Below are 57,098 nucleotides of genomic sequence, written 5' to 3'. Positions count from 1 at the left end.
TCTCTTTCACTCCCTATGCCGTGCAGGAGCTGCTGCCCCGCGCGCGGTTCTTTGCCGCGCATGGCTATGTCTTCGTCGCCGTCTCTTCGCGCGGCCGGGGCGATAGCGAGGGGGCGTTCGAACCCTTCAGCGCGCACGACGGCAGCGATGCCGCCGACGCCATTGCCTGGGCAGCGGCGCAGCGGTGGAGCAATGGCCGGGTCGGCATGTGGGGCGGGTCCTATCTCGGCTATTCCCAGTGGGCGGCTGCCGGACAGCGTCCCCCGGCACTCCGCACAATCGTGCCCGCGGCAGCGGTATTTCCGGGGGTCGACTATCCGGGGTGGGGGCGGGTCAACCTCACTTACCAGTTCCAGTGGCTCCAGGCGTTGCAAGGCCGCAGCGACTGGTTCGATACCGCCTTTGACGATGCAGGCTGGGCCGAGGCGACCCGCGCGCAGCGGCGCGAGGGCCGAGCTTTTGCCGATCTCGCCGCACGTTCGGGCACGCGTGCGTCCATTGCGCGCGCATGGCTTGCGGCTACCCCTGCCGACTGGAGCAAGGCCGCGCCGTCGGATGCCGCACTTGCGGGGCTCGAGATCCCCGTGCTCACCATCACCGGCCAATTCGACGGCGACCAGCGCGGCGCGCTTGCCCACCACGCCCGCTGGCTGGCGGCACGGGGCGGAGCGAGCGAAAACAGCTTTGTCCTGATCGGCCCGTGGGACCACGGCGGCACCCGCACCCCGCGCGAGACGATGGCGGGCCAAGCCGTCGATCCGCAGTCGGTGATCGACATGAACGCGCTTCACCTCGCCTGGTACGACTGGACCTTGAAGGACGGCCCGCGCCCGGCTTTCCTCGCCGACCACCTCACCTATTTCGTGCTCGGCACCGGCGAGTGGCGCTCTGCGCCTTCACTTGCAACGCTGGACGGGGCGCGGCCCTATTTTCTCGCCAAAGGCAGAGACGGTCGCGGCGCGCTTGCTGACAGGGCCGCAGCCGCCACCTTCCGTTACCGGCTCGACACCCGCACCGGCGCGCTTGCCAACCCCATTGGGTTCGAACCCCTGCCGGGTGACCTTGGCGATATCGATGCGCTCGGCGCGGATGGTCTGGTGTTCGAAACCGCCCCGCTCGATCAGCCGATGGACCTTGTCGGCATGCCGCGCTTCTCGGCGTGGGTCGCGTCGAGTCGCCCGGATGGCGACATCTTCGCCAGCCTGATCGCGGTGACGCCCGATGGCACGCGCATCCGGATCGGCTTCGACGTCGTGCGCTTGCGGCACCGCAACAGCGACGCGCGCGAGGAACTGATGCAGCCGGGGCGCTACGAAGTAGTGCGCTTCGACCGGTTCGGCTTCGTGGCGCGGCGGCTTGCGGCGGGGACGCGGCTGCAACTGGCGCTCCATTCCAACCCGTCAGCCATTTTCGAGATGAATTACGCCGGCGGCGGCGTGGTCGCGCAGGAGACTGCGACCGACGGCGGCGAGCAGATCATCACAATCCGCCAAACGCCGCAGCAACCCGCGCCGCTGTTCCTGCCACTGCGTCCGGCCATGGGATCACGGTGATGCGGGGGCATTTGCACCTTGGTCGCCTGCTGATCCTGTTCGGTCTCGCTCTGGCAGCGGGTGCGGCAGCGGCGCGCGAGGAGCGCCCCCTGACGCTCGATAGCGGTGCGGTGGTGGTCGGCTCGGCGACGCTGGGCCTCGCCTCCTTTGCAACCGGGAATGCTCCGCCGCGCCCGGCGCTCGATCTCGCCATCGCCGAGGATGGCGCGCGCGCCGACAGCCTGCGCCCGGCGATCCGGGGCGACGTCAGCCTCACCCGCGGCCGGATGCACGCCGACGACGGGCGAATCGTGTTCCTCGAATCGCTCGCCAATCACGGGATGGAGCCAACCACAGTGCGCCTGCGCTGGACTGCCTATCTGCCGGGTGACAGGGCGAGCGCCCTTCACACGGCGTCAGGTTGGCGCAGCGCTGCGGGCTGGCATTTGGAAAGCAGCATCCCCGGCAGGCTGGTCAATGGATGGCCAGCGGGCACACCTACCTATCCGGGCCATGATCCCGGCTACATAGCGTGGGAAGTAACCCTCGATCTCCGCCCCGGCGAACGCAAGGCGGTGTTGGCAGCAATGACCCCGGCGGGCCACGCGCCGCAGCCCGCGCTGGACTGGCTGAGCGCTGCACAGACCCGCGCTCTTATGGGGTGGAATGGCGGCGGCGGCCGGTCGCTGGCAGGTGGCCGGACCGCTGCCCTTGCGCAGTGGCAGGCATGGCGGAAGGAGTTGGGGGCTGAGGCGCTGCTCGAAGACAGCCTTGCCCACGCCGCTTGGCTGGCGGCCCGCTCACCCGGCCTCACGCCCCTTTCGGCAATTCATCCTCAAGCCTATGCTGAGGCGCGCCGCGTGGCGCCCGGCGATGAACGCCCGCTGGCAGGGCTTCCGGTGGCGGTGAAGGACATCATCGATGTCGCGGGCCTGCCGACTCTGGCTCTGGCCGAGCCGCTTCCCCGCGCCGCGCCCCGGGACGCCCTGATCGTCGAACGGCTCCGCGCGGCGGGCGCGGTGGTCCTCGGCAAGACTGCCTATGACGAGGATTTCGGCGATTATGGCATGCACCGCGCCACAGGGCGGCTGCGCGGGCTGATCCACCCCGACCTTACGGTGACAGGCTCCAGCGGCGGCAGCGCCATTGCTGTGGCCGCGGGAATCGTCCCACTCGCGATGGGGAGCGACACCTGCGGGTCGCTCGGCACGCCTGCCAGCCACGCCGGCATCGCGACGATCCGGCCGACTGTGGGATTGCTGCCCTATCAGGGCGCACGACCGCTCGACCCGGATCTCGATACGGTTGGGCCGATTGTTGCCCGGGCGGGTGACTTGCAGCAGGTTCTTGAGGCCCTAACCGGGCAGGCACCGTCTGGCGACGCACCGCAGACTATCCGCCTCGGATTGATCGAACCATGGCCGGATACCTTGCCGCCAATCTCTGCCGAGGTTGGCGTGCAATTTGGCCGTGTGATGGATCGGCTTCGCGCTGCCGGAATCGAACTGGTTCCAGTTGCCCTGCCAGATTGGTCCTCGGCCCGGGCCGCCTTGCGCGCGGCGCCCGATCGCTACCCGGTGGCCGCAGCACTGACGGACTGGCTCGCCTTTCGGGACGACCCGAGAAGCCTGCAAGACCTTGCAAACTCGCCCAACCTGCTTGCTGAGGAACGGGCCGATCTGGCAGCCTTGGCCGGAGCCAGGCAGGATGCCGATGCTCGCGAGAGGCGCGAAACAGCACTCGCGGCGGCACGCGCCGCTGTCGTCGGCCCGATTGCGAGATTTGATCTTGATGGATTGATCATGCCAGCGACGCTTGCCTGGCCCGGCTTGCTGGATGTAACCCGGCCGGGTGCGGGCGAGCCGGCGATGTGCCCCCTTTCGGCCTATCCCCGCCTACCTCAGATCACATTGCCTATTGCTGTTGGCAAAGCTGAACCCCCGCTTGGTGCAGCGCTGATCGGAAGCGCTGATGGGGATTGGCATCTCGTCTTGGTCGCCGAGCGGATTGCATCAATCGTCAATCCAAAGAATTGAGATCGGGAAGCATCGGTTGCAAGCCGCGCGCATTGCTGCACGGGACGAGATCCCAGATGAACACGTCCCTTCCTTCCACGGCCAGTAGAGTAAAAGCTGAACTTCAGGAATCCACCCACGAACGGTCATGAGCGCGGACGAGAAAGTATCCTGAAAGCCGCCATAGGCCGAGCGCGCCTCCCGCCCGAAATCACCGCCTTTCCGCCAGCTTCGCGAGACACCTCTCCTGCTCGGCGCGTGCTGCTTGTTCTTGCAGCTGCTTGCGATAGGCCCGCTCCCCATGGAGCTGCCTCACCTCGCGGAACATCATGACAAGCTGGAAAACGGTCATCGGCGCGCGCCAATAGCGGTTTGAGAGCCGTCCCTCGATCTCGGTAAGCAAATGAGGCCGTTCCCGGTCGGTTGCAGCGACCAAAGCTGCGGCGATATCGCGGCTGCTGGCAATGCTGTGCATGCGCGCAGTGGCGGGCAAAATCACCATGCCGACGGCGGTCAGGCTGATGGCAACCACGCCGGGAATGAACACTCCCCTGCGCTCGGGCGAGAACTCAAGAGCGAATGCCGCGAGCGTTGCTGCCCCAAACGCAATGATGAGCGCCAATGGCACTGCGACAGCGACCGGGTGACGGCTCGCGAAGAACCGGACGCGCGAGATGAGGCCGGGGCGCGGCAAGGTACCAAGATGCGGAACGTCGCGGGAGTTGCAGTCAGTCATGGTGATCTCCTCATTCTGATGGTTGGGCCGCCGGTGCGTTCAACCGAGCGGTCAGCGCGATGGAAGCTCGCTGAACAGCGCTGCATCAATCGCTGCGCGTATGATCGAACCCGCCCGCGCCAGTGCCCGACCAGTGATCGAAGCTGCTGCCGGTCGACCCGAAATCATGGTGGTGATGGTCATGACGGTGATGATGGTCGTGGTGGCTGTGGTGAGTGTGGTGATCGTCCCGGCGGTCCAGATTCACGCCGAAGGGGTTGCCGCCGACATCAACGCCGCCGATGCCGGGGGTGATCATGGGAAGGCCGGTGGCCGGGTTTATTCTGGGCCCCTCGTCGATGGGGGCGCCCGGCGGGGTGCTCGGGCTGGTGAACAGGCCGGTCAGCCGTCGGAACAGTCGCATGGATATCTCCTGTCATTGACGGGCTGTTGCACCACGAGCCCTTGGGGTGGTGCCCACATGTTCACACGTTCACACGTTCACATGGGCATAGTCTCACATTCTCACTTCAACTCATACCCCTCAAAATCCTGCCTTTTCTCTTGTTCCCGGGATCGACTAGCGGCCAATGGGGCTCTCGCCGTACTTGCGAAGGACGTCGTCGAAGGCTTCGGCCATGAGGTCCTGGAGGCTGAGGCCATGACGGCGGGCACAGGTGTGCAGGGCGAGCGACAGCTCAGGCGCGAAGTAGCCAGAGATCGCCTTGCGGCCGACGCGGCTCGGCGGGGTCGGGACCTGAGCGATGGGTGGTGGCGAGGCAGGCGCGGCGGCCTGTGCCTCATCCTTGGGCTTGCGATCGGCAAGGTTGGCGAATCGGTTCATGCGGATTTCCTCTCATGGGCCTGAGACTGTGAACGTGTGGACATGTGGAGCTGTTCACATGCCCACATGTGCAGCTGTTCGATCTCGCCCGCTGCCTTGCCGTCGGGATCAAGCTCGAACACGGTCTGCCCGGCTGCGACCGCGTGACGATAGGCGGCGCGGTCCGGCAGGATGATGGGGCAGGTCTGGCCGCCGAACCCGGTCACCAGCTCACGGGCATCGGCATAGATGTGCGGGGCATGGGGCGGCCCGGCGGTGAACACCACAAAGGCGGGACGCGCCAGCAGCTCGACCAGACGGATGGTCGTGCGCATCGCCGCAAGGTCGAAGGCGCTGGGTCGGCACGGGATCAACACCAGATCGGCGCACTCGGCTGCCTTGCTGGCAGCAAGATCGGCATGCGGCGGCGTATCGATCACGATCAGCTCGGCGCCCTGTGCCGCCGCCGCAGCGATCTTGGCCGGAATGCGTGGCGGCGCGCTGTCGATCACCTCCGGCGGCGCGCCTTTCCGCCACTCAGCCCATTGCGAGGCGCTGGCCTGCGGGTCGGTGTCGATCAGCAGGCTGACCCGTCCCGCCCGGGCGGCTGCGGCAGCGAGATGGATCGCCAGCGTGGTCTTACCCGCACCGCCCTTCTGGCTGATGATCGCAATTGTTTGGGTGTGGGAATGTGAAGGCGTGGTCATGTGCGGTGGTCCTCATGTTCACATGTGGGCATGTGAGGCTGTGCGAGTGTGCGGGACGTGCAGGCGTAGGGATCCGGGGGCATCATCGCGGTCACATCCCGAAGTCGTAATCGCGGTCGCGCGACAGATCTGGTCCGCTGGAGCCGCGCCCTGGTTCACTGCGCTCGGGCGTCCGCTCCAAAGCCAGTTCACGGTCCTTCGTCTCCGTCGGCGAGGGGAGAGCGTGGCCATTTTCCCGGGCGGTCTCGATCGCGCTGCTTTTCTCGCCGGTTCGGCTCTCCACCTGCCGCTCGACGCGCGAGGGATTGTCGGTCACCAGCGTGGCGTTCTCCGCGATCCGGGTCACGGCGACCAAGAACGAGGCCGAGGTATTCAGCATCCGCTCGCGCTCCGACATCATGATGATGCCGTCCCTGGCGGTCATGCCTTGCGCGACGTGAACGTTGATGGCGTAGGCTAGGTCGAGCCGCTCGAGCATGGGATCGCCGCGCGGCAGATCGTGGAGCTGGCCGTCGCTGCCTTTCACGGTGATGGTGTCGCCGTCGATGCGCGCGACATGGGCAATATCGCCGTTGAGCAAGCCGCGCTCTGCGTCCTTGGCGGTCCAGCGGATGCGGTCACCCTCGTGCAAGCTGATCTGCTTGGGTTCGAAGATGGTGACCGCGTCGTGCTTGAGGTTGCGGGGAAGACGGTCGGGATCGAAGCGACGGATCTCGCCGTCGGGCATGACGAGTTCGACCTTGCCGTCCTTGATGCCGATAACCGTGCCGCGTTCGCCGCGGGCAAAGCCTTGTGCGCGCAGGTTCGTCTCGATGGCGACGACGCGGCCGTCCTGATAGCCCTTCAACTGGCGGGCACCCTCGCGGGTGATGGTGACCCGGTCGAGCACCTCGAGCGTCACCCCGCGCTCGCCCACTTCGCCGCGTTGGATCAGCGCCTCTTGCGCGGCGGCATTGCCTGCGCTGCGCATCGCCCGCCCGGCCGCGAGAAGGATGGTGTTGTCGCGCTCTTCCCTGGGGAGGTTGGCCCACATGGCAGCGGCAGCATCGGGGATCTTGCCTGAAGCCACCTCGGTCGTGGCAGGCTTCAGTACCGCGAAGGCTTCGCTCACATCGCCCTGTTCGAGCGCGCGGTTGATCGCGACCATCTGAGGGGTCTGCGCGCGCAGGTTCTCGGTTATCTGGCTTTGGCCAAGGTCCTGCTGCTGCAACTGCGCGAAGGGTTTTCCGGCTTCGATGGCGGGTAGCTGCTTTATGTCGCCAGCCAGCACCAGCTTGCTGACATCCATCTCGTTGGCGAGGGCGATCAGCCGCGCGAGCCGGTCGGTGCCGATCTGACTGGCCTCATCCACCATCACCAGCGCACCGGACAGCTCCGCCCTTACCACTACCACCTTATCCGCGCTGGCACTGCCATCGATGATACGGGCATACCGGGCCAGAAACGCATCGACGGTCGATGCCGGACTGGCCGTCTTCTCCCCAAACTCCCGCGCGATCCGGCCCACGTGGGACAGCGCCACCACCTGCCGCCCCTCCTCCCGCGCAATGGCCGCGACCGGAGCCAGCGCCGCCGACTTCCCCACACCCGCGCCGCCCTGAACAAGATGCACGCGGTCCCTGGAGGTGAGGATCGCGACGCCCGCCTGCTCCTGCCCTGTGTTGAGGCGGCGAAGGCCGATGGCCCGCGCCTGTTCCTGCAACCGCGCGACGATGCCGTCCTTGTCAGCGATGGGCTGAACGCTGTCCTTGCCTGCCTGCGCCAGCGCAATGACCTTGGTCTCCATGGCCAGCGCTTGCTCGGTGGTGAGCATCCGGTCGCGATCAGCCGGACCGCTGCCGACCAGCAGTCCCCGCTCCTGCAACAGATCGATCCGCGCCTCGATCATGTCGACCGTGACTGGCCCCTGCCGTTCGAGCGCGGTGCGGATCAGATCATTGCGGGAGAAGGCTGCCTCGCGTTCGCCAAGCTCTCGTGCGGCTGAGGCGACTGCCTGCGCTGCGGCAAAGGCCTTCGGCTCGAGCCGCCCGAGCCGCTCTGGCACCAGCGGGTCGCCATCCCTCGGGGTCAGCCCCATGGCACAGGCAATTGCTATGCCGCGCTCGCCGATCCCGCGCATACCTTCGACGACCCGCGACCAGACAGTCTGCTGACCCGCCGAGCGGGCCATGGCACTCTCGATCAGGCGCGACGGGTCGAAGCCTATAGCTCGCGCGGTTTCCTTCCACGCGGCGACCTGCCGCGCTGCATCCGGCTCCAACTCCTTCCCGCGCCGGGTGGACAGCGCCGCAAGCTCACGCTCGCGGGCGCTGCCTCGGTCTTCCTTGGCCAGCTCGGCGAGGATTTCGGCGCGGCGGGTCGAGAACGCCTCAACCGCTTCGCGGGTCACGCCCTTGATCTCGAAAGCACCGTCGATGGCATTGCGGGCAGGCACGGTCTCGTAGCCCAATGCTTCGACGCGGCTGCGCAGTTCGGCATTGTGGATCGCCGACAACACGTGTTGCGCGCGGTAGAGTTCATCGTTGCGCACCGCATGCCATTTGCCATCCGAAGCCATGGTCGCGTTAGCAACAACGGCATGGATGTGGAGCTGTGGTTCACCATTCCTGTTCACGTCATGCAGGAAGGTCGCGGCGATGAGGTTGCCGGAGCGCTCCGGCACCTGCCGTCCTTGTGCTGCATCCCAGACCCGAGCTTCGACGACGTTCTTCTCCGTCCAGCGCAATGTTGCAGTCACGGACTCCTTCAATGCCTCGACCAGACGCTTGTCTCCGCCGAGCATCGCGACAAGCGACACGGACTTCGACGCCGAGAAGGTCAGATCAACGCCGGGGCGATGCACGCCGTCCTTCCCGGCAATCACCGAGCCGTCGGGCAGCTTGCCGTCGAGCACGGCAGCAAAGGCCGCTTCCTCGACCTTGCCGGTCAGGCCGAGCGCGTCCGCGCCCTTCCCGAACCAGGCGCTCGCATCCTGCGTCTGGTCCGCAGTGTAATAGTTGTCTTGGCAGAGGTACTCCGCTGCGGATGAGGCCGATCCGACCGAGGCGAGCGTAATCATCGCCGATCCTCATGGGCAATGACGCGCAGGCCGAGATCGCGCTCCTGCTCTGGGACCCGGCAATCGGTAACACCGTACTTGCGGGCGATCAGCCGACACATTTTCGCGGGGTGGTCGATCAGCTTGCCTGACTGCCAGACCGACCAGCCATCGAACTGGGTGGGAAGAATGGTTGCGACGAGCGCGCCCATGAGGAGTGCCAGGCCTCCGCAAGCCGACAGAAACTTGAGCGACAGAAAGCGGTTGTCGCCGAGGTAGATGGATCGCATCTGGCGCGGCTCGCTGGCGAGTGCGATCGACTTGTCGAGCTGTTCGGAGATCTTCGCGAGGTGCGGCTCGAGCGCGGCGAGAAGGCTAGGCTCAAGTGCTTCGAAGGCAGCGAGGAGCTGCTCGGCCCTCTTGTAGAACGGCGAGAGACTGGCCTGATCCTGCTCCCAGAAATGGGCGAGAAGCTTCTCCTGGGCAATGCGATTGGCCTCTTCGCCGCCGTTCCACTTCTCGGTCAGCTTGCCAAGCATCCGCGCATTGTCCGCCTGCGCCCGGTCCAGCTCCATCACCAGTTCGCGCAGCTGGTGCACCAGCCCGCTGACGGTCGCATCAAGTCTTGGAGCAGCCTCCTTCTGGAACAGGGCACGGCCGGCATCGGCGGCCTCAATGAATTCGACGACCAGATCCCTGAGCAGGGCCGCGTTCGACAGACTCCGTTCGGCTGCGATGGCGCTGAACCGGGTGTAGATGTCAGATGAGACGCTGGTGTTGAGCTGTTCAAGCTTGGCCACTGGAACCTCCCGCGATGACAGAGGCAAGAGGCGACCGTCTAGAAGTCAACCTGTTGAAATATGGCGTTTCTATAGACACGCCATAGGCCGTCTGTGCCGCTGGGGCAGCTTTCGCGGCGCGATTATGAACCTGTCTAGAGCCTAGAATGGCGGATTTCTGGGGGTCTTTGCCCGCCCAGACCACACCGCCACGTAGCGTGGAGTGTGTAATTCTATTTTCCCCGCCGAGCCCTTGTGCCGCCCTGATTTCCGAATTCCATAATGGTCTGGAATTCCCGTTGAGACCATCCCGGCAGGGAACGCGATAGGTTGAGACGCGGCACTTGGTCATTGCTCGGCCCCCCTCATGCGGTGTCCACGATCTTCTCCGACAAAGGTCCGGAGAGCTGCCTGACAGGCCATCGCGAAGCTCTGCCCGGCGTCCGAGCGGGACGGGGCGACTTCGAACGGACGGTCAGGCACGCTCCCACCCGCAAAGCCCTTTGCCGCCTCGATCATGGGCGCAAGGCTCGATGCGTTGCGCATCAGCCCGGCCAGACATTTCCGGCCTGATCGTGCGCGGTATCGGTGCTCTGCCGGAAGCCGCGCGTTACGGTCGATGACGAGCACCGACAGCGCTGCTCTCTCGCGCCCCATCCGGTCGCAGGCTGCAGCCCAGGTGGGCTGGGAGATGCCATGCCAAAGGCACGCGATGGCGGCCGCCTCCACAATGTCTGGCCAGCCCAGTGGCTGCGTGGATGGCAGCAGAGCCCGATAATCGTCGCTCGCAAGGCTGGCGGCTATAGCTGGCGTGATCTCGGCTGACCGATCAGCGTAGCTTTGTCCGGCGGGCGCGCGGGTACAGTGTTTCGATGAGTCTTGGATAGGTATATTGGGTGCGAAGATTTCTTCCGTCCGGACGGAAGATTTCGTGTCACCAGACGGAAGATCCAGCTGCACCAGCAGCGCCTCCAGCGACGCTTTCAGGGCCTCAAGCTTCTCAATGGACTCGATGCGGGACACGCGGCCCCTAGGCAGGATCCGTTCGGCCTCCTCGACGGTCTCCGCCGCCTCGGTTGCCCTGATCTGGCGAGCGAGCATAACCAGCTCGTAGCGCAGGGCGGCAACTGCATCTCTCTGCAGTTCCATGGCCTCATGCCGCGCCATCCACCGATGGTAGCCATCGATGACCGGTCGCAGGCTGATCCCCGCGAGGCTGACGATCGCGCCGTGACGGCGCTGACCCGTGCGGCGCGCATGCGGAACATGGGTCCGCTCAATGAACCCGCCGCGCTCCAGCTCGGCTTCGGCGTTGTGCAGGACCTTCGTCGAAATCCGCAGCGTTTGAGCCGTAGTTTGCGGTTGCTCCCACACACCGCAAATCTTGCCACGCTCGAAGTCGGACGACCGGCACCCGAGCAGATAGTGCTTCAGGACACGCACTGCGGTCGCCGACAGGCGTTCCTCGCGACAAGACCCCGACGCGATTTTCTCGATCAGATCAGCCAAGCTGAAGTGGGTAACGCCTGGTGGCAGACCACCATGGGCCAAGGAGGCGCTCATTTTGCACCTCCCGCAAGGTTTGCCCTTGCACGCGATTCGTCGCTCGCGTAGGTGGAAGAGGTAGCTGACGCGCTATGAAATTTGCCGGTGGTGGGGATGGCCGTCCCCCCGCCGGTTTTTCGTTTCCGGCATCGGTCTGGTGGATCGGTTATCCGCGATGCCACTGCCCTGTTGGCATTTCCACAGTCAGAATGAAGCGATGGCCTACCCCCAGAGCCCTCATAAAGGCCGAGAGGGTGGGCGAATGTCTTGCCCTTACCCCGTAGGTGACTGAAAAACATACTAAACGCTTATCCTCGCGAAATTGTATGTTCCCGTCAGAATCCCTTCGCCCGCTCCAGTTTTCCGACAAACCAGCACAAAACGCCGCAGCACACCGTCACAAGCGCGCGGCTGTTGTCGCATTTGTGCCGCAGTCGGTCGGCGAATCTGCGCGGTTCACCGGTTTGACCCCTTGCAATACCGTGTTTGGCTGCTAGCTGCGTGATACGTTATCTCATTCAATCAACGGAAACCCCATGACCGCTCGCAAAATCCGTCTCGCGCCTTCCCGCCTTACCCTCGCCACCGCGATCGGCCTTGCCGTCTCAGCGAGCCCGGCCTTTGCCGAGGACAACGCCGAGGAGCAGGCCCAGCCCGCCGACAATGCGACCCAGGTGGAAGACGACCTCCACAACCGCCAGGCTGACGGGCAAGGCAACATCATCGTCAGCGCCTCGGGCCTGAGGGAGCTCGACGTGCTGGCCGGGACCAGCGTCCTGGAAGTGCGCGACATCCAGCGCGAGGCCGTCACCGGCCAGATCGGTGAACTGCTGACCAAGATCCCCGGCGTTTCGGCCACCAGCTTCGCCCCGGGGTCATCGCGTCCGGTGCTGCGCGGCCAGCAGGGCGAACGCGTGCGCGTGCTGGTTGACGGGGTCGGCACTGCGGACGTTTCGAACACCTCGGTCGACCATGCCACCAGCATCGAGCCGATCACGGTGGAGCGGGTCGAAGTCCTGCGCGGCCCCGCCGTCCTGCTTTACGGCAGCCAGGCCATCGGCGGTGCGGTCAACGTAATCGACAAGCGCATCCCGACCCGCATGCCGGAAGAGGACTTCCATCTCGACGCCTTTGCTGGTGTCGACAGCGCCACCAACCTCAGGACCGGCGCGGCCTCGCTCGACGTGGGGATCGGCTCGAACCTCGTGTTCCATGTCGACGGATCGTGGCGCGATACCGGCAACATGGACATCGGCGGGTTCCAGCTTTCCCCGGAACTGCGCGAGGAGCTGCTGGAAGAGGCTGCGGAGAAGGACGCCGATGGCGAGCCCGATGAAGCCGCCGAATTCCGCGAAGCGGCCGCCCAGCGCGGCTTCGTGCCCAACAGCGACATGCAAAGCTGGACGGTCAATGCCGGCCTTGGCCTGATCCTCGGCGAGAGCACCTTCGGCGCCTCGCTGGGTTGGTACGACACCAACTACGGCGTCATCAAACGCCCGGGCCTGAAGAAGGAAGAAGAGGAAGAAGGCGGCGAAGGGGAGAAGAAGGAGGAAAACGTCCGCATCGACCTCCAGCAGTTCCGCGCCGACTTCAAGGGTGACATTTATCTGGGCGACGGCGCGTTCGAGCGGCTCAAGCTGCGCGTGGGCTATTCCGATTACACCCACACCGAATTCGAAGGGCCGGGCGAAGTCGGCACCGTATTCGACAGCACCAGTGTCGAAGCCCGCGCCGAACTCGTCCAGAACGCCGACGGGATGCTACGCGGCGCGACCGGCATCCAGTATCTCCACCGCGATTTCAGCGCGGTCGGGGCAGAAGCCTATGTTCCGCCCAACCTGACCGACCAGGTGGCGATCTTCACCTTGCAGGAATTCGGCACCGGCCCGGTCCAGATCGAAGCCGCTGCGCGTGCCGAGTTCACCGATGTCGAGGCCCAGACCCTCGGTATCGAGCGCGATTACGAAACCTTCTCGGGCGCGCTCGGCCTCGTCTACGAAGGCATTGAAGGCGTGCGCATCGGCCTCAACGGCTCGCGTGCGGAACGTGCGCCGAGCGCCGAGGAACTGTTGTCCGACGGCCCGCACATTGCCACGCAGGCCTTCGAGATCGGCGATGCCGACCTCGACACCGAAAGCGCCTGGGGGCTGGAAGCCTATGCGCGCGGCAGCATCGGGGCGGGGACGTTCAACCTCACCGTCTTCAAGCAGTGGTTCGACAACTACATCTTCCTTGAAGATGCAGGGTTCGAGGAAGACAGCCTGCCGGTGTTCGAATATCTCCAGCAGGATGCCGATTTCTTCGGGATCGAGGCGGACTTCTCTTATCCGGTGGTCGACACCGGGACTTTCCGCCTGCTGACTGACCTGCGCGCCTCCTATGTGGAGGCCGAGCTGGCGGACGGGACCGCCGTGCCGCGCATCCCGCCGCTGAGCCTGCTCGGCGCGCTGGAAGCGCAGACCGATTCCTTCGACGTTCGCGGCGAAGTGCAATGGTTCGACGGGCAGGACAGGGTTACCGCCTTCGAAACTCCGACGGACAGCTTTACCCTGGTCAATGCCCTGGTGGCGTGGCGCCCGCTGGCGGATAACCAGAACGTGACCGTCCAACTGGCGACCGACAATATCTTCGACGTCATTGGTCGCCGCCACGCCAGCTTCACCAAGGACTTCGTCCCCCTGATGGGCCGCAACTTCCGCGCCAGCGTCCGTTTGAGCTTCTGATCCGTAGCTCCTGCGGGCAACAGGGTCGCAATCAGGGGCAGCCGGCCGGATATTTCTGGCGTCCGGCTGCCCCTTTTTCGTGCCTCAATTCTCCACCGTGAAAAGCAGTTCGGCGTGCTCCTCGAGCCGCTTGACCAGATCCTCGCCCAGAAACGCGCCCGGCGTGCCGATCCCGCCAGGCTTTTCGCAGGAAAGCAGCGCGATCCCCGTCTCGCTCAGCATCCTGCTGGTCGATCCGTAACCCGGATCATACTTGCCCTTCACGCCATATTGCAGCCGCTCGCCGCCCGGCATTTCGGCCACGAACACGACATCGTAGAAGCCGGTCTCGCGCTCCTCCTTGCTCGGCCCTTCGCCGGGCTTGGGAGGCTTTGCACCAAACGGGTTCTTCATCATCTCCAGCGCCGCATTGGCCGCCGCCTTGCCCGCCTCGCCGGGGCTGGTCAGCATCATCTCGTCATACTTGAAGTCGGTGCCGTATGGATGGCCGAGGAGGAAGTTGGTGCGGTGGACGTTCTTGGTGTTGATCGGCGCCATGACAAAGGGCGCAGACCACTTACCGAGGTCGTCCTCATAGGAGGGAATCATGCCCGAAGGCTGGTCGGGGCCTTCAAAACCCGGCGTCAGCGCAAAGGGATTGCGCAACACGTTGATGACCGAGATATCCCTGGCCGCCGCCTTCATGGTCGCGCCGAGGCTGGCGGCAGTGCCGCCCGAAAAGGTCCCCTTCATCGCCCGCACGCGCCCGCGAATGCGCGGGGCGGGCTGGCCGAAGCGTTCGACGCAGGCCTTCTGCGTCATCATCACGCCGAGATCGAAGGGGATCGAATCGAACCCGGAAGAAAAGCAGATGCGCGCGCCGCTGGCTTCGGCGGCGGCCTGGTGCTCGGCGATCTTGGCCGCCATCCACGCCGGCTCGCCGCACAGGTCGGCATAGTCGGTGCCGGTCGCAACGCAGGCCGCGACCAGCTTGTCGCCATAGAGCTGGTACGGGCCGACCGTGGTGAGCACCACGCGGGTCCGGTTGCACATCGCCTCAAGGTCGGCGTCGTCATCGGCATTGGCGACCACCAGCGGCGTGGTGGCAGGCGCGCCGATCAGGTCGCGCACCTCTTCAAGCTTAGCGAGGCTGCGGCCCGCCATCGCCCATTTCGGCCCGTCATCGCGCGCGCCATAGTGGTGGGCGAGATATTCGGCGACGAGCCGCCCAGTATAACCGGTGGCGCCGTAAACGATAATGTCGAATTCGCGGGTGCTCATGCGTTATCTCCTTTGCGCGAAGCTGATGCGCGAGGGAGTGGCTCAAGTCCAGACCCGCTGCCCTAGAGCCTCGGAAGCGTCACCCCGCGCTGGCCCATGTATTTGCCCGCGCGGTCCTTGTAGCTGGTCTCGCAGCGCTCGTTGCCCTTCAAAAACAGGAACTGGCACGCGCCTTCATTGGCGTAGATTTTCGCAGGCAGCGGGGTGGTGTTGCTGAATTCCAGCGTAACATGCCCTTCCCAGCCCGGCTCGAGCGGGGTGACGTTCACGATGATCCCGCAGCGCGCATAGGTGCTCTTGCCGAGGCAGATCACCAGCACATCTTCCGGCACGCGGAAATATTCGACCGTGCGCGCCAGCGCGAAGGAATTGGGCGGGATCACGCACACGTCCGTCTCGCGGTCGACGAAGGAGTTCGCCGCAAAATCCTTGGGATCCACCACGGCGCTATCGACATTGGTGAAGATCTTGAACTCCGGCGCGACCCGCGCGTCGTAGCCATAGGATGATAGGCCATAGGAAATCACCCCGTCGCGCCGCTGGGCTTCGACGAAAGGCTCGATCATGCCGTGTTCGAGCGCCTGCGCGCGGATCCATTTGTCGGAGAGAATCGCCATGTGGATGTGATTCCCGATGGATGCCGGGCCAGCAAGGGCCAGCGCGAAATTATCCGGATGAGTTTGGTCCAGGAGCGGAACGGGGCGCCCGGCCCGCCTCCTAGGGGACCGCCTCGACCTCGGCGGCGGATGGCGGGCCATCGCCTGCACCCTCGCCCTGTTCGTCCGGGGGCAGCACGAAATAGGTTTTGACGACCACCCACTGGTTGTACATCCGGCGCCCGGCCTGATTGTGTACCCGGATGCGCAGCCATCGCTCTGTTTTCAGGGCTGCTTCACCAAAGCCGTGGCCTTTGGGCTGCTCGGCGGCGAGGCTGCAATCGCGCACCCGATCATAGCGCAGAACGAAGCATTTGAGGTAAGCTGCGCCTTCGATCTTCGCCTCGCGCGCGGCGGCGGGATAGACGCGGTAATTCTTGGTGAAATCCATGCCGGGCGCCCACGAGGCGATAAGCTGGCTGCCCCGCCCCTTGCCGTTTCCGGCACCGCCGCTGCCATTTCCGCTGACACCATTGCCCCCCGCACCCGCTATCCCTGCAGGCCCGTGCGCCTGATCGCCCCGGCTCTCGGCACCTGGCGTGATCAGCGGACCGTCACCGGTCCGGGGTATCTCGGGCAGCACGACGGGCGCGAGCTTGATCGGAGCAACCGGCATGACCGGCAAAGCGGGGGGTGGAGCAATCGTCAGCGGGCGGCTTTGCGGGGCGGCTTCCTCGGGGCTCTTGGCGAAAACCTCAGGCTCGTCGATATTCTCTTCCTCGGGCGGGTCAGGCGCCGTGGCGGAAATCTGGCGGGCGGTCAGGACCACGAGGGATTCGGCAAGACGATCCGGCTTGTGGCGCGGATGCGATATCAGCAACATCAGGCTGAGCAGGCCCGCCGTCAGTGCCAGCGACAGGATCAGCGCGGCGCTTCTTTCACTAGCGCTGTCGCGTGGAGAATATCCCGGCGGACTGCTCGAAGGAATGCCACGGAAACCGAACATCTCGCGTCAGATGCTCCATGATGGAACAATGGTTCCAGGGCGTGCCTGGCTTTCAAGGCGCGATTGTCGCGGCTTCCGGCTGGTCCCGCCGGCCCGCAATTTCGACCCAGGGGCAATATGCTGGAAAGAACCTGTCTGCCTGATTAATCGACGTTTTCTTCCGCTTGCCCCTTGCCCTGAGGCACATTGCGCGGGTTCGGCGGCGACACGGGTGCCGGGCGCCTGGTGACGGCTCGCCCCCCGGCCTTGGCGTCGAGCAACAGCAGCGAGATCCGCCGGTTCCTCGGATCGGCGGGATCATCCGCGATCAGCGGTTCGGTTTCGGCCACGCCCTCGATCCGGGCAATCCGCTGCGCGGGCAGCCCGCCCAGCAACAGGGCCTGCCGGGTGGCCTCGGCGCGGCCGGTGGAAAGCGACCAGTTGTTTGCTGTCACGCTCCCGCGCCACGGCAACGAGTCCGTGTGGCCGCGCAGGATCAGCGGGGCACGTTCGTCCTTCAGCGTTTCGGCCATCACCTCAAGCAGGCCGCGCGCCTCGGTAGTGAGGATCGTGGTGCCGAGTTCGAACATGGAAAAATCTGCATCGTCGACGAGGTCGATGCGGATCCCCTCCGGCGCGCGCATCACCCGCACCTGCCGGGCCAGATGGGTTAGCTGGCGGCGCTGGACGAGTTTCTTCTCGATCTTGTCTCGCAGTTCCCTGAGCTTGTCGGAATCCATCTCGCCGCGCCCGCCGCCCTCGACCGGGCCGCCGGTGACGCCGCGCGGAATGGTGATCGCTCGCGTGCCGGTCTGGCCCATGGAGTTGGGGTAATTATCCACATCGGTTATCGATGAACCGCCCAGCAATCCATCGGACCCGGCGCTTTCCTTGCGCAGCTTCACCAGCGTCGGAGTGAAATAGTCGGCGATCCCCTTGCGCTGCTTCTCCTCGGTGGCACCAAGCAGCCACAGCAACAGGAAGAAGGCCATCATGGCGGTAACGAAGTCGGCATAGGCGACCTTCCATGCTCCGCCATGGTGGCCGCCCTCGACGATGGTCACCTTCTTGACGATCACCGGCGCGGGCGGGGCAAGCAGTCTGGGATCGGCCTCGGCCATGCTATTTGCCCCGCATCATGTCGAGCAGGTCGGTGAGCTTGGGTCGGTGCGCGGGCGGCAGTCCCGACCGGGCCGCTTCCAGAACCAGCGGCTGCGGATAGCCGTGCAAGGAGGCGATGATCACCTGCTTGATCGAATGGAAAATCTGCTGGTCATGGGCGTTGATCTGCTTCAGCCGCGCGCCCAGCGGTCCGGCAAGGCCATAGGCAAGCAGCACGCCGAGGAAGGTCCCGACCAGGGCTGAACCGATCATCTTGCCGAGGATCTCGGGCGGCTCGCTGATCGCACCCATGGTCTTGATGATGCCGAGCACCGCCGCCACGATCCCCAATGCGGGCAAGGCGTCGGCGAGCGACTGGATCATGTGCTGCGGCTCGTCCATCTCGTGCAGCTGGGTCTTGATCGCATTGTCGATCACCTCCTCCACGGCATGGGTATCGAGCGTACCCGAAGACACCACCAGCAGGGTCAGCGGATCGCAGATCATCGCGGTCACGACGGGATCGGCCTGCAGGCGCGGATATTCGCTGAAGATGGTCGAGCTGGCCGGATCGGTGACATGGCTTTCCAGCGCCACCGCCCCTTCGGATCGCAGCAGCTTCATCAGCTTGCTCGCCAGTGCGATCGCGTCGATATGATCCTCGTCGGTATATTTCGGCCCCTTAAAGATCTTGCCGACGCCGCCGCCAAGCAGCTTGATCGCGTGCATCGAGTTGCCGATCAGGATGGCGCCGGTCGCTGCCCCGCCGATCATCATGAATTCAAGCGGCAACGCCGCCAGCACCGGACCCATGGCGCCGCCGGCGAGGATGAACCCGCCAAATACCATGGCGAGCAGCACGACAATTCCGATGGCTACAAACACGACAGGGCTCCTGCTTGGGTTCGCGCGTCAGCGCAGCGCGTCAAACAGCGAGAGCGAGCTGACCCGCGCGAAGGCCGCCTGGCTTGCCTCGAGTGCGGTCAGGGACTGCTGCAGCCGGGCGATCGTATCGGCTATGTCGGTATCACCGAAGCGCGAGCGCCGTTCGGCCAGCACCACGCCGCGGTCGGCCTGCTGCTGCTGCACCTGATCGACCCACGCCATGCGGGTGCCGAGGATGGTCTGCGCCCGGCTGGCTGTGTCGAGCGCGGCATCAAGCCCCTCCAGCGCGGCGTTGGCCGCTGCGGCCGGATCGGGCGCACCGCCAGCCAGCGCCGCTGCCAGCCCGCCGAGCACGGCAAAGGCGCTGGACGGCGTGCCGCCAAGGTCGAACTCGAACACCTCGCTGCCTGGCAATCCCCGTTCGATCGCCGTTCCCGGTGCGACCGGCACCGCACCGCTGGTGGCCGTGCCGATGTAGGTGACATTGCCCAGCGCATCACGCACGAAGGCCGGATCGGAGGACAGCCCGGCGAACAGAGGCTCGCCAGTCAGCGTCGTGCCGTTGGCACGGCTGAACAATTCTTCGGAAAGCTGCGCCAGTTCAAAAGCGATCGCCTGCCGCCCGTCCTCCCCTGCTGGGTCATTGGCGGCCTGCACCGCAAGTTCCCGCGCGCGTTGCAGCAGGCCGATAACGGCGGTCAGTTCCTCCGAGGCCGCGCCCAGATCCTGGGCGAACCGCGCGGCATTGTCGCCTTCGACCCGTGCCAGCGCCTCGGCTCTTGCCACACTGCGAAGCTGGGCGGCAGCCGCCGGATCGTCCGACCCGCGCTCCAGCCTCAATCCGGTGGCGATCTGCGTGCGGTTGCGCTCGATCCGGCCGCGCAGTTCGCCCATCTGCGCCAGCGCGCGGTTGAAGAAAGAGCCAGTGGAGGTGCTGACGAAACTCATGGCGGCGCGCTCCCTTACCTCAGGCCCAGCAGGGTATCGAACAGTTCGGTAGCGACCTGGATCACCCGGCTATTGGCCTCGAAGGCCTGTTGCAGCCGCACGAGATTGGCCGCTTCGGTATCGAGATCGACCCCGGTTTCCCTGAGGAGCTCGGCTTCGGCGCTGGCAGCAACGACGCCGAGCCCTTCGCGCCGCGTGTCGAGTGCGGCAACGCGGCTGGAGAGGCTGAGCAGCAACGCGTCGGCCTGGGATGCAGGGCCGGTCTCGGCACCCAGCGTTGCCAGAAGCGCGGCGAGATTGGACGTGTCGCGGCTGCCTGCGGGCGCGCCGGCGGGTGCGGTGGCAAGCCCGCTGGCAGAAGCGAGCGCGACGTCGATATCCGCCGCACCGGTGCCGCCCAGCAGCGGCTGGCCAGGATTGCCGGCGCTGTCCACGCCTGCCGCCTGCGCCGCATTGGCAATGCCGATCACCGATTGGGCGAGACTGTCGAGCCCGGCCTGCAGGCCTGCTATGTCGGACAGAGCGCTCGCGCGTCCTGCCATCGCGCCGCCGGCGGGCGCAAACGCCGTGCCGCCGACGTCGAAGGCGAGCGTGCCATCGGGGTTCACGGAAAGGTCGACGTTGGCCGTCACCCCGCCCGTCACCAGCGCCACCGGGGGCGCACCATCGAGACTTACGTCGGCCGTGCCATTGGCATTGATCACGGTGGCGATGCCGAATTGTTCGGCCAGCCCGCGCAATGCCTTGTCGCGCGCATCGAGCAGCGCCGCGCGCCCCGCCGTGCCTTCACGCGCGGCGACAAGATCGCGATTGACCTCGGCCAGTTCGGCCGCGAGTTCGTTGACCGTCAGCACCTCGGCTGCCGCCTCGTCCTGCACCAGGCGCCTCGCATTGGCGAGCGTGCTGTCAGCGACGCGAAAATTGCCTGCCATCTGGCGCGCGCTTTCCAGCGCCGACAGGCGCAGCGCCGGTTCGAGAGGATTGCCTTCGAGCCTGGTCAACGCTGCTTCGAATTCGACCAGGCCAGTAAAGACCCCTGAAGCTTCCAGCGCGCTCTCGGCCTCGCGCAGGGCGAAGAATTCGGCCTCTGCCGCAGCCAGGGCCGATGACGTATCGCGCGCCTGCCGCTGCACCAGCGCGCTTTCGGCCCGCACCACCACGCCCGGCCGGATGCCCCCGAGCGAATCCGCCGAGGCGCCGATCCCGATATTGCCGGTCATCACCAGCTCGCTCTGGGTAAGTGTGCGGCGCGAATAGTCGGGATTGGCGGCATTGGCGATGTTCTGCGCCGTCAGCTCGAGGCTGAGGCGTGACGCCGTGAGGCCGGACCGACCGATGGTGAAGATCGCGCTGGGCATTACCCGTCACCTCTATCCGGCAGATATTGCGCAAGCTGCGCCTCGATACTCCGTGCAAACCCGAAGGCGCCGCTGGCAGCGGCGATGTCAGCGAAGTGTTCGTCGCGCATGGTCTGGAACTGCTGCATTCCGCCGCCTGTCAGCGGCGTTTCCGCGGCAAGGCTCGCCGCGCGCGCGCTGGCGAGCATCTTGCGGATCATGATCGCCTCGAAGCCCTCGGCTGCCTGTCGCAGCTCGGCGCGTTCAGGGGACAAAGCCTCGGGACGCACCGAGCTGCTGGCAACGCGGCCAAGCGAGACGGAAGGAGGAGAGGCAAGTGGGCCGGTCACAACACCACCATTTCGGCTTGCAGCGCGCCTGCCTGCTTGAGGCTTTCCAGGATCACCACCAGATCGGCCGCGCCGACGCCGAGCAGGTTCAAGGCATCGACGATTTCGGACAGCGACGCCGCTCCGGGCATATAGGCGACCCTGTCGGCGCGCTCGGTTACGGTGATGTCGGAGGATTGCTCGATCGCGGTCTGGCCCCGGCTGAAGGGTTCGGGCTGGATCACGGTGGGGTTCTCGTCGATGCGGATCACCAGCTTGCCGTGGCTGACCGCGGCGGGCGACAATCGCACCGCGTCGTTGATCACCACCGTGCCGGTGCGGCTGTTGACGATCACCCGCGCGGCCACCGGTGCCGGGGTGACGGGCAGCATCTCGATCTCGGCCATCAGGCCCGAACGTATGTCATTGCCCTGCGGCAGGGCCAGCTCGATGCTGACCCCGTCGGCAATCGCGGCGATGCCCGGCCAGCGGCTGTTGATCGCATCGCGCACCCGCGCGGCGGTGAGAAAATCGGCCTGGTGCAGGTTGAAGCGCAATGTCGGCGAGGCATCGAACCCGGTTGCAACCGCGCGTTCGACCGTGGCCCCGTCGGCGATCCGGCCCACCGTGGTTACATTGACCGTGAGCTGTGAGCCGTCGCGGCCCGATACGCCCAGCCCGCCGACCGCGACATTGCCCTGCGCCATGGCATAGATCTGCCCGTCCGCACCGTAGAGCGGAGTCAGCACCAGCGCTCCGCCACGAAGGCTCAGCGCCTGGCCAAGCGTGGATACGGTAATGTCAATGCGCTGGCCCGGCTTGGCGAAAGGCGGCAATTCGGCGGTGACGATCACGGCGGCAGCGTTGCGCAGGATGGGCGAGACGCCCGGCGGCAGTTGGAGCCCGAGCCGGCCCGAGACACCCTTCATCGCTTCGGTGACATATTGCAGGTTGTTGTCGCCCGTGCCTTGCAGGCCGACGACTACGCCGTAGCCGGTCAGCTGGTTGGCGCGCAGGCCTTCGAACTGGCCGAGATCGCGGATGCGCTCGGCAGCGGCCGGGACGGGGACGAAGGCGGCCAGCAGCGCGAGCAGAAGGGGGAGAAAGCGCAGCATCACGGATCTCCTAGAAAGGCGAAATCGCGTTGAAGAAGCGGCTCAGCCAGCCAGGACGACTGGCCTGCTGGACCGCGCCCTTGCCCGAATAGATGATCCGGGCATTGGCGACCTGCGAGGAAGCCAGGCGGTTGTCGGCGTCGATGTCGATCAGGCGGATGCGGCCGGCGAACTGCACCCATTCATCGCCTTGAGAGAACATCATCTGCTTTTCTCCGACCACTTCGGCGGTGCCATTGGGGTAGATCGCGGCGATGGTCACTGCGACCGCACCGTTGAGGCGGCTCTGCTGCGCGGCATTGCCCCCTCCACTGAACGACCCTTCGGCCGCAGCTTTAAGGGCATCGGGATTGAGGAAGTCGAGCGGGCCGCTGGTCGGCGGGGTGATTCCGAAGCTGCCCGAACGGCTGGTCTGGCCCGCGGTACTCTTGGTAGTGGTGGTTGCCTCGGTAAGGATGATGGTCACCATGTCGCCGAGCTGGCGCGCGCGGGTGCCGGTGACGAGCCCGGCATAGCCCGACCCGGTCCGGAAGATCGCGCCCGCGCTGGTGGCGGGCACCATCGGCTGCGGCGCGGCGACGGCCAGCGGATCGCCCGGGCTTGCCGCCACGATGGCAGCGCCTGGCGGCGGGGGTGCGGCAAAGCCCGCCTGCGGCCCCGTGCCACCAGTGCCCATGCAGGCGGACAGCAGCAACGGCGCGGCGAGAAGGAGGTATTGTGGTTTCATGGGTCGCCTCACAATGTCTGGTTGGCGTTGCGCAGCATCTCGTCGACCGCGCTCACCATCTTGGAATTGATCTCGTAGGCGCGCTGGGCCTCGATCATCTCGACCAGTTCCTCGACCACATTGACGTTGGACTGTTCGAGCATTCCCTGCCGCACGGCACCGCGCCCGTTCTCGCCCGCAAAGCCGAGCTCGGCCGGACCTGAGGCAGCGGTCTCGACCAGGAAGTTGTCACCGATCGCACGCAAGCCCGCCGGATTGACGAAACTCGCCACCGTCAGCTGGCCGAGCAGTGTCGGCGCGGCATCCCCGGGGGTCAGCGCGCTCACCGTGCCATCGGGCGCGATAGTGATCGACTGTGCGCCGGCGGGGATCTGCAGCGGCGGCTGGAGCGCATAGCCCTGCGAGGTGATCAGCGTGCCGTCGGCCGAGAGGGTGAAATTGCCCGCGCGGGTGAAGCCCACCTGACCGCCCGGCGGCAGCTCGACCTGGAAATAGCCGGGCCCGTCGAGCGCCAGATCGAGCGGGTTGGCGGTGGCGTTGAGCGTCCCCTGCGCCTCGATCCGTGTGGTGCCCTGCACCTGCACCCCGGTGCCGAGGTTGAGGCCCACGGCAAAGGCGGTCTGTCCGGTCGATTGCTGCCCGGCGACGCGCTGTTCCTGATAGGCGAGCGTGGCGAAATCGGCGCGGTCGCGCTTGAAGCCGGTGGTGCCGATATTGGCAAGGTTGTTGGCGATGACGCGCATCCGCGCATCCTGTGCCTCAAGCCCCGTGCGGGCGACGTGAAGGGCGGAAGTGGGCATTGGTCAGTGCTCCCTTGAATGGATCAGCGCAGGCCCATCAGGCCGCTGGAAGCTTCATCAAGCTGGCCTGCGGTCTGGATGATCCGCGCGCGCTGTTCGAAGGCGCGCTGGGCTTCGATCATCTGCACCAGCGTGTCGGCAGTCTGGACATTGGATTGTTCAAGCGCGCCGGTGGAAAGGCGTGCGGTCGGATCGGGCGGCAGCACGCCCCCTCCGGGTACCTTGAGGAAAGAGTCGATCCCCTTGGCGAGCGGGCTGCCGTTCGGGCTGACCAGCCGCAGCCGGTCGATCGTCTCGGGCGGGGCATTGGCGGCGGCCGGATCGCTCGCCATGATCGTGCCGTCGGCGGCGATGGCGATGGAAAAGCCCGGCGGCACCGAAATCGGGGTGCCGCCTTCGCCCAGGACCGCCAGCCCTTCGCCGTTCTCGATCACTCCCGAGGCGCCCACACGCAGGTCACCGCGCCGCGAATAGACCTCGCCCTGAAGATCGGGCGACTGGTAGGCCAGCAGCGCGTCTCCTTCCAGCGCGACATCCATCGGATTGCCGGTCGGCACCACGCGCGCGGCGGTCATGTCCGCCCCGCGCACATTGCCGCGCGCCATGGCGCGGGCTTCGAGCGAGCCGTCCTTGAGCGTCGCCGGGGTGACCGCGAAGACTTCCTGGCGAAAGCCCGGCGTGCTGGCGTTAGCGAGGTTGTTCGCCACCGCCCGCTGCCGGTCCATCGCCGCGTTCATCGCGGTCATGGCGGTGTAGATCAGCCGGTCCATGGTTCAACGGCCTTACTGCTGCCGCAGGTTGATGACGGTGGTGGAGATCTGGGTGGCGGTGTCGATCGCGCGGGCATTGGCCTGGAAATTGCGCTGCGCGGTCAGCAGCGAGACCATCTCCTCGGCAAGATCGACGTTGGAGCGTTCGAGCGCTCCGCTGATCATCTCGCCGTTGTTGCCGATGCCCGGGTTGCCGAAGATCGGCGGGCCGGAATCTCCCGATGCCTGCCACTTGGTCTGCCCGATGGCGCGCAAGCCGCTGGTGGCAGCGAAGGTGGCGAGCGCAATCTGTCCGACCGGGGTCGAGGTGCCATCGGCATAGGCCGCGCTGACAATCCCGCGGTTGTCGATCGTGACATTGGCGAGCGCCGAGCCCGCACCATTGGTCAGCGGCACGATCACGCTGGCCGGGACGGTCGAGGTCGGCACCCCCGCAGCATCGACCGGGAAGGCCTGCAGCCGGTTGCCGTTGGCATCCTGCAATTCGCCGGTCGCACGCAGCTGGAAATTACCGTTGCGGGTAAAGCTGAGATCGCCCGAGAAGGGGTTTTCGAGCGCAAAGAACCCGTCGCCGTCGATCGCGATATCGAGGCTGCGACCGGTCTGTTCGAGCGGGCCGAGCGCAAAGTCCTGGGTGATCGCCGAAACGGTCGCGCCGATGCCCGCCGTGCGGCGCGGATCGGTGGGCGCGCCGGTGGCAACCAGATCGGCAAACTGCGCCGAGCTTTTCTTGAAGCCCACGGTTTCGGCATTCGCGATGTTGTGGGCGATGACGCGCAGGTCGGTCTCGGCATTGCGCAGACCGCTGAGGGAGGTGAAGAACGACATGGGGTTGTGATCCTTGTGCTGGGGAAGGGGTCAGGGTTGCGGGTTGGTGAGGCGCTCGGCAGTCGCTTCCTGCGCCGCAATCAGCCGGTCGAGCTTGGCCGAAATCGCCTCGAGGGTGGCCGAACTCTCGGTGGTGGCCGCCAGCGAGGAGAACTGCGCCATCTGCGCCAGCATGTCCTTGTTGTCGGCCGGTTCCAGCGGGTCCTGGAAGGTCAGCTGGGTGGTGAGCAGGCGCAGGAAGTCGCCCTGGTCGAGCGTCTCCAGTCCGTTCCCGCTCAGGCGCGAGGGGGTGTTGAGCCGGTCAAGCGTCGATTGCGCGCCGGGGGTGATGGCAGTGCTGTCCATTACTGGCTCCTCAGGGTTTCGAGCATCAATTGCTTGGCAGTCTGGAGCGCCTGCACCAGGTTCTGGTACTGGCGGGCGCTCTCCATGATTTCGACCATCTCGGCGGTCTCATCGACGGGAGCTTCGAAGATGAAGCCCTCCGCATCGGCGAGCGGGTGGCCGGGATCGTAGCGCTTGGTCGGCGCGGTCTCGGCGCGCACGAGCCCACCCGAGGTCACCCCGGCAAGGCCCGAGGCACGGTCGAGCTCGACTGAAAACACCGCGCGGATCGGGCGATAGGCGCCCTCCTCGGTGCTCGAGACCGAGCCGGCATTGGCGAGGTTGGATGTCGCCGCATTCATCCGCACCATCTGCGCGCTCATCGCGCGGGTGGTCAGGGAGAACAGCGTCATGGGGGATTCGCCGGGCATGGTCATTCGCCCTTCAGCGCGCGGGTGATCGTATTGACCTTGCCCTGGACGAAGCTGAGCGTCGCGGAATAGGCTACGGCATTCTCGGCGAAGGCGACCTGTTCGCGGTTGAGCTCAACCGTGTTGCCGTCGAGCGAGGGCATGGTCGGACGGCGCCACACCATGCCGGCGTTCGGACCGTCGGCGGTCGCATCGCCACGCGCGTCGGCCAGCCGGGCATCGAGCGCGGCGTTGAAATCGATGTCGCGCGCCTTGTAGCCGGGGGTGGCGGCATTGGCGATGTTCGAGGCGATCACGCCCATGCGCTGCGACCGCAGGCTCAACGCCGCGCCGTGAATGCCGAAAAGTCTCTCGTTCATGCGGGTCTCCCCTCGTGTTGCCCGCCGGCTCGCATGCCGGGGCGACGATGGGTTTGCAGGAAGCGTGCCAGTTTGCCCGCAAGGAGGGCGGCGCGATGGGTCCGGCGCGGGACGCGGCAAGCGCTTGCCGCCAGTCCGGCAAGACCCTGCCGAAAATACCTAGCTTAAGCGGAGAATGGCCGAGACGTTCTGTGTGAGCGAAGGCTCTGCGTCCGGGGCCGGGAGAGGGGAACCTGATGTCCGTGAAATTTGCCGCCCTGATCGATCCGGGCGCCTTCATGATCGTAGTCGCGGGAACGGTTCTGGCCTGTGCGGCGCGCTGCGGCTGGCACGATTTCGGCGCGGCGCTGCGTGAAGCGGGGGCGCTGGCAAAGCCCGGCTTCGATGCCGAGGCCAACCGCAAGGCACTCGCCCGCGCAGTCAGCGCAATCCGCCGCGACGGCTCGCACCGGGCCAGTCCGGCATTGCCGCCCGACCGCGCCCTTGCATTGATGCTCGAAACCTATCTGCGGCACGGCTCGCTGGAAGCGCTGCAACGCACCCGCCGGGCGGAGCGCGCGCTGGACGAGGCGCGCAGGGTTTCTGCTGCACAGGTGTTCGTGTGGGCGGGGGAACTCGCCCCGGTGTTCGGGCTGATCGGGACGCTGTTCGCTTTCACCCAGCTCGCCCCGGCGCTTGGCAGCGATACCGTGAGCGTCACGCTGGCTGCGATCGCGACCTCGGTGTTGTCGACCCTTTATGGCGCCCTGCTGGCGCATCTGGCGTGTCACCCGTTGGCGAGCGCGATCGAGCGGCGGGGCATCGCCCGCGAGCAGGAGCGCGAGAAATTGGCCGAATGGTTCCTCGACCAGATCGCGGCACCTGCCACCTCACCGCCGCAAGACGGACGCGCGCAACTGCGGGGTGTCGCATGAGCGCCGCTTTGCTTTCCGCCCGCGGCAGCAGCCATGGCTGGCAGCTGATCCTCGCCGATCTGGCGCTGATCCTGTTCCTGCTGACCCTGTCCGCCCTGCCTGCCGGGGATACCGAAAGCCGGCCAGCCCCGGTCGGCAGGGCAGGGGTCTTGCCCTCCGCCCGCCCGGTCGCGGTCGCCGCGGCGCAGGCGCTCTACCGGCCGGTTGCGGGCGGTCCGGGTCTGGCCGAATGGCTTGGCACGCAGCCGCGCGATCCGCGCGCCACGCTGACCGTATTCGCCCGCTATCGTCCCGGCGGCGAGGCAGTGGCCTGGGCGGCCGCGCGCGGGCTTGCTGAACAAGCCAGAGGCAGCGGTGTGGCGGTGCGTACCATCATCACGGTCGGCGGCGAGGCCGATCTCTATGCCAGCCTTGCCTATGACGAGCCGCCCGCCGACTAGGCAAAGGCCGGGCCTCAGCCCACCATTACCCGGTTACGGCCTTCCTGTTTCGCGCGGTAGAGTGCGGCATCGGCCCGGCCCAGCGCGCTACGGGTGTCGCTATCCTCGGTCACTTCGGCGACCCCGCCCGAAAAGGTTACGCGCCCAAACGGCTGGCCGGTGTCGCGGTTCATCAGCCGCCGGGCGGCCTGGGCCAATCGGATCGCGTCGAGCTTTGCCCTCGCCGCCTGTTTGTCCATGCCATAGAACAGCAGCACGAATTCCTCGCCGCCATGGCGCGCGACGAAGCAGGCATCTCCGGCGTGTTCGTTGAGCGTCGCCGCGACCGCGCACAGCACACGGTCGCCGGCTTCGTGGCCATGATTGTCATTGATCAGCTTGAACCGGTCGACATCGCAAAAGCCCAGGCTGAGCTTCTCCCCCTTGGCCCTCGCCTCGATAGCGGCGGAGACCAGCCGGCGTTCGAAGGCGCGGCGATTGGGCAGGCCGGTCAGGTGATCGACATCGGCCTCCAGCCGCGCCTTGGCGAGGTTCTCGCGCAGGCGCTCGGTCTCCGCCTGGCTGCGCGCCATCGCGCTTTCAACCTGCTCAATCCGCGCCAGCATGGTGCGCGAGAGGTCGAGCACCTGCGCGAGGTCCCCCGCAGCTGCGGAGTCGAGCTCGATCTCGGCCATCGCCTCGATCCGTGCGCCCAACGCGCCGCGATGGTCGCTGGTCTCGCTCTGGGCCGAGCGCGCCGTCTGGGCAAAGCGCATCAGCGAATATTCGAGCTTGTCCATCAGCGCCTCGAGCTCGGCGATGCGTGAATGGTTGTCGGGATCGAGCCGCCCGAGCGTATCAAGCCAGCGCTGGTCGATCGGTTCGCCGGCAATTTCACGCGCGGCAAAGGCCTGCGCCAGTTCCGGGTGCGAGCCGGACAATCCGCCGCAAATGGCGGCGAGATTGCTGGCGGTCACGGCCAGGTCATGCGTCTCGACGAAATTCCCGATGCGCGCCAGCAGAGCCTGGCGAGCTTCTTCGGCACGGCTGGCGGCGCTGCCCGTTGACGGGTCTTCCGGATTGAGCGGCGGCATGCCGGCCGGACGTGGAACACGGGGAAGAAAACGCGAAGCAAACGACATGTCGGACCCTGTTACGGCTGGAAAGGTGGACGTTGCCTGCCGCTCTAGCCGCAACATGCTTAAGCCGCGCCGCGAGGGACCTCCGGTAAAGTGCCTAGGCGGGTTCGCAGTCGGCTTGGCACGCCTCTTGCTGCCATTGAGGGCAGACATCCCCCGTCCGGAACAGGAGCAGATTCATGGAGATTACCAATCCCTGGCCCGAAGGCTGGCGGCTTGCCCCGCTGGCAGCCACCATGTTGCTGCCGCTGTGCGACCCGCCGGTCGCAGCGCAACAGGCCACCGATCCGGCTGTGATCGACCGCGCAGTGGCGGCCTTCACCGGCGCGGCAACAGGCACGCCCGGCGGCGCGCGAAGCCCCGCCGACCCGCGCCTGCGCCTGGCGCCCTGCGCCGCGCCGCTGGCAGTTGCCTGGCACGGCACCGCGCGCCAATCGGTCCGGGTCGAATGTCCCGGTCCGGACCCCTGGCGCATCTTCGTGGCGGTCGACGGGACTGGCGGGAAAGCGGCCGCTCGTCCGGCGCTTCCGGCGATCAAGCGCGGCGATGCGTTGACCGTAATGGTGCGCGGGCGCGGCTTTTCGGTCCAGCAGGCAGGCGAGGCGATGGAAAGCGGCGTGGTCGGAGAATGGATCTTCGTGCGCACCGCGCGCAAAGCCGAACCGCTGCGCGCCCGCATCGAGCGCCCCGGCCTCGCCGTCATCCCGGCAAGCTGAAGAAATATTTAAACCCCCCTTAAAGCTGCCTCCGGAGCGCCGTTCTCGGGAGCAGCCTTTCCATCAAGGATATACGTCATGCCTTCTGTCGAACTCAGCAAACTGCAAGGGATCGCCGCCCCGCGCGCGGTCACCTCGGGCGAGCGGGCACAGATCGGCGCCCGCAGCGCTTCCACCCGTGCGGCCGACACGCCAGCGTCGGGGGTCAGTGTCGCCGTCGGCACCGCAGTCGAAGCCGCCAGTCCGCCGGTCGATGCCGAGCGCGTGGCACAGATCCGTGCGGCCTTGCAGGACGGCTCCTACCCGCTGGTGCCGACCCGGATCGTCGATGCGATGATCGCCGCGCAGGTCAGCTTTGCCGTTCCGGTAAAGGACTGACATCATGACCGGAAGGCCTGCCCGCCCCTCGCTCCCGCTTGCCGCACAGTTGCGGCAGATGATTGCCGTGCTCGAAGCCGAGCGGCAAGCGCTTGCCGCACTCGATGCCGACGCGGTGATCGCCTCGGCAAGGGACAAGGAAAGCCTGTGCGCTAGTCTGGCAGGGTTCGGGCCGGACGCGCTCGACGGCGAGACCCGCGCGCTGGCCGAGACCGCGCGCCACCTCAACGACGTCAACCGCCGGGTGCGCAACCTGCTCGCGGCGAATGTCGCCGCGCGGATCGAGGCGCTGGGCGGGCCGCGCCGGATGCCGCATCCGGCCTATGCCGCGATGCGCGGCTAGGTAGTCTTACGTAATCGCGGTCGCGCCAGTCTGGCACGCGGTTTGCAGAACTCCGCACGAAAGCGTCGTGACCTGCGGCGCTGAGCCATCCGGCGGAGTCTGCCTTGAGCACATCATCCCCCTCCTTCCTCCCCTCCGGCCCGATCCGCGCCGGGTTCGAGGCTGCTGCCCGCGCCCATCAGGCGGCGCGCGGCGGCGGTGCGATGCGCCAGATCGCGGCGCCGCAGCCCGGCTCGCCGGTCGAAGCCGCGATCGCCCGCGCGGCGGAAGCGACCACGGTCGATTTCGGCTTCCTGCTCGCCCAGGCCGAAGTCGAATCCGCGATGGACCCCGAAGCCCGCGCTGCAACTTCGAGCGCGACCGGCCTGTACCAGTTCATCGAGAGCACCTGGCTCGACACGGTGAAGCGGCACGGCACTCGCTTCGGTCTCGGCGCGCTGGCCGAGCAGATCGACGTCACGGCGGCGGGCAATGCCTTCGTGGCCGATCCGGCCCAGCGACAGGCGATCCTCGCGCTGCGGGCCGATCCCGAGGTCGCCGCGCTGATGGCGGCGGGGCTGGCCGAGGACAACCGCGCGCATCTCGCCCCGATCCTTGGACGCCAGCCGGACCACGCCGAGCTCTATCTCGCCCATTTCCTTGGCGCGGGCGGCGCGGGGCGGTTCCTGTCGGAAATGCAGGCCGACCCCTCGCAAAGCGCAGCGGCACTGTTCGCCCGGCCCGCAGCGGCAAATCGCGGGATCTTCTATGCGCCCGATGGCAGCCCACGCAGCCTCGCAGGCGTGATGGGGGTGCTGGAAGGCAAGCTGGAACGCGCGCTCGACCGTGCCGGAAGCGCACAGACATTGCGTTTCGCCCGCGCCGATTATCCCGCAGCTCCCGCGCAGCGCACGCCATCGCCCTATCTGATCGCGGATGAAGCCGTGTTCGGTCCCGGCCCTGCACCCGCACTGACCATGCCCGTTGGCTCCGCCGTCTCCCTGCCCCCCCGCGTGCCCATGTCGCAGCTGCTGGGCGCAACCTTCGGCAATGAGGCCAGCGCTGCCCCCGTACAGGTCCGCCGTGCCTATGACCGGCTGAAGGCGTTCGGTCTGTGAGCGCGCCGGACATGAATATCGCGACGTCCATCGAGCGGCTGCGCGCCATGCCCGCCATGCTGGCCCTGCCGGCCGGAATCTTCGCGCTGCTCGCACTTATGGTGCTGCCGATCCCGCCACTGCTGCTGGACGTGTTCTTCGTGCTCAACATCGCGATCGCGGTGGCGGTGCTCATGGTGGCGCTGAACGCGCGCCGGCCGCTCGATTTCTCAAGCTTCCCCACGGTGCTTCTGTTCGCGACCCTGCTGCGCCTCGCACTCAATGTCGCCTCGACCCGGATCGTGCTGATGAGCGGCCATGAAGGCGGGGCAGCCGCAGGCGAGGTGATCGAGAGCTTCGGCGCCTTTCTGGTCGGCGGCAATTTCGCCGTTGGCCTGTTCGTCTTCGCGATCCTGATGATCATCAACATGATCGTCATCACCAAGGGCGCAGGCCGCGTCTCGGAGGTCTCCGCGCGCTTCGTGCTCGACGCTTTGCCGGGCAAGCAGATGGCGATCGACGCCGATATCGCAGCAGGGCTTATCACCGCCGACGAAGCCCGCGAGCGCCGCCGCGACGTCACGGTGGAGGCCGATTTCTACGGCTCGATGGACGGTGCCTCGAAATTCGTGAAGGGCGACGCGATTGCGGCGCTGCTGATCCTCGGGGTCAACATCATTGCCGGGTTCGCGCTGGGAATGATCAGCCACGGCCTTTCGGCAGGCGAAGCGGGCGCGGTCTATGTAACGCTGGCTGTAGGCGATGCGCTGGTGGCGCAGGTCCCGGCGCTGCTGCTGTCGATTGCCGCCGCCGCCATCGTCACCCGCGTGGCCGATACGCGCGATCTTGCCGGACAGATTGGCGGCCAGTTCGCCGAGCCACGCGGCTGGCTGCCGGTGGCGCTGATCCTTGGCGCGATCGGGCTTGTGCCCGCCATGCCGCAGATGATCTTCCTGCCCGGTGCCGCCATCGCGGGCGCGATCTGGTGGCTTCTCAAGCGCCGCGCCGCCGCGCCGCCGCCAGCCCCTGTCCCCGAGGCCCGGCCCGCGCCGGATGCGATCACGCTCGAGGATGTCTCGGACGAGACGCTGGTGACGATCGCCCTGGGCTACGGCCTCGTGCCGCTGGTGGACGAGGAAGCCAAGGGCGGCGAACAGACCGCGCCGCTGATTGCCCGCATCACCGGCATCCGCAAGCAATTGTCGCGCGATCTCGGCTTCGTGCTGCCGCAGTTCCGGATCCGCGATTCGCTCGATCTGCCCGCGCAGGACTACAACGTGCTGCTGGGCGGGGTCAGCATCGCGCGCGGCACGGTGAAGCCCGGAAAGCTGCTCGCCATCGACGCGGGCGAGGTGCGCGCCGGCCACGGCCTGACCGGCGAGGCGACCCGCGATCCCAGCTTCGATTGCCCGGCGCTGTGGATCGCGCCTTCGACGCGCGACCATGCCGTGGCCGAGGGGTTTCTGGTGGTAGACCCTGCCACAGTCATCGCCACCCACGCCAATCAGGCCTTGCTGGCCGAGGCGCATCAGCTGCTCGGCCCCGACGAGGTGCGCGAATGGGTGGACAGCCTCAAGGCCCGCGCCCCGGCGCTGGTCGAGGCGGTAACGCCCGAACCGCTCAGCCTTGCGGCGCTGACCCGCACCTTGCGCGCCCTGCTGGCCGACGGGATCGGGCTGGCCCACCCGCAACCGCTGTTTACCTCGCTGGCGCTGGCGCTCCAGAAGACCTCGGATTTCGACGCGGTGATCGATGCGGTGCGCGCGGATCTTGGCGCACGCCTGATCGCCCGCATCGCTGCGCCGGGCGAGCCTCTGAAGGTGGCGACACTCGATGCGGGCCTCGAAAGCGCAATCCTTGGCGGGATGATCGACCCGTCAACCGGCCAGCCGCTGATCGAGCCCGATTGCGGTAGCATGATCGCGCGCGAGGTTAACCGCCTGGCCGATGCAGAGCAGGGCGCCATCGCGCTGATCGTCCAGCCGCCCGCACGCCGCGCGCTGGCCGCGCTCCTGAAGCAACGCGCGCCGCGCTGCCTCGTCCTGTCGATAGCCGAGCTGCCCCCGACCCAGCCGATCGCGGTGGTGGGCGTCATCGGCGAGGCCGCGCCGCCCGAGGCTCCCGCGCTGGCCGCACCTGAAGCAAGGGAACCTTCCCCATGAAGCACGACCACACCAGCTTTGCCGCCGCTACCTCCTATTGCCCCAGCCGCGCCGAAGTCGAGGACCGGGTGCGCCGTTTCCTGCCGCTGGTACGCCGCGCGGCCTGGCATATTCACGGCAGCGGACGGGACGGGCTCGAGATCGAGGACCTGGTGCAGGCAGGCATCGTCGCGCTCACCGAATGCGCCCAGCGCCACACCGGGCCGACCGAGGACGGCTTTGCAGCCTATGCCAAGATCCGGGTGCGCGGGGCGATGCTCGACGAGGTACGCCGCGCCGCGCATGACACCCGCACAGCGCGGCGCAAGCGGGCCGCCTATGACCGCGCGCTCGAGGCCTTGCGCGGGCAATTGGGGCGCGAGCCAAGCCGGTCAGAGCTGGCGCGGACGCTGAAGGTCGACGATGCCGGATTGCTGGCGATCGAGAGCGCAGGCGTGACGCTGACCCCTATTTCGGAAGAATATGATGAACACTCCACCGCCTTTGCCAGCGAAGATCCCGATCCCTTCGAGGCGCTGTGCGCGGCCGAGGACCGCGAGCGATTGCTGCAGGCGATGATCGCGCTGCCCGACCGGCTGAAGCTGGTGCTGCAACTGTTCTTTGTGGAGGAAATGAACCTCACGGAAATCGCCGCCGTGCTCGAGGTGAGCGTGCCGCGCGTCCACCAGCTGCGCGCCAAGGCGCTCAAGGACCTCAAGGCGCTTATGGAAAAGGAGGAGGCGGGCTAGGCCCTAACCCGCATCCCCGTCGACATGGCCGCTGCCTGCATGGGTCGCCGCTTCAGATCCGCCTGCCGCGCCGCCCTGACCCGCTTCCCACCAATAGGGGAGGCGCGCGGGGGTCCCGCTGCCGACCTCGCCCAGCGTTTTCGCGTCATAGAGCCGCCCGCCGAGCATCACCTGCTCGATATCGTCGGAATTGCGGATGTCCGCGCTCGGATCGGCGGACAAGATCACGAGATCGGCGAGCTTGCCAACCTCAAGGCTGCCGATGTCCTTCGCCATGCCGAGCGATTGCGCGGGGACGATCGTACCCGCCTTCAATGCCTCGACCGGGCTCATCCCGCCGCGCGCGAAGCTCCACAGCTCCCAATGTGCGCCGATGCCCGCCTGCTGGCCGTGCGCGCCGATGCTGACCTTCACCCCGCGCTCCGCCAGCTTGTCGGCCTCGCGCGCCGAATTGTCGTCGACAAAGGCCCATTCGGGCGCCTTTACCCGCCGGCCATTGGCGGCGAGCAGCGCCTTTGGCGGGGTGTGGATCATCAGCGGGTGATCGAACACATCCATCGCCTGCCGCCAGTAGGGATCGCCCGCCAGCCCGCCATAGGTGACGACCAGCGTCGGGGTGTAGTTGCTGTTCGACTGGCCGAAGAACTGCAACACGTCCTCGTACATTACATCGACCGGGACATTGTGCTCGATGGTCGAATTGCCGTCGGCGACGAGGTTCATGTCCATCCCGAACAGCGATCCGCCCTCGGCCACCACCAGCATGTTCTCCTGCGCGGCGGCGCGGGCGACCATCTGGCGCTGTTCGCGCCGGGGCTGGTTGTAGTTCTTGACCGAAATCCCGCCCTGCGCCTTGATCCGGCGCACATGCGCGAGCGCGTCCTCGTAGCTGTCGATCCGGGCATAAACGCCGGGCGCCTTTGCGCCGTAGATGATTTCCCCGGTCGAGAAGATGCGCGGCGCGAGCGTTAGCCCGGCGCGCTGGCGTTCGGCAGTGGCGAACACCGTGCTTGCCTGGCTCGAGGGGTTGTGAATGGTGGTCACGCCCAGCGCGAGATCCTGAAGCAGCGTCCAGTTCTGCTGCGGGATAAGATCGCCCACGCCGTAAGGCCCGTGGGCATGGGCATCGACGAGACCGGGCATGATGGTCTTGCCGCTCGCGTCAATCACGGTCGCACCTGCGGGGACCGTCACACTACCCGCCGCGCCAATCGCCGTGATGCGGTCGCCCGTGATCACGATCACGCCATTGTCGATCGCGCCCGCATCGTCACGCGCAAGGTCTGCCTTCATGGTGAGGATGCGCGCGCCGGTGATGACGATGGTGCCGGCGGGCTTCGCAGCCTCGACCGGAACGCCGAGCAGCACGCCTGTCGTGGGCGGGGTGAAGGGCGCGGCCTTGTCGCTTGCCCCCTTGGGCGCATCGGGGAAGAATTGGGCCGTCTCGGCGCTTTGCAACTCCGGCCCGATCGACCAGAACAGCGTTGCGCCTCCGTTCGCCCAGCCGAGATAGTCCGCACCGCCCGTGCTGACCTTGGTAACCGGCAGGGGGCCGCCCTTCTCGCTCACGTCCACCGGCTTGCCGCCGGGAACCAGCGGCATAGCGAAAACCTCGTAATTCTGGCGGAAGGCGATCGTGCGCTCGTCGGGGGCGATGCGGAAATCATTGGCGAGCTCGCCGCGCGCATGCACCCGCTTGGCCTCGCCATTCAGATCGGTCGAGATCAGCGCCAATCGTCCGCCCTCGCCCGCGAGCATGAACAGGCGGTCGTTCCCGGAGCCCCATTGGGGATTGCCTCCGCTACGGCTGACAAGGCGCGGCTCACCTCCGGCGACGGGCATCACATAGATGCCGGGATTTTCCGAATGTTCGGGCGCGGTCAGATAGCCGCCCTCGCGCCTTTCGAAGGCGATCATCGTGCCGTCGGGCGAGAAGGCGAGGTTGCCGTAATGGCCCGGTCCGGTCAGCACCCGGCGGTTTTGTCCATCGGCATCGGCGATCACGATCTCGCCCAGCGTGGTATCGTTCCAGCGCATATAAGCGAGGCTTTGCCCGTCACGGCTGAAGGCGGGAAAGGCCTCCACCACATCGGCGTTGTCGCCGGTCAATGGGCGGGGCAGGTCCTTGCCCCGCGCCGACTTCACATAGAGCCGCCCGAGGCTTTCGAACACCACCCGCGAGCCGTCGGGCGACAAGGTGGCAAAGCGCGGCATGGTGGTCATGAAGCTGTCGGGCGCAACCTCGATCACCGGATGCGGCGCATCGGCAATGCCGCGCGTGTCGTTGATCGCGAAGGGGATCACCGCATGGCCCGTCCCGTCGCGGTTCACGCGGTTCAACTTGCCCCCCGCCCAGAACACGATACCGCTCGAATCCGGCAACCAGTCGATATTGGGATATACCCCGGTCACCGCCCAGGTTTCCTGCACGTCGAGATCGAGTGCGCCGTAGATCATCCGCTCGCGCCCGCTGGCAAGGTCTTTCACCCACAGCTGGCTGGTATCCTTGTCGCGCCGGACAAAGGCCAGTTCCTTGCCATCGGGCGAGGGTGCGGGGCGCACCGCGCCGCCATAGCCGCTGACAGCGGTGGTAACTTCGCCAGTGGCGAGATCGTGGCGCTCTATGGCGAAGATGCCGGTCTGCGAATCCTGCGCGTATTCGAACACATTCCCGCCGGTGGTGTTGCGGGTGTAGTAGATTGCCGAGCCGTCGGGCGCGAACACCGGCTCGCCCAACTCCTTCTGCAGGCGTTCGTTGGCGCGTTCCACCACCTGCACCCCGCCGCCGCCCGAGACGTGGTAGATCCACACCTCGCCAGTGCCGAGCGAGCGCTCGGTGGTGTAATGCTTCTTGGCGGCGATGAAGCGTCCGTCGGGCGACCAGGCCGGCTGGTTGAGGAGGCGGAAGTCCTCCTTGGTCACCTGCCGCTTGTCAGAGCCGTCGGCGTTCATCACCCAGATATTGTCCCCGCCGCCGCGGTCCGAGGTGAAGGCGATGCGCGCGCCATCGGGCGAGAAGCGCGGATGGACGTCCCATGCAAGGCCCTCCGAGATGCGCGTCGGTGTCCCGCCGGTGATGGGCATGGTGTAGATATCGCCGAGCAGGGTGAAGGCGATGGTCTGCCCGTCGGGCGACACGTCCACGTCCATCCATGTGCCTTCATCGGTCTTGATCGGCACCTGCTTGATCTTCGCGCCGCGCGGCGCCTCGACGCTCCAGCTTTCTTCGGCTTTGGCCCCTTTGCCCTTGCCTTGCGCGGAAAGCGGCGCGGCGTTCAGGGTGGCAAGGCAGGCGACCCCGGCAAGCAGGACGGCAGCGAAACGGCGCATGATATTCTCCCCTCTGTCGGCGCGGGAGACTAGCGGCGCGCAAGGATATTGCTAGGGGCGGGAATGTCGTTGGTCGATTAGGGACGGCGGCTCAGGGGGCATGGGATGCTGCGGACGATCACCAACAATTTTGCGCTGCTGACGGTGCTGGGGGTGGCGTGCGCGTGGATCTTCCCGCCTGCCTTTACCTGGATGACCGATGGCAGCATCCGCGTTGCCGGACAGCCGCTCCTGAGCCTCGCGCTCGGCACGATCATGCTGGCGATGGGGCTGACGCTGAGCTTTGACGATTACCGCAGCCTCGCCCGCCTGCCGCGTGCGCTCGTCGCCGGGGTGGGCTTGCAATTCGCGGTAATGCCGCTGGCGGGCTTTGCGATTGCGCGGGCGATAGGACTGGAGCCGGGGCTGGCGGTGGGGCTGATCCTTGTGGCCTGCTGTCCGGGCGGAACGGCCTCTAACATCGTCGCCTTTCTTGCGCGCGGCAATGTCGCGCTGTCGGTGGCGATGACCATGGCCTCGACGCTGGCCGCCGTGGTGCTGACCCCGCTGCTGACAGGCTGGCTGGCCGGGGCTTATGTCGAGATCGACCGGGCGAACCTGCTGGTCAACATGGTAAGCATCGTGCTTCTGCCGGTGGCGGCGGGGACGCTGCTCAATCGTCTGTTCCCGCGCGCTGCCGCGCGGGTGAGCGCGGGCCTGCCGCTGGTTGCTATCGTCCTCGTCATCTGGATCGTGGGCGGGATCGTCGGCGGAGCAAAGGCGCAAATTGCCGCGCACGCCGGCGTCTTGCTGCTGGCGACCTTCCTGCTCCACGCCTGCGGCTTTGCACTGGGTCACGCGCTGGCGCGGGCGCTGGGGCTGGGCGAGGTGGAGGCGCGGACGATCAGCATCGAGGTGGGGATGCAGAATTCCGGCCTCGGCTCGGGCCTCGCCAAGACCCCCGCCTTCGCCGCGCAATTCGCCAGCGTCGCGCAGGCCGCGCTCGCCCCAGTGCCCGCCGCGATTTCAGCGGTATGGCACGTGTTGATCGGGAGCGTGCTGGCGGGGATTTGGCGGCGGCGAGGCTCCTAGCGGTACATCCCCCGCTTCGGCCCGAGATAGCCGAACAGATAGGCCCCCACCTTCCTCATCTGGATCTCCTCGCTGCCTTCGGTGATCCGATACCGGCGGTGGTGGCGGTAGATGTGCTCGAACGGCTTGTGGCGCGAATAGCCGATGCCGCCGTGGACCTGCATCGCCCTATCGGCCGCCTCGCACACCAGCCGGTTCGCCCAGTAATTGCACATCGAGACCTTGTCCGAGATTGTCCGCTCGATCTCTTCGTGGGGCATGTTGTCCATCTCCCACGCGGTCTTGAAGATCAGCAGCCGCAGCATCTCGGCCTGCGTCGCGAGCTCCACCAGCGGGAACTGGATGCCCTGATTGCGCGCCAGTTCCTCGCCGAAGGGCTTGCGCTCGCGGGCGTATTTCACGCTTTCATCGATGCAATAGAGCGCCGCGCCGCAGGAACTCGCCGCCTGCCGGATGCGGTTCTGGTGGACGAAGCTCTGCGCCAGCGCGAGGCCGCGGCCTTCGACGCCGAGGATCGCGGAGTCCGGCACCCAGACATTGGTGACGCTGAGGCGCGGGTGGTCGGTGGGCATGTTGAAGGTCCACATCCACTCCTCGATTTCGAGGCCCGGCGTGGGGTTGGGGACGAGGAAGCAGGTGATCCCGCTCGCATCGCCCGCCTTGCCCGAAGTGCGGGCGAACATCGCGCAGTGGGTGGCGACGTGCATCCCGGTGATCCACATCTTCTCGCCGTTGATCAGCCAGCCATCCACCCCGTCGCGGGTCTCGCGCACCGCTTGGGTCTCCATGTGGGTGGCGTCGGAGCCGTGGTGCGGTTCGGTCAGCCCGAAAGCGACGCGCCGGGTGCGTTCGAAGCCGCCGAGGATGAATTCCTGCTTCTGCTCCTCGGTGCCCCACTGGTCGAACATGGCGACGAAGGGGAAGTTGCCGACGATGGAGTGCTCGTTCTGGAGATCGTTGTGGAGACCCAGCCCCTGGCGCGCGAAATGCTCGCGGATCACCGCCATCCAGAGGTTGCTGCCGTCCTTCCCGCCATAGCGCTTGGGCGCGGAGAAGCGCCAATGCCCGGCCTTGTCGGCGCGGCGGGTGGCCTCTTTCAGCAATTCCTCCCACTCGTGCCGGGGCAAGCCGCCCGCCTCAAAGTCCGTGCGCGCATATTCGCGGCGATGGTCGAAGAAGCGGATGTTGTCGTCCTGCTGCTCCAGCGGCTTGATCTCGGCGGCGATGAAGGCGTCGAGTTCGTTCAGGTAGGCTTGCAGGTCGGAGGGGATGGCGAAGTCCATTAGTGTTCTCCAATCCATTTCTGGCGGGCAGCGCGAAGCGTGGGGTATTTGGGAACGTCGGCAGACAATTTGCTGAAGGCGCGGTGGCGCAGTGCTGCGAGCATCTCCGGTGTTTCAAGGGAGCGCTTGCCGGTCAGAATGTCTTGGGCAAGCACCCGATCGCTTGCGAATGCACCAGTCTCGAAATGACGGATTGTCATCCCGAGCGCATTGCGGGCCACCGCCAGTTGAAACCGGTTGTGGCCTGAAACCTCGTTCTTGATCGCCTCAAGCAACTCGTTCACCGCGATCAACAATTCCCGGTCGCTTGCTTCACCGAGGCTCCTCTGAGGAATCTCATGCACCGGGAACATCTCGCGCGCCCGCTCCTCCTCCGGCGCGTCCTCCTCCAGTAGCAGCAGCAGATCGAGTTCCTGCTCGCTCGTCCGCCGCGAGATCACCACGCGTTCGAGCATCCGGTCCGCGCCCGAGCGCCACTGCGCCGCCATCTTGAGGCACCCGAGCGCCCACCACACGGTGCGGTAGATCGTCCAGAAGCGGAACCGGGCGGGGTCGATGATGACACCCGCCTCGGCCTCATAGGCGGCGATGTAGTCCGCGATGCTCCCCAGTCCCAGCGCGGGCCGGTCGTAGCGGACGAAGCGCCAAACGGCCATGCAACCGAAGGCCAGATCCTCGTGGCGATCGCCGAAATGGGCGATTTCCCAGTCGAGCACTCCCGTGAGCCGCGAGCCCTCCACCAGCAGATTGCCCATGCGGTAATCGCCGTGGTTGAGGACCGGCTCGACTTCAGGCGGGCAATTATCCTCCAGCCACTTGAGGCCGAGCGCGATGATCGGGCGATCCCCGCCTGCGTCCATGAACTGCTGTTTGAGGTCGGCGATGGCCGCACGGTAATCCATCACCGGCACGCCGTCGGGCACATCGCCCTGCAGCAAGCGGTGGATGCGCGCCAGATCCCGCGCCGCCTCGCGCAGCAGCCCGTCAGGGTCGTCACAGCCGAGGATCACCTTGGGGTCAGCCGTCCCCGGCAGAGCGCGCATGACGAAGCCCGAGCCAAGCCCGTCCGCCTCCTCCAGCACCGCCACCACTTCCGGCGCGGTCACCCCTTTGGCCCGCGCGGCCTCGATCAGCGCCGCCTCAGTGGCGTGCCCGTAAGGTCGCCCCTCCATGAAGGCAAGGCTCGGCGCGCGGCGCAGGACGTAGGGCTGGTCGCCAGCGGCAAAGCGCCAGCTTTCCATCACCGCCCCGCCCGTCAGGCGCTGCGGCTGAGACGACAAAGCGCCGAGGCCGACGCGGGCTATCACCCGCGCCAGCCCGGCGCTCAGATCATCGGCAGACAGCCCCACGGATCAGGCGGGGACGTTGTCCTTCTTCACGGTGATCACCTGCGGATAGGTGAACTCCTTGAGGCCTTCCTTGCCGTATTCGGCGCCGAAGCCCGACTGCTTGTGCCCGCCGAACGGCGCAAACGGCGAGAGGTGCAGGTATTCGTTGACCCACACCGTGCCGGTTTCAAGCTGCTCGGCGATTTCGACACCCTTTTCCGGGTTCGCCGTCCAGACCGCGCCGGCGAGGCCGTATTCCGAGTTGTTGGCGCGGGCGATGACTTCCTCTTCCGAAGAGAACTTCATCAGCGGCATGACGGGTCCGAACTGTTCCTCGGCGACGATGCGCGCATCTTCGGGCGGGTTGTCGAGGATGGTCAGCGGCACGAAGTAGCCGGTTCCGCTCGGATCGGCATTGCCGCCCAGCAGGAACTTGTAGCCGTTCGACTTTGCATCCTCGATCAGTTCGAGCACGCGGTCATACTGCTTCTTGTTCTGGATCGGGCCGACGCCCGTGCCCTGCTGGCTGCCGTCACCGACCTTCACGGTCTTGGCGTATTCGACGATCGCCGCCGACAGCTCATCATAGATATCCTCGTGGATATAGACGCGCTTGGCCGCAACACAGATCTGGCCCGCGTTGGAGAAGCTCGACCAGAACAGCTGTTCGGCGACCTTCTTGGGATCGGCATCGGGCAGCACGATCGAGGCGTCGTTGCCGCCGAGTTCCAGCGTGATGCGCTTGAGGTCCGCCGAAGCGCCTTCCATGATCTTCTTGCCGGTCGCGGTCGAACCGGTGAAGGTGATCTTGTCGATATCGGGGTGGCTGGTGATCATCGGACCGAGGTCATCCTCGCCGGTGATGATGTTGACCACGCCCGCCGGCACCTTGTCCGCGATCAGCTCGGCGATACGCAGGGTGGTGAGCGGGGTGAAGGGCGAGGGCTTGAGCACGATGGTGCAGCCCGAAAGCATGGCGGGGACGATCTTCTGGATCGCCATCATGACCGGGAAGTTCCACGGCACGATCCCGCCGACCACGCCCACCGGCACGCGGCGGGTGCGCGAGAGGCGCGCGTCGCTGTCCTCGTTGATCTCGTCATCGAGGCTGAGCGTCGATTGCGCCGCGCTCATGCCCGCAGCACCGTAGATTTCGCCCTTGGCCTGATCGTGCGGCTTGCCCTGTTCGCTGGTGAGCAGGCGGTAGAGTTCTTCCGCGTTTTCCTTGATCGCGCCCGAGATTGCCATGATCGCGGCGCGGCGTTCCTCGATCGGGGTCTTTTTCCAGGTCTTGAAGGCGGCGCGCGCTGCGGCGACGGCCTTGTCGAGCTCGTCCTTGCCGCAGGCCGGGACCTGCCCGATAACCTGTTCGGTCGCCGGGTTGACCACATCGAGCCAGCGGTCGGTCGCGATCATCTCGCCGCCGATAAGGTTCTTGTACTGGGTGACCATGATGTTTCCTCTCTCGTCCTCGAAAATGGGGAGTCGTCTCTCGCCCGTGCAAATTGGCGCGTTGCATCCGAAAACGCAATCGCTGCTGTGGCGGCTAGTGTAGGCCGCGCGGCGACGTGTGGCGACTGGCGATTGCGCTATTGGCACGCGCGCCTATGGAGGCCGCAGGACACCCCTCGAGGAGAGCGATGATGAGTGATTCCCGCCCCGACCTGGTCATCTACGGCAGCCCGGTCTCGCCCTTCGTGCGCAAGGTCGCAGGCGTGTGCATCGCCAAGGGAGTGCCTTACGAGATCGAGGCGGTGAACGTGTTCGACCCGCCCGCCTGGTTCCGCGATATCTCGCCGATGAAGCGCATTCCGGTGCTGCGCGACCGTTCGGTGGCCGAGGAAGGCGTCGCCGGCACCATCGCGGATTCCTCGGCAATCTGCGCCTTCATCGAGAAGAAGCACCCGGCGCCTGCACTTTACCCCGAAGATCCGATGGCGCTGGGCGAGGCTCTCTTCATCGAGGAATATGCCGATACCGCGCTCGCCATGGCAGGCGGCCTTGGCATCTTCCGGCCGATCTTCTTCGCCATCTCCAAGGGCGAGGAGCCGGATCTCGAAAAGGCGCGCAATGCCTGGGCGAACCAGATGCCGCAGATCTTCGATGTGCTTGAAGCGCGGCTGGCAGGGCGCGAATTCTTTGCCGGCGGCGCGCTGTCGATTGCCGACATTACGGTTGCCTGCGTGCTGATGCAGGTATCGCTGGTGGCCGAGACACCGCTCGACAGATGGCCTGCGCTGGCCGCCCATTTCGCCGCGATGCAGTCGCTCGAACTTATCGCCGGGCCCTATGCGGCGGCGGAAAAGGTCATCCGCAAGGCCTTGCCGACCCGCTTCGACCTGACCTAATCCCCCACCTCAACGATAAACACGAAAGCGGGCAGCGCGCATGGCGAGCGAATGGTGCATCGGGATCATCGGCGGATCGGGCCTCTACGCGATGGACGGCATCGAGGACGCGCAATGGATCGCTATCGACACACCCTGGGGCGACCCCTCGGATGAAGTCCTGTGCGGGACACTGGAAGGGGTGAAGGTGCGCTTCCTGCCGCGGCACGGGCGCGGACACCCGATTTCGCCGACCGAGCTCAATTCGCGCGCCAATATCGACGCGCTCAAGCGGGCTGGCTGCACCGATATCCTCGCGATCTCGGCGGTCGGGAGCTTGCGCGAGGAACTGGAACCGGGGCGCTTTGCGATTGTCGAACAGTTCATCGACCGCACCGTGCACCGTGAAAGCACCTTCTTCACCAGCGGGTTCGTCACGCATGTTTCGATGGCCGATCCGGTCTGCCCGCGCCTGTCGGACATGGCGGCCCAGGCGGTCGCCAAGGCCAAAGGCAAGGTCGCGGTGGGGGCGACCTATCTCGCAATGGAAGGTCCGCAATTCTCGACCCGCGCGGAAAGCCGGATGTATCGCCAGTGGGGTGCGGACCTGATCGGGATGACCGCCATGCCCGAGGCCAAATTGGCGCGCGAGGCGGAGCTCCCCTATGCGCTCGTCGGCATGGTCACCGATTATGACTGCTGGCGCGAAGGCGAGGCAGTCGATGTTGCGCAGGTAATCACCCAGATGCAGGCCAATGGCGCGCTTGCCCGGGCGATGGTGAAGAACTTCGTCGCCGCACTGCCCAAGAAGCGCGAGCCATCGCCGATCGACACCGCGCTCGACGATGCGGTGATCACCGCGCCCGACGAACACGATCCGGCGGTGATGGCGAAGCTCGACGCGGTGGCAGGAAGGCTGTTCGGATAGGGGCAGCGCCCGCCTCCCATGTGACCCGGCCGCCAATTCCCGTCCGCCCGGTTCTGTGGTAATCTCGCCCCCGGGAGCAACGAATCGCGCGGCCCGCGGTTCGCACGGGGGAGGGAAAATTGATGCGCTTTTCCAATGTGAAATGTGCCGCAGCTTCGGTTGCTGCGATTGCCATGGCCGCCGCGCCGGTGGCGGCGAAGAAGGCGGATTCGCTGCGCGATCTGCTCGGCAGTTCGGGCGCAAGCGCCGAAACCCAGCTGCAGCAGCGCGGCTTCGAATATATCAGCGGCAACAAGACCGAGAATGCCAGCAACAGCTACTGGTGGGACGCCAGGGGCAAGGACTGCGTGGTCGTCGAAGTCATGCAGGGCAGGGTCGTCACGATCAACGATGCCAAGGCCGAGGACTGCGGCCACAAATCAGGCAATGATACCGCCGTGGCTGCTGCTGCGATCGGGGCGGTCGCACTGGGAGCGATCCTGCTGTCGCGCAAGGACAAGGACAAGCACAAGGATCAATACCAGCAGGACTGGCAGGAGGTGGAGGTCCACAACACCCAGTCGGGCAAGCTGCGCATCTTCCGCAAACCGGACAAGAACGCACGCGTGCGTGAGGAGGTGCGGGAAGGCACGATGCTCCGCAATTACGGCTGTGACAGGTACAATAGCGAGACCTGGTGCGAGGTCAGGACGATGAACGGCCGAACTGAGGGCTGGGCGCGCGACCGCTATCTGCGGGTGACCGACAACTATCCGGGGAATGGCTGGGGCGGATCGGGCAACACGCAGTTCGGCGATCTGATCGGCAATAGGGCACCCGGTGCGCAGAACGAGATGAGGCAGCGCGGCTTCCGTCAGGTCGACGGCTTCAAGACGGGCCAGATCGCCTACACCATCTGGTTCCGCAACGCCTCGCGCCAGTGCGTCCAGATGGCGGTCGCCAATGGGCGGGTCGACAGTATCGTCGACATTCGCGCCCATCCCAAATGCCGGTGACCGCTGATGGCGGGCAGCGGTCCGGCTAGGCCCAGTCGCCCAGCAGCGGGGTGAACTCGTCGACCCGGATCGATTGCCACACACCGAAGGTGAGGTAGGGGTCTTCCGAAAGGATCTCGCGCGCCGCGGCTTCGTCCTCGGCCTTCACGATCAGGAGCGAGCCGATGATGAGCCCGTCGGCGCGCTTCAACGGGCCGACGATCACGAAATGCTCGGCATTGGCGTGGACGAATTCGAGATGCGCCGGGCGATGGACCGCGCGCAGGCGGCCGCCGTCCTCGCCGTCGCGGCAGTGAAAGCAGAACATCCGCATCGCTGGTGAACCCCTTGTTGCCCGGGCAACCTTACCAGCAGAGCGCCGGGGTTCAAGCTGATGCGCCATGCGACTTTGCTTGAATGCGAGGCACATGAGGTCCAGATCGCGAGAGACAACGCGAATCCAGCACAAGGAAAGCTCCTCCCCCGTGACCACGCCCGACCTGCCGCCCCGCACCGCCCAGCTTATCGACCGCACCGATCTCGTCCGCGCCTACCGCGCCGAGGAGGAAGCCTGCATCGCCGAGCGGCTGGAACAGGCGGCTCCTGCGGTACGGGTGCATGACAAGGCCGCCGCACTGGCGATCCGGCTGATCGAGGGTGCGCGCGAAGAGAAGGCGAGCGGGATCGACGCGTTCTTGCAGCAATACGGGCTCGACACCGAAGAAGGCATCGCGCTGATGTGCCTTGCCGAGGCACTGCTGCGCGTGCCCGACGGAGCGACAGCCGACGCGCTGATCCGCGACAAGATCGGGACCGTGGACTGGGGCGAACACCTGGGCGAGAGCACGTCCACCTTCGTCAATGCCGCCACCTTCTCGCTGATGCTCACGGGCGAGGTGCTGGAACAGCCCGAAGCGCATCAGAAGGGGCTGGGATCGGCCTTCAAGCGAGCGATGAACCGGCTGGGCGAACCGGTGATCCGCACCGCAACCAGCCAGGCGATGCGGATCCTCGGCGGGCAGTTCGTATTCGGTCGTACGATCGAGGAGGCACTGAAACGCGCCGCCCCCGAACGTGCGAAGGGCATCACCCATTCCTTCGACATGCTCGGCGAGGCGGCAATGACCTTTGCCGATGCCGAGAAGTATCGCCGCGCCTATGAAGCCGCGCTCGACCGGCTGGCGCGCGAGGCCGGGACAGGGGTCACAGGCTCTCCGGGAATTTCGGTCAAGCTCTCGGCACTCCACCCCAAATATACCTTCTTCCACGCCGGGCAGGCACGGGCGGCAATGGTGCCGGTGGTCAAGGCGCTGGCGATCAAGGCGCGCGATGCAGACATCCACTTCACCATCGATGCCGAAGAGGCCGAGCGGCTCGATCTCAGCCTCGACATCATCGAGGAACTGGTCGCCGACGACGAATTGTTCCGCCGCCCCGACGGCAGCCGCTGGGAGGGCTTCGGCCTTGCTATCCAAGCCTACCAGAAGCGCGGGGTGCCGCTTTGCGACTGGGCCGCGAAGCTCGCGCGCCGCCATGGCCGCAAGCTGTTCGTGCGGCTGGTGAAGGGTGCCTATTGGGACAGCGAGATCAAGCTTTCGCAGGTTGGCGGCTATGCCGATTACCCGGTCTTCACCCGCAAGGTGGCGACCGATGTCAGCTATCTCGCCTGCGCCGCACGCCTGTTCGAACATACCGACGTGATCCGCCCGGCCTTCGCCACGCACAACGCCTACACCATCGCCTCCATCAAGGAGATGAGCGCGGGAAAGACGTTCGAGTTCCAGCGCCTGCACGGCATGGGCGAGGAAGTTTACGAGGCGCTCCACGCGATCGAGGGCAACCAGCCCACGCCGGTGCGGATCTACGCGCCGGTCGGCGGTCACAAGGAATTGCTGGCCTATCTGGTGCGCCGCCTGCTGGAGAACGGGGCCAATACCAGCTTCGTCAACCGCATGGGCGATGCCGACATTCCGGCCGAGGAACTGGTCGGCGATCCGGTTGCGGAGCTGGCGGCGATGCAGCCGCGCCGCAATCCGGCGATCCCGCTGCCGGCCGATATCTTCGGGGCCAGGCAGGGCGGGCGCCGCAACAGCGCCGGGATCGACCTGTCCGATCAGGCCGTGCGCGAGCCGCTGATGGCGCGGCTGAAGGCGCTCGAAAGCGTGCACTGGCGTGCCGAGCCGACCTTCCCGGGCGACACGCCCGGCGAAATCGCGCCCATAACCATGCCGCATGATCTTTCGGCGGTGGTCGGCACCCGCCGCGACGCGACGGCGGAAGAAGTCGAGGCCGCCTTTGCCCGCGCCGCCAATATCCAGCCGGGCTGGGACGCGCTCGGCGGCGAAAAGCGCGCCCTCCTGCTGGAAGAGGCTGCCGACCTGTTCGAGGCGCACACCGACGAATTCCTCTCCCTGTGCCAGCGCGAGGCGGGCAAGACCCTGCTCGACGCGGTGCTCGAACTGCGCGAGGCGGTCGATTTCCTGCGCTACTATGCAGCTGGCGCGCGCGAACAATTCGGTGCGCCGACCATCCTGCCGGGGCCGACGGGGGAGGAGAACAGCCTTTCGCTCCACGGACGCGGGGTGTTCGCCACGATTTCCCCCTGGAACTTCCCGCTGGCGATCTTCACCGGCATGGCCGCCGCCGCGCTTGCGGCCGGGAACAGCGTCATCGCCAAGCCCGCCGAACAGACCCCGCTGATCGCCGCGCTGGCGGTGAAGCTGTGCCACGAGGCGGGTATCCCCCCCGAAGCATTGCAGCTGCTGCCCGGCGCAGGGCAGGTCGGACAGATGATCACCGCCCACCCCAAGCTCGCCGGAGTCGCTTTCACCGGATCGACCGAGACCGCGCAGGCCATCAATCGCACGCTGGCGGGGCGCGACGGGCCGATCGCCACGCTGATTGCCGAGACCGGCGGGCAGAACGCCATGATCGTCGATAGCTCGGCCCTGCCCGAACAGGTGGTACGCGACGTTTTGGCGAGCGCCTTCCAGAGCGCGGGGCAACGGTGCTCGGCGCTGCGGGTGCTCTATCTGCAAGAGGATATAGCGGATCCGATGCTGGAAATGATCCGCGGCGGGTTCGAGGCCCTGAATATCGGCGATCCGGCCAGCCTCGCCACCGATATCGGGCCGGTGATAGACCCGGATGCGCAGGCGCGGCTCGAACGCCACGTCGCGCGCTGTCTTGCTTCTGATCGCAAGGTCACCCGCCTGTCGCTGCCGCCGGGGGTGGAGAAGGGCTGCTTTGTTGCCCCCACCATCGTCGAGATCGGATCGATCCGCGATCTTTCTCGCGAGCACTTCGGGCCTGTGCTCCACGTCGCACGCTTCCGGGCGAGCGAACTTGGCCAGGTGGTCGAGGACATCAACGAGAGCGGATATGGCCTCACCCTCGGCCTTCACAGCCGCATCGCCGCTACCCGGCGCTTCGTGCAGGCCCGCGCGCGGGTGGGCAATTTCTACGTCAACCGCAACCAGATCGGCGCGGTAGTGGAAAGCCAGCCTTTCGGCGGCGAGGGGATGTCGGGGACCGGGCCCAAGGCGGGCGGGCCGCATTACCTTGCGCGCTTTGCCACCGAACGGGTGATGACGATCGACACCACGGCGGCGGGCGGCAATGCCAGCCTGCTGGCGGCAGGATAGCGGTTGCAGGACACGCGAAAGACCCGGAGCCGCAGGGCTCCGGGTCTTGGTGGTCGCCTCCGCAGGGGAAGGGCGAAGCGCGACGCGGGGAATTACCGCAGCAGCGACAGGACGTTCTGCTGCGACTGGTTGGCCTGGGCCAGCATCGCGGTCGAGGCCTGGCCGAGAATCTGCGCCTTGGCGAGCGCGGTCGTCTCCTGCGAATAGTCGGTGTCCATGATCCGCGAACGCGCATCGGTGAGGTTGGTCGAGACATTGGTGAGGTTGTTCACCGCCGACTGCAGACGGTTCTGGAACGCACCCAGATCGGCGCGGGCGGTTGTCACGGCACCGATCGCGGCATCATACTGGTCAAGCGTCGCGCCCGCGACCGCCGCCGGCGATGCGCCGAAGGTGACGACCGCGGTCATCGCGGCGGCCTGTTCGAGATCGGGCAGGGTGACCGACAGCGCATCGACCGCTTCGGCACCGGCCTGGATGCTGATCTCGTTGGTCGCGGTCGAGAACAGGTTGATGCCATTGAAGGTGGTGTTCTCGATCACCTGGTTGATCTGTCCGGCCAGCGCGTCGCGCTCGGCATCGATGTTGGCGATGTCGGTGGCCGAATAGGTCTCGTTCGAACGCTGCACGGTCAGTTCGCGCATCCGCTGGAGCATGTTGGTGACCTCGTCGAGCGCGCCTTCGGCGGTCTGGGCAAGGCTGATGCCGTCATTGGCGTTGCGCACGCCCTGCGCCATGCCGCGGATCTGCGAGGTCATGGAGGCGGCGATCGCGAGGCCCGCGGCGTCATCGGCAGCGCTGTTGATGCGGCGGCCGGTCGACAGGCGCTCCATTGCGGTGCCGAGCATACGGCCGGCCTGCGTGCTGGCATTGGTGGCGCGCAGGGCCGAGATATTGGTGTTCACTACGTTCATTGTTCAAACTCCCGAATGGTCAGGCAGGACGAACAGGCCCGTCGCTGCTGGCCATTAGAGCGGCCGCCTGCCGGGATGTTTAAGCCGCTTTTTTGCCGTCAGGCATCCAGGTCACCGGCAAGCGTCAGCCGCACGCCCATATGGCAATCGAGGCCTTCCCCCCGGCGCACAAGGACGCGACTAAGGGAAGCTACGGGGGCTTAAATTTGCAACATGTTGGACGTCCACGCGGCAAGAGTTTGCCACTGCATACTGACAGGGGCGACCATGACCATTTCCGCAGGCACTGCAACACTTCCGCCCGTCCGTCTGGCCGGACACGAGGCGCTGCTCGACATCACCGTGCCCCTGATGGGTCGCCGCTGGCAAAGCGAGCGGATAACGCTGGGAGACGCCGTAGCCGCCAGGCCCGCGGCAGGGGCGGTCGCGATCGCACTGTCCCGCGCGCCCGAACCTGCGCTGACCCTTTCAGCGCCCGGCCGCATCGCGCTCGCCTATGATCCTGCCGCGCCCGAAACGGCACGGCCCGCGCTGCTCGCCGCTGCCTCGCATGGTGGCTGGCCGATTGCGGGCGATGCCCAGTCGATGGCGCTGCTGACACTGGCCGAGCGCATTTCGGCGAGCGACATCCCCGTATTGCTCGAAGGGCCGACCGGCACCGGCAAGGAAGTGCTGGCGCGCTTCGTCCACCAGCTCTCGCCGCGCAAGGATGGCCCCTTCGTCGCTGTCAATTGCGCCGCCATGCCCGAAGCCATGCTCGAGGCGCTGCTGTTCGGCCACCGGAAAGGCGCCTTCACCGGCGCTGCCGAGGCGGGCGAGGGCCTGTTCCGCGCCGCCGACAAGGGCACGCTGCTGCTTGACGAGATCGGCGAACTCCCGCTGGCCTTGCAGGCCAAGCTGCTGCGCGCCTTGCAGGAAGGCGAAGTGCTGCCGCTTGGCGCGACCCGCCCGGTAAGCGTCGACGTGCGGATCGTCGCGGCCACCAACCGCCACCTTGCCAGCGAAGTCGAGGCCGGGCGCTTCCGCGAGGACCTGCTCTACCGCCTCAACGTCTTCCCGCTGTGCATCCCCGCCTTGCGCGACCGGCCCGGCGACATCGCCCCGCTCGCCTTCGGGATGCTGCTGCGCCACGCTTGCGCGCCCGGCCAGCCGGGCTGGATCGGGCGGGACGCGCTGGCGCTGCTCGAAGGCCACCCATGGCCGGGCAATGTCCGCGAGCTGGAGAACGTCATCCGCCGCGCGATTCTGCTCAGCGGGGACAGCGGCACGATCGCGGCCGACCACATCATCTTTGACAGTGCGGTCCGGCCCGTAACCGATGACGCCAGGCCCGCACCCGCCGCAGAGCAGCGCTCGCTGTCGGATGTCGCCTTCGCCTCGCAAGCACAGGCAATCCTCGCCGCGCTCGCCAGCCATGACGGCAACCGCAGCGCCACAGCGCGCGCCTTGGGCATCTCGGAGCGCACCCTGCGCTACCGCCTTGCCTCGATGCGGGCGAGCGGCATGGTTGCAGGAGGCCGGGCATGAACCCGATCCGCTCCGGCTTCGGCCCCGCCGACATCATGGCGCTGCGCCAGAATGTGCTCGCCCGAAGCGCCGCGCTGCAGGACGTGCGCGCCGCCAGCCAAGGCGCGCAGCCGCAGGCCCCCGCAGCGACACCCGCGGCAGGCTTTGCCGACACGCTCGGCAATGCACTCAAACAGGTCAACGCGGTGCAGCAGCGATCGAGCGACATGCAGGTTGCCTACGAACGCGGCCAGGTCACCGACATCGCCGAAGTCATGCTCGCCCGGCAGGAAGCAGGCGTCGCCTTCGAGGCGACCCTGCAGGTGCGCAACAAGCTGCTCACCGCCTACCAGGACATCATGCGGATGGGGGGCTGAGTAGATGGCCGATAGCGCACTTCCCGCCGCCGCAGATCCGGCGGGCCTTCCGTCTGCCCCGCCGCAAGCCGCCTGGCGCACCCTGCTGCCCGATCCGGTGGCGGGCTTCATCGCCCAGCCCGCGCTATCGCGCGCCCTGCCCGCGCTTGCCGGGGTCGGGGCGCTGGCGGCGGCAGGCGCCCTGTGGGTGGCGATTTCCTCCGGCCCCGACCGGGTGCTGTACACGAGTCTCTCCGATGCCGAGCGCGCCAAGGTGGTCGAAGCGCTCGATGCGGGCGGCATTGCCTACGCCATCGACAACCAGACCGGCGCGCTCTCGGTGGCGCAGGACGATGTCTACCGGGCGCGGATGCTGGTCGCCAGCGATGCCGGGATCGCCGCACCCGAGGATGCGAGCGCGATGCTCGATGCCATGCCGCTGGGCACTTCGCGCACGCTGGAGGGCGAACGCCTGAGGCTGGCGCGTGAACGGGAATTGATGCTGACGATCCGCGAGATCGACGGGATCGAGAGCGTGCGCGTCCATCTTGCCACGCCCGAACGCTCGGTCTTCGTGCGCGAAAACAACCCGCCTTCCGCCTCGGTTATGCTGCGTCTCGTAAACGGGCGCAGCCTGTCCCAGTCGCAGGTCGAGGCGATCGTCAATCTCGTCGCGGCCTCGGTGCCGGGGATGAACGCGGATGCGGTGCGGGTGGTCGACCAGAACGGGCGGTTGCTGTCCTCCCCGCGCGAGAACCGGCTCGATGCCCTGCTGCTCCAGCGCGAACACGAGGCCAAGCTGCGCGAACAGATCGACGCGCTGCTCATGCCCTTGCTGGGCGAAGGCAATTTCTCCGCGCAGGTGCAGGCAGAGCTCGACCAGAACGAAGTCACCTCGGCGCGCGAGACCTATGAAAAGGAAGGCGTTGTCCGCAACGAGAGCGAGCGCAACGCGACCCGCACCGGTGCGGCGCCGGTCGGCGGCGTGCCGGGTGTGCCCGCCAATACCCCGCCGCCCGATGCCGAGCTGGTCGACGGCCCGCCACAGCCGCCCCAACCCCGCGCCGATGCCGCCACCGACACCGAAAGCGCGGTGCAGCGCAATTACGAACTCGGCCGCGAGGTCGCGGTCACCAGCACCCGCCCGGGCGGGCTCGTGAAACTGTCGGTCGCGGTTGCGGTAAGCGACGAGGCGCTCAAAGCCGCCGCGCCGATGACGGCAGCGCAGCTTGAAGCGCTGGTGGGCGCCGCCGTCGGCGCGAATGCAGCGCGCGGCGACCGGGTGGAAGTCGTGGCGAGCAAGTTCGAAACGGTCAGCCTGGAGCCCCCGGCCTTCTACGAGGCGCCGTGGTTCGCGATGCTGGTGCGCTATGGCACCGCGCTGCTGGCTGTGCTGCTGGTGCTGCTGCTCGCGGTGCGTCCGCTGATCGGCAAACTGCGCGGGCGGGGCAAGGCGGATGCCGTCGCAACCCCTGGCCCGGACGGCACATTGCTGACCGCAGACAGGGGCGAGGACACCGTATCGGCCGCCGACGCCATGCCCGATGGCATGCCGCTCGCGGCAATGTCTGCCAGCGCTCCGCCGGGCGAGCTTGCGCAGCAGGTCGAACGCGCCCGCCTGCTTGCTGCAAGCCAGCCCGAACGCGCCGTCGAGGCGCTGCAACGGATGCTCGCCGCCGCAGATGACGAAGGCCCGGAGGCTCAGGCGACATGAACCTTGATTTTGCCCCCGACGGCACCGAAGCCGCAGGCATGCCCGAACGTCTGCTATCGCGGATCGATCGTGCCGCAGTGTTCCTGATGCTCCTCGGCGACGAGGAAGCCGCGGCCATTCTCGGCCGCCTTTCGCCCGGCGAGCTCGAACGCATCGGCGCTGCCATGCTCGCTCTGGGCGAAATCGACCAGCCGCGCATGGCCGAGGCCCTGGCCGATTTCGTCAGCGAGGCCGGACGCGAACTTCTTCCCCGAGGCAACCGCGGCGAGCGGGTGCGGACGCTGCTGGACGAGGCGCTTGGTCCGGCGCGGGCGGACAGCATGATGCAACGGATCGCGCCCGATGCGCGGCCCCGCAGTGTCGAACTGGCGCGCTGGCTGGTGCCCGACGTGCTGGTGCGGCTGATCGCGGACGAGCACCCCCAAGTAATCGCCGCGCTGCTGCTGCTGATCGAGCCCGAACCTGCCGCCGAGGTTCTCGCCGGGCTGCCTGCAAGTTTGCAGACGATGGTGGTCGAACGGGTTGCGAAAAGCGGCCCGATTTCCCCGCAGGCGATCGCCACGATTGACACGCTGCTGACACAGCGCATCACCGCCACCTTCGGTGCAGCGGCGCTGGCGCTCGGCGGCCCGCGCGAAGCGGCGAACCTCATCAATCTGGCTGCAGGCGACCTGCGCCAGACCGTGCTGCCCGCGATTGCCGAGCACGACCAGCCGTTGGCCGAGAGGATCGAGGAAGAGCTGTTCACCTTCGAGATGCTGTTCGCGCTCGATCCCATGTCCATGGGCCGCCTGCTGCGCGACGTGGACTCGGAAAAGCTGGTCGATGCGCTCAAGGGCCTCAAGGAGCCCGAGCGCGCGCCCTTCTTTGCCGCCATGTCGAGCCGCGCGGCGGACGGGGTACGCGACGAGATCGAGCTGCGCGGACGGGTTGCCAGGAACGAGGTCCAGGCAGCCCAGCGCGCGATCGTCGAAATTGCGCGTGGCCTCGCCGAAACGGGCGAAATCGTGATCGGAAGCGGCAATGGCGAATTCGTCTGATTGGCTCGCCGCGTTGCCAGAGGCAGCGCCCGCGCCGCCCGGCTGGCTGGCCGCGCTGGCCGAGCCGGCGGACTTTCGCGATGCGATGCCCTTTTCCGCGCTTGCGCCGGAACCTGCGGCGGCGGTCGCCCCGGCCGAAGCCGAGCCGGAAGCCGTGCGGGATAGCGCCGCCGAAGACGCCCTGGCGCTGGCCTATGCCGAAGGCGAGGCGGCCGGCCGCATGGCGGCACTGGCCGAGGCCGAGCGCGACGCCGCCCGGCAGCGCGCGCTGCGGCTCGCGTTCCGTGCGCTCGACGAGGCGGCACGGGACGTGCTGGCGCAGGATCTCGCTGACACGGTGATCGCACTGTGCGGCGGGGTGCTTGAGGATCATGCGACCGATCGTGATGCCCTGCTCGCCCGCTGCCATGCGGCAGCAGCGCGGATCGGAGGCGCGCCCACCGCCTTGCGGTTGCATCTCCACCCCGAAGATATTGCAGCGCTCGGCCCGGAGGCGCTGGCGGACTGGAGCGTAATCGCGGATTCCGCGCTCGAACGCGGCGGCCTGCTACTCGAAGGGCCGGATGGCGCCGTGCGCGACGGGCCGCAGGACTGGCGCCGCACGATCGCCGCGGCGGTGCGCGGATGATCGCCGAATTGCAACTCGACCTCGCCCGGATGCGCGCCGCGCCGCGGGATAAAGGGCCGGTGCGCATGGGCCGCGTGGTCGCGTGCGACGGCGGGCTGATCGAGGTCGCCGGCCTGCCGCTGCCGGTCGGATCGCTCGGAGTTATCGAGAACGGCAACGGCAGCGAATGCCTTGCCGAGGTGATCGGCTTTCGCGCCGGCCACTCGCTGATGATGATGCTGGGCGATACCATGCTGCTGCGGCCGCGTGCGGCTGTGCGGTCGCTGGGCGCGCCGGGCGAGGTGCGCGTCGGCGAGGCGTTGCTCGGCCGGGCGGTGGATGCGCTCGGCCATCCGATCGACGGCGGCCCGCGGCTTGACCTGCCCCACGCTTGGCCACTGGCCGGACAACGCGAAGGTGCGCTCGAACGCGCCAGCGTCAGCCGGCCCTTCGATTGCGGAGTGCGCGCGATCAATGCGCTGGCGACAATGGGTGTCGGCCAGCGACTGGGGATCATGGCCGGATCGGGGGTCGGCAAGTCGGTGCTGGTCGATACCATCGCCGGACACGCGGTCGCCGATGTCACCGTGGTAGCGCTGATCGGAGAGCGGGCGCGCGAGGTTTCGGACTTTGTGGGCCGGCATATGGCAGGCGCGCGGCGCGGCGGGATCGTGGTGGTCGCCGTGCCCGCCGATCACGCCCCGAACCTGCGGCTGCGCGCGGCGCAATATGCTTGCTCTGTCGCCGAATTTTTCCGCGCGCAGGGCAAACGCGTGCTGCTGATCCTCGACAGCCTGACCCGCGTCGCCCATGCTGCGCGCGAGCTGGCACTGGTGCTGGGCGAGCCGGGCGCGGCGCGGGGCTATCCGCCGAGCGCGCTTGCCGCGATCACGCGCCTGGTGGAGCGCGCCGGCAATTCGGCCCGCAGCGGCGGAGCGGTGACCGGGATCTATACCGTGCTGGCCGATGGCGACGATGCCAATGATCCGGTGGTCGATACCGCGCGCGCGATTCTCGACGGACACATCGTGCTGTCGCGCGAACTGGCGCAGCGCGGACATTATCCCGCAATCGACGTGCCTGCCTCGCTCAGCCGGGTGATGGACGATCTGGTGCCGCCCGACATCGCCCGTGCCGCGCGGAGCTTGCGCGCCCTTATCGCCGCGCGCGAGGCCAATCGCGACCTGGTGCTGATGGGCGCCTATCGCACGGGCAGCGACCCGCTGCTTGATACCGCGCTGGCCCGTTCGGAGGCGATCGATCAGTTCCTCACCCAGACACGCGGGGAGGCAGAGCCGCTCGCTACGAGCCATGCCGCACTTGCGGCGCTGATGGCCAAGGTCGATGCGTGAAGCCCGCCGTCTTGCGCTGATCCGGCGACAGGCGCTGATCGCCGGGGTCGCCCGGCGGCAGGCATTGGGCGCGCTGGCAGAGGCGTTGGCAGCGGAGGATCGCAGCCGGGCCCTCGCCGCCCGCAGCCGCCAGCTCGCCGCCGCCAGCGCGCCGCAGACGGGGGCCATGGCCGCCGAG

The 57,098-nt window shown here is 66.8% G+C and carries 53 protein-coding genes (1 of these 53 running past the window's edge); 23 read left to right on the top strand and 30 right to left on the bottom strand.

Annotated features, from left to right (window positions below; all coding sequences use genetic code 11):
• Both I603_RS06745 and I603_RS06740 read left to right on the top strand, forming a co-directional pair.
• On the top strand, positions 1-1,553 hold the 3' portion of the coding sequence (locus tag I603_RS06745; protein ID WP_158093633.1) for a CocE/NonD family hydrolase. The gene continues 97 nt to the left of window position 1, outside the view; 1,553 of the gene's 1,650 nt are visible here — the last part of the coding sequence; the start codon falls outside the window, past its left edge; its stop codon occupies positions 1,551-1,553.
• Positions 1,553-3,568, top strand: coding sequence for an amidase family protein (locus I603_RS06740; RefSeq protein ID WP_068863438.1), 2,016 nt, complete (start codon positions 1,553-1,555; stop codon positions 3,566-3,568). Before I603_RS06745 ends, I603_RS06740 begins: the two co-directional genes overlap by 1 nt.
• 190 nt (positions 3,569-3,758) lie before the next feature.
• Here the strand turns inward: I603_RS06740 and I603_RS14485 are convergent, their stop codons facing one another.
• The 7 genes from I603_RS14485 to I603_RS06705 all read right to left on the bottom strand — a co-directional run bounded on the left by I603_RS14485 (position 3,759) and on the right by I603_RS06705 (position 11,171).
• Positions 3,759-4,283, bottom strand: coding sequence for a hypothetical protein (locus I603_RS14485; protein ID WP_143736687.1), 525 nt, complete (start codon positions 4,281-4,283; stop codon positions 3,759-3,761).
• A gap of 85 nt (positions 4,284-4,368) precedes the next feature.
• Positions 4,369-4,686 (bottom strand): hypothetical protein, encoded by a 318-nt coding sequence (locus I603_RS06730; protein WP_068863433.1) that lies wholly within the window; start codon positions 4,684-4,686, stop codon positions 4,369-4,371.
• A 156-nt stretch (positions 4,687-4,842) separates the two neighbouring features.
• A complete protein-coding gene (locus I603_RS06725; protein WP_068863431.1) occupies positions 4,843-5,106 on the bottom strand; it encodes a ribbon-helix-helix domain-containing protein in 264 nt (87 codons plus the stop codon).
• A complete protein-coding gene (gene parA / locus I603_RS06720; RefSeq protein ID WP_068863429.1) occupies positions 5,103-5,792 on the bottom strand; it encodes a ParA family partition ATPase in 690 nt (229 codons plus the stop codon). Before parA ends, I603_RS06725 begins: the two co-directional genes overlap by 4 nt.
• A 91-nt stretch (positions 5,793-5,883) precedes the next feature.
• Complete coding sequence (gene mobF / locus I603_RS06715; RefSeq protein ID WP_068863427.1) at positions 5,884-8,850, bottom strand: MobF family relaxase; 2,967 nt, start codon at positions 8,848-8,850, stop codon at positions 5,884-5,886.
• The gene (locus tag I603_RS06710; RefSeq protein ID WP_068863425.1) at positions 8,847-9,629 is read right to left on the bottom strand and encodes a hypothetical protein; all 783 of its coding nucleotides are present in this window, start codon (positions 9,627-9,629) and stop codon (positions 8,847-8,849) included. The genes mobF and I603_RS06710 overlap by 4 nt, the downstream gene beginning before the upstream one ends.
• 327 nt (positions 9,630-9,956) lie before the next feature.
• The gene (locus I603_RS06705; protein ID WP_068863423.1) at positions 9,957-11,171 is read right to left on the bottom strand and encodes a helix-turn-helix domain-containing protein; all 1,215 of its coding nucleotides are present in this window, start codon (positions 11,169-11,171) and stop codon (positions 9,957-9,959) included.
• A gap of 518 nt (positions 11,172-11,689) precedes the next feature.
• Here I603_RS06705 and I603_RS06700 point away from each other — a divergent pair.
• On the top strand, positions 11,690-13,876 hold the full coding sequence (locus tag I603_RS06700; protein WP_068863421.1) for a TonB-dependent receptor: 2,187 nt from the start codon (positions 11,690-11,692) through the stop codon (positions 13,874-13,876).
• A gap of 84 nt (positions 13,877-13,960) precedes the next feature.
• Here the strand turns inward: I603_RS06700 and I603_RS06695 are convergent, their stop codons facing one another.
• The 16 genes from I603_RS06695 to flgB all read right to left on the bottom strand — a co-directional run bounded on the left by I603_RS06695 (position 13,961) and on the right by flgB (position 26,671).
• Positions 13,961-15,136 (bottom strand): saccharopine dehydrogenase family protein, encoded by a 1,176-nt coding sequence (locus I603_RS06695; protein WP_068863419.1) that lies wholly within the window; start codon positions 15,134-15,136, stop codon positions 13,961-13,963.
• Positions 15,137-15,198: 62 nt separating this feature from the next.
• Positions 15,199-15,753, bottom strand: a complete 555-nt coding sequence (gene dcd / locus I603_RS06690) for a dCTP deaminase (RefSeq protein WP_068350379.1) — start codon at positions 15,751-15,753, stop codon at positions 15,199-15,201.
• Positions 15,754-15,853: 100 nt separating this feature from the next.
• Positions 15,854-16,738, bottom strand: a complete 885-nt coding sequence (locus I603_RS06685; RefSeq protein ID WP_068863417.1) for a hypothetical protein — start codon at positions 16,736-16,738, stop codon at positions 15,854-15,856.
• A 143-nt stretch (positions 16,739-16,881) separates the two neighbouring features.
• Positions 16,882-17,838, bottom strand: a complete 957-nt coding sequence (locus tag I603_RS06680; RefSeq protein ID WP_084439939.1) for a flagellar motor protein MotB — start codon at positions 17,836-17,838, stop codon at positions 16,882-16,884.
• Between the two features lies 1 nt (position 17,839).
• Positions 17,840-18,703, bottom strand: a complete 864-nt coding sequence (gene motA / locus I603_RS06675; RefSeq protein ID WP_068863416.1) for a flagellar motor stator protein MotA — start codon at positions 18,701-18,703, stop codon at positions 17,840-17,842.
• Positions 18,704-18,730: 27 nt separating this feature from the next.
• Complete coding sequence (locus tag I603_RS06670) at positions 18,731-19,651, bottom strand: flagellin N-terminal helical domain-containing protein (RefSeq protein ID WP_068863415.1); 921 nt, start codon at positions 19,649-19,651, stop codon at positions 18,731-18,733.
• Between the two features lie 14 nt (positions 19,652-19,665).
• Positions 19,666-21,009, bottom strand: coding sequence for a flagellar hook-associated protein FlgK (gene flgK, locus I603_RS06665; protein WP_068863413.1), 1,344 nt, complete (start codon positions 21,007-21,009; stop codon positions 19,666-19,668).
• Entirely contained in the window at positions 21,009-21,338 is a 330-nt protein-coding gene (locus I603_RS06660; RefSeq protein ID WP_143736688.1) for a flagellar biosynthesis protein FlgJ, read from the bottom strand. Before I603_RS06660 ends, flgK begins: the two co-directional genes overlap by 1 nt.
• On the bottom strand, positions 21,335-22,432 hold the full coding sequence (locus I603_RS06655; RefSeq protein ID WP_068863409.1) for a flagellar basal body P-ring protein FlgI: 1,098 nt from the start codon (positions 22,430-22,432) through the stop codon (positions 21,335-21,337). Before I603_RS06655 ends, I603_RS06660 begins: the two co-directional genes overlap by 4 nt.
• A 10-nt stretch (positions 22,433-22,442) precedes the next feature.
• Positions 22,443-23,159 (bottom strand): flagellar basal body L-ring protein FlgH, encoded by a 717-nt coding sequence (locus I603_RS06650; RefSeq protein WP_068863407.1) that lies wholly within the window; start codon positions 23,157-23,159, stop codon positions 22,443-22,445.
• A gap of 8 nt (positions 23,160-23,167) precedes the next feature.
• Entirely contained in the window at positions 23,168-23,959 is a 792-nt protein-coding gene (gene flgG, locus I603_RS06645) for a flagellar basal-body rod protein FlgG (protein WP_068863405.1), read from the bottom strand.
• Positions 23,960-23,982: 23 nt separating this feature from the next.
• Positions 23,983-24,729: a flagellar basal body rod protein FlgF gene (locus I603_RS06640; RefSeq protein WP_068863403.1), complete on the bottom strand. Its 747-nt coding sequence runs from the start codon at positions 24,727-24,729 to the stop codon at positions 23,983-23,985.
• Between the two features lie 12 nt (positions 24,730-24,741).
• A complete protein-coding gene (locus I603_RS06635) occupies positions 24,742-25,557 on the bottom strand; it encodes a flagellar hook-basal body protein (RefSeq protein ID WP_068863401.1) in 816 nt (271 codons plus the stop codon).
• A gap of 30 nt (positions 25,558-25,587) precedes the next feature.
• Complete coding sequence (locus I603_RS06630) at positions 25,588-25,902, bottom strand: flagellar hook assembly protein FlgD (RefSeq protein WP_068863399.1); 315 nt, start codon at positions 25,900-25,902, stop codon at positions 25,588-25,590.
• Entirely contained in the window at positions 25,902-26,318 is a 417-nt protein-coding gene (flgC, locus tag I603_RS06625) for a flagellar basal body rod protein FlgC (RefSeq protein WP_068863397.1), read from the bottom strand. Before flgC ends, I603_RS06630 begins: the two co-directional genes overlap by 1 nt.
• A complete protein-coding gene (gene flgB, locus I603_RS06620; RefSeq protein ID WP_068863395.1) occupies positions 26,315-26,671 on the bottom strand; it encodes a flagellar basal body rod protein FlgB in 357 nt (118 codons plus the stop codon). Before flgB ends, flgC begins: the two co-directional genes overlap by 4 nt.
• Positions 26,672-26,907: 236 nt before the next feature.
• On the opposite strand from flgB, the gene I603_RS06615 reads away from it, so the two are divergent.
• On the top strand, positions 26,908-27,585 hold the full coding sequence (locus I603_RS06615; protein ID WP_068863393.1) for a MotA/TolQ/ExbB proton channel family protein: 678 nt from the start codon (positions 26,908-26,910) through the stop codon (positions 27,583-27,585).
• On the top strand, positions 27,582-28,025 hold the full coding sequence (locus I603_RS06610; RefSeq protein WP_068863392.1) for a hypothetical protein: 444 nt from the start codon (positions 27,582-27,584) through the stop codon (positions 28,023-28,025). The genes I603_RS06615 and I603_RS06610 overlap by 4 nt, the downstream gene beginning before the upstream one ends.
• A 14-nt stretch (positions 28,026-28,039) precedes the next feature.
• Here the strand turns inward: I603_RS06610 and I603_RS06605 are convergent, their stop codons facing one another.
• Complete coding sequence (locus I603_RS06605) at positions 28,040-29,098, bottom strand: GGDEF domain-containing protein (protein WP_068863390.1); 1,059 nt, start codon at positions 29,096-29,098, stop codon at positions 28,040-28,042.
• Between the two features lie 224 nt (positions 29,099-29,322).
• On the opposite strand from I603_RS06605, the gene I603_RS06600 reads away from it, so the two are divergent.
• From I603_RS06600 to I603_RS06575, 6 genes are all read left to right on the top strand, one after another.
• Positions 29,323-29,859, top strand: a complete 537-nt coding sequence (locus I603_RS06600; RefSeq protein ID WP_086621749.1) for a flagella basal body P-ring formation protein FlgA — start codon at positions 29,323-29,325, stop codon at positions 29,857-29,859.
• A gap of 78 nt (positions 29,860-29,937) precedes the next feature.
• Positions 29,938-30,237: a flagellar biosynthesis anti-sigma factor FlgM gene (locus tag I603_RS06595; RefSeq protein WP_084439931.1), complete on the top strand. Its 300-nt coding sequence runs from the start codon at positions 29,938-29,940 to the stop codon at positions 30,235-30,237.
• Between the two features lie 4 nt (positions 30,238-30,241).
• A complete protein-coding gene (locus I603_RS06590) occupies positions 30,242-30,580 on the top strand; it encodes a flagellar protein FlgN (RefSeq protein ID WP_084439929.1) in 339 nt (112 codons plus the stop codon).
• Positions 30,581-30,684: 104 nt separating this feature from the next.
• On the top strand, positions 30,685-31,677 hold the full coding sequence (locus tag I603_RS06585) for a transglycosylase SLT domain-containing protein (protein ID WP_232305273.1): 993 nt from the start codon (positions 30,685-30,687) through the stop codon (positions 31,675-31,677).
• A gap of 47 nt (positions 31,678-31,724) precedes the next feature.
• Positions 31,725-33,818, top strand: coding sequence for a flagellar biosynthesis protein FlhA (locus tag I603_RS06580; protein WP_407643897.1), 2,094 nt, complete (start codon positions 31,725-31,727; stop codon positions 33,816-33,818).
• A complete protein-coding gene (locus I603_RS06575) occupies positions 33,815-34,546 on the top strand; it encodes a sigma-70 family RNA polymerase sigma factor (protein ID WP_068863388.1) in 732 nt (243 codons plus the stop codon). Before I603_RS06580 ends, I603_RS06575 begins: the two co-directional genes overlap by 4 nt.
• A gap of 3 nt (positions 34,547-34,549) precedes the next feature.
• On the opposite strand, the gene I603_RS06570 is transcribed toward I603_RS06575, so the two are convergent.
• Positions 34,550-37,876 carry an amidohydrolase family protein gene (locus I603_RS06570; RefSeq protein WP_068863386.1) on the bottom strand — a complete coding sequence of 1,109 codons (3,327 nt, stop codon included), beginning with the start codon at positions 37,874-37,876 and terminating at the stop codon, positions 34,550-34,552.
• A 105-nt stretch (positions 37,877-37,981) separates the two neighbouring features.
• Here I603_RS06570 and I603_RS06565 point away from each other — a divergent pair, with 105 nt between their 5' ends.
• Positions 37,982-38,947, top strand: a complete 966-nt coding sequence (locus I603_RS06565) for a bile acid:sodium symporter family protein (RefSeq protein ID WP_068863384.1) — start codon at positions 37,982-37,984, stop codon at positions 38,945-38,947.
• Here the strand turns inward: I603_RS06565 and I603_RS06560 are convergent.
• The 3 genes from I603_RS06560 to I603_RS06550 are packed head-to-tail and all read right to left on the bottom strand — an operon-like array spanning position 38,944 to position 43,010.
• Positions 38,944-40,230, bottom strand: coding sequence for an acyl-CoA dehydrogenase family protein (locus I603_RS06560; protein ID WP_068863382.1), 1,287 nt, complete (start codon positions 40,228-40,230; stop codon positions 38,944-38,946). The two genes, I603_RS06565 and I603_RS06560, sit on opposite strands and share 4 nt — an antisense overlap.
• On the bottom strand, positions 40,230-41,579 hold the full coding sequence (locus I603_RS06555) for a phosphotransferase (RefSeq protein WP_068863381.1): 1,350 nt from the start codon (positions 41,577-41,579) through the stop codon (positions 40,230-40,232). The genes I603_RS06560 and I603_RS06555 overlap by 1 nt, the downstream gene beginning before the upstream one ends.
• A 3-nt stretch (positions 41,580-41,582) precedes the next feature.
• A complete protein-coding gene (locus I603_RS06550) occupies positions 41,583-43,010 on the bottom strand; it encodes an aldehyde dehydrogenase family protein (RefSeq protein ID WP_068863379.1) in 1,428 nt (475 codons plus the stop codon).
• 191 nt (positions 43,011-43,201) lie between these two features.
• On the opposite strand from I603_RS06550, the gene I603_RS06545 reads away from it, so the two are divergent.
• From I603_RS06545 to I603_RS06535, 3 genes are all read left to right on the top strand, one after another.
• Positions 43,202-43,906 carry a glutathione S-transferase family protein gene (locus I603_RS06545; RefSeq protein ID WP_232305266.1) on the top strand — a complete coding sequence of 235 codons (705 nt, stop codon included), beginning with the start codon at positions 43,202-43,204 and terminating at the stop codon, positions 43,904-43,906.
• 40 nt (positions 43,907-43,946) lie between these two features.
• Entirely contained in the window at positions 43,947-44,813 is an 867-nt protein-coding gene (gene mtnP, locus I603_RS06540) for an S-methyl-5'-thioadenosine phosphorylase (RefSeq protein WP_068863375.1), read from the top strand.
• A gap of 122 nt (positions 44,814-44,935) precedes the next feature.
• On the top strand, positions 44,936-45,808 hold the full coding sequence (locus I603_RS06535) for an SH3 domain-containing protein (protein WP_068863373.1): 873 nt from the start codon (positions 44,936-44,938) through the stop codon (positions 45,806-45,808).
• A 25-nt stretch (positions 45,809-45,833) separates the two neighbouring features.
• On the opposite strand, the gene I603_RS06530 is transcribed toward I603_RS06535, so the two are convergent.
• Positions 45,834-46,121 (bottom strand): YciI family protein, encoded by a 288-nt coding sequence (locus tag I603_RS06530; RefSeq protein ID WP_068863372.1) that lies wholly within the window; start codon positions 46,119-46,121, stop codon positions 45,834-45,836.
• A gap of 151 nt (positions 46,122-46,272) precedes the next feature.
• Here I603_RS06530 and putA point away from each other — a divergent pair, with 151 nt between their 5' ends.
• On the top strand, positions 46,273-49,431 hold the full coding sequence (putA, locus tag I603_RS06525) for a bifunctional proline dehydrogenase/L-glutamate gamma-semialdehyde dehydrogenase PutA (RefSeq protein ID WP_068863370.1): 3,159 nt from the start codon (positions 46,273-46,275) through the stop codon (positions 49,429-49,431).
• 92 nt (positions 49,432-49,523) lie between these two features.
• On the opposite strand, the gene I603_RS06520 is transcribed toward putA, so the two are convergent.
• Complete coding sequence (locus tag I603_RS06520) at positions 49,524-50,345, bottom strand: flagellin N-terminal helical domain-containing protein (RefSeq protein WP_068863368.1); 822 nt, start codon at positions 50,343-50,345, stop codon at positions 49,524-49,526.
• 267 nt (positions 50,346-50,612) lie between these two features.
• Here I603_RS06520 and I603_RS06515 point away from each other — a divergent pair, with 267 nt between their 5' ends.
• From I603_RS06515 to I603_RS06485, 7 genes are all read left to right on the top strand, one after another.
• Positions 50,613-51,872 carry a sigma-54 interaction domain-containing protein gene (locus tag I603_RS06515; RefSeq protein ID WP_068863367.1) on the top strand — a complete coding sequence of 420 codons (1,260 nt, stop codon included), beginning with the start codon at positions 50,613-50,615 and terminating at the stop codon, positions 51,870-51,872.
• Entirely contained in the window at positions 51,869-52,228 is a 360-nt protein-coding gene (gene fliE, locus I603_RS06510) for a flagellar hook-basal body complex protein FliE (protein WP_068863365.1), read from the top strand. The genes I603_RS06515 and fliE overlap by 4 nt, the downstream gene beginning before the upstream one ends.
• A 4-nt stretch (positions 52,229-52,232) precedes the next feature.
• Positions 52,233-53,921, top strand: a complete 1,689-nt coding sequence (gene fliF / locus I603_RS06505) for a flagellar basal-body MS-ring/collar protein FliF (protein ID WP_084439925.1) — start codon at positions 52,233-52,235, stop codon at positions 53,919-53,921.
• Positions 53,918-54,961 carry a flagellar motor switch protein FliG gene (fliG, locus tag I603_RS06500; RefSeq protein WP_232305265.1) on the top strand — a complete coding sequence of 348 codons (1,044 nt, stop codon included), beginning with the start codon at positions 53,918-53,920 and terminating at the stop codon, positions 54,959-54,961. Before fliF ends, fliG begins: the two co-directional genes overlap by 4 nt.
• Positions 54,945-55,589, top strand: coding sequence for a FliH/SctL family protein (locus I603_RS06495; protein WP_068863363.1), 645 nt, complete (start codon positions 54,945-54,947; stop codon positions 55,587-55,589). Before fliG ends, I603_RS06495 begins: the two co-directional genes overlap by 17 nt.
• Positions 55,586-56,920, top strand: a complete 1,335-nt coding sequence (locus I603_RS06490; protein ID WP_068863361.1) for a FliI/YscN family ATPase — start codon at positions 55,586-55,588, stop codon at positions 56,918-56,920. The genes I603_RS06495 and I603_RS06490 overlap by 4 nt, the downstream gene beginning before the upstream one ends.
• Positions 56,913-57,098, top strand: a 186-nt coding sequence (locus I603_RS06485) for a hypothetical protein (protein ID WP_157090861.1), incomplete at its 3' end; no start/stop codon positions are given. The genes I603_RS06490 and I603_RS06485, both read left to right, overlap by 8 nt.

Source organism: Erythrobacter dokdonensis DSW-74, from assembly GCF_001677335.1.
Classification (GTDB): domain Bacteria; phylum Pseudomonadota; class Alphaproteobacteria; order Sphingomonadales; family Sphingomonadaceae; genus Erythrobacter; species Erythrobacter dokdonensis.
Note: the sequence above shows the minus strand (reverse complement) of the source record. Positions and strands in the feature narration are given on the sequence as shown.

Coding starts and splice junctions, on each gene's coding strand:
- mobF (WP_068863427.1), bottom strand. CDS start 8,850: ATGATTACGCTCGCCTCGGTCGGATCGGCCTCATCCGCAGCGGAGTAC.
- I603_RS14485 (WP_143736687.1), bottom strand. CDS start 4,283: ATGACTGACTGCAACTCCCGCGACGTTCCGCATCTTGGTACCTTGCCG.
- I603_RS06535 (WP_068863373.1), top strand. CDS start 44,936: ATGCGCTTTTCCAATGTGAAATGTGCCGCAGCTTCGGTTGCTGCGATT.
- I603_RS06600 (WP_086621749.1), top strand. CDS start 29,323: ATGGAGATTACCAATCCCTGGCCCGAAGGCTGGCGGCTTGCCCCGCTG.
- I603_RS06655 (WP_068863409.1), bottom strand. CDS start 22,432: ATGCTGCGCTTTCTCCCCCTTCTGCTCGCGCTGCTGGCCGCCTTCGTC.
- I603_RS06520 (WP_068863368.1), bottom strand. CDS start 50,345: ATGAACGTAGTGAACACCAATATCTCGGCCCTGCGCGCCACCAATGCC.
- I603_RS06565 (WP_068863384.1), top strand. CDS start 37,982: ATGCTGCGGACGATCACCAACAATTTTGCGCTGCTGACGGTGCTGGGG.
- I603_RS06545 (WP_232305266.1), top strand. CDS start 43,202: ATGAGTGATTCCCGCCCCGACCTGGTCATCTACGGCAGCCCGGTCTCG.
- I603_RS06615 (WP_068863393.1), top strand. CDS start 26,908: ATGTCCGTGAAATTTGCCGCCCTGATCGATCCGGGCGCCTTCATGATC.
- I603_RS06630 (WP_068863399.1), bottom strand. CDS start 25,902: ATGGACAGCACTGCCATCACCCCCGGCGCGCAATCGACGCTTGACCGG.
- fliE (WP_068863365.1), top strand. CDS start 51,869: ATGAACCCGATCCGCTCCGGCTTCGGCCCCGCCGACATCATGGCGCTG.
- I603_RS06730 (WP_068863433.1), bottom strand. CDS start 4,686: ATGCGACTGTTCCGACGGCTGACCGGCCTGTTCACCAGCCCGAGCACC.
- I603_RS06640 (WP_068863403.1), bottom strand. CDS start 24,729: ATGGACCGGCTGATCTACACCGCCATGACCGCGATGAACGCGGCGATG.
- I603_RS06530 (WP_068863372.1), bottom strand. CDS start 46,121: ATGCGGATGTTCTGCTTTCACTGCCGCGACGGCGAGGACGGCGGCCGC.
- I603_RS06575 (WP_068863388.1), top strand. CDS start 33,815: ATGAAGCACGACCACACCAGCTTTGCCGCCGCTACCTCCTATTGCCCC.
- I603_RS06650 (WP_068863407.1), bottom strand. CDS start 23,159: ATGAAACCACAATACCTCCTTCTCGCCGCGCCGTTGCTGCTGTCCGCC.
- mtnP (WP_068863375.1), top strand. CDS start 43,947: ATGGCGAGCGAATGGTGCATCGGGATCATCGGCGGATCGGGCCTCTAC.
- flgG (WP_068863405.1), bottom strand. CDS start 23,959: ATGCCCACTTCCGCCCTTCACGTCGCCCGCACGGGGCTTGAGGCACAG.
- I603_RS06580 (WP_407643897.1), top strand. CDS start 31,725: ATGCCCGCCATGCTGGCCCTGCCGGCCGGAATCTTCGCGCTGCTCGCA.
- I603_RS06490 (WP_068863361.1), top strand. CDS start 55,586: ATGATCGCCGAATTGCAACTCGACCTCGCCCGGATGCGCGCCGCGCCG.
- I603_RS06590 (WP_084439929.1), top strand. CDS start 30,242: ATGACCGGAAGGCCTGCCCGCCCCTCGCTCCCGCTTGCCGCACAGTTG.
- I603_RS06595 (WP_084439931.1), top strand. CDS start 29,938: ATGCCTTCTGTCGAACTCAGCAAACTGCAAGGGATCGCCGCCCCGCGC.
- flgK (WP_068863413.1), bottom strand. CDS start 21,009: ATGCCCAGCGCGATCTTCACCATCGGTCGGTCCGGCCTCACGGCGTCA.
- fliF (WP_084439925.1), top strand. CDS start 52,233: ATGGCCGATAGCGCACTTCCCGCCGCCGCAGATCCGGCGGGCCTTCCG.
- I603_RS06685 (WP_068863417.1), bottom strand. CDS start 16,738: ATGTTCGGTTTCCGTGGCATTCCTTCGAGCAGTCCGCCGGGATATTCT.
- I603_RS06550 (WP_068863379.1), bottom strand. CDS start 43,010: ATGGTCACCCAGTACAAGAACCTTATCGGCGGCGAGATGATCGCGACC.
- I603_RS06740 (WP_068863438.1), top strand. CDS start 1,553: ATGCGGGGGCATTTGCACCTTGGTCGCCTGCTGATCCTGTTCGGTCTC.
- flgB (WP_068863395.1), bottom strand. CDS start 26,671: ATGAACGAGAGACTTTTCGGCATTCACGGCGCGGCGTTGAGCCTGCGG.
- I603_RS06635 (WP_068863401.1), bottom strand. CDS start 25,557: ATGTCGTTCTTCACCTCCCTCAGCGGTCTGCGCAATGCCGAGACCGAC.
- dcd (WP_068350379.1), bottom strand. CDS start 15,753: ATGGCGATTCTCTCCGACAAATGGATCCGCGCGCAGGCGCTCGAACAC.
- I603_RS06695 (WP_068863419.1), bottom strand. CDS start 15,136: ATGAGCACCCGCGAATTCGACATTATCGTTTACGGCGCCACCGGTTAT.
- I603_RS06700 (WP_068863421.1), top strand. CDS start 11,690: ATGACCGCTCGCAAAATCCGTCTCGCGCCTTCCCGCCTTACCCTCGCC.
- I603_RS06560 (WP_068863382.1), bottom strand. CDS start 40,230: ATGGACTTCGCCATCCCCTCCGACCTGCAAGCCTACCTGAACGAACTC.
- flgC (WP_068863397.1), bottom strand. CDS start 26,318: ATGACCATGCCCGGCGAATCCCCCATGACGCTGTTCTCCCTGACCACC.
- I603_RS06570 (WP_068863386.1), bottom strand. CDS start 37,876: ATGCGCCGTTTCGCTGCCGTCCTGCTTGCCGGGGTCGCCTGCCTTGCC.
- I603_RS06680 (WP_084439939.1), bottom strand. CDS start 17,838: ATGGCCGAGGCCGATCCCAGACTGCTTGCCCCGCCCGCGCCGGTGATC.
- fliG (WP_232305265.1), top strand. CDS start 53,918: ATGAACCTTGATTTTGCCCCCGACGGCACCGAAGCCGCAGGCATGCCC.
- I603_RS06610 (WP_068863392.1), top strand. CDS start 27,582: ATGAGCGCCGCTTTGCTTTCCGCCCGCGGCAGCAGCCATGGCTGGCAG.
- I603_RS06495 (WP_068863363.1), top strand. CDS start 54,945: ATGGCGAATTCGTCTGATTGGCTCGCCGCGTTGCCAGAGGCAGCGCCC.
- I603_RS06725 (WP_068863431.1), bottom strand. CDS start 5,106: ATGAACCGATTCGCCAACCTTGCCGATCGCAAGCCCAAGGATGAGGCA.
- I603_RS06670 (WP_068863415.1), bottom strand. CDS start 19,651: ATGAGTTTCGTCAGCACCTCCACTGGCTCTTTCTTCAACCGCGCGCTG.
- I603_RS06515 (WP_068863367.1), top strand. CDS start 50,613: ATGACCATTTCCGCAGGCACTGCAACACTTCCGCCCGTCCGTCTGGCC.
- I603_RS06605 (WP_068863390.1), bottom strand. CDS start 29,098: ATGCCGCCGCTCAATCCGGAAGACCCGTCAACGGGCAGCGCCGCCAGC.
- parA (WP_068863429.1), bottom strand. CDS start 5,792: ATGACCACGCCTTCACATTCCCACACCCAAACAATTGCGATCATCAGC.
- I603_RS06705 (WP_068863423.1), bottom strand. CDS start 11,171: ATGAGCGCCTCCTTGGCCCATGGTGGTCTGCCACCAGGCGTTACCCAC.